General features: G+C 72.2%; 50 protein-coding genes and 1 riboswitch (2 of these 51 running past the window's edge). Of the genes, 26 read left to right on the top strand and 24 right to left on the bottom strand.

The features are described from left to right. A protein-coding gene (locus BLV24_RS16120) for an ABC transporter ATP-binding protein (RefSeq protein WP_092683637.1) crosses the window boundary here: on the top strand, positions 1-457 show its 3' portion. It extends 311 nt beyond the left edge of the window; the window shows 457 of its 768 coding nt (coding positions 312-768); its start codon lies beyond the left edge, outside the window; its stop codon occupies positions 455-457. Positions 458-629: 172 nt separating this feature from the next. On the opposite strand, the gene BLV24_RS16115 is transcribed toward BLV24_RS16120, so the two are convergent. From BLV24_RS16115 to BLV24_RS16090, 6 genes are all read right to left on the bottom strand, one after another. Next, complete coding sequence (locus tag BLV24_RS16115) at positions 630-1,052, bottom strand: EVE domain-containing protein (protein WP_092683635.1); 423 nt, start codon at positions 1,050-1,052, stop codon at positions 630-632. 4 nt (positions 1,053-1,056) lie between these two features. Next, entirely contained in the window at positions 1,057-1,332 is a 276-nt protein-coding gene (locus tag BLV24_RS16110; protein ID WP_092683633.1) for a YciI family protein, read from the bottom strand. A 116-nt stretch (positions 1,333-1,448) separates the two neighbouring features. Then, positions 1,449-2,552 (bottom strand): molybdenum ABC transporter ATP-binding protein, encoded by a 1,104-nt coding sequence (modC, locus tag BLV24_RS16105; RefSeq protein WP_092683631.1) that lies wholly within the window; start codon positions 2,550-2,552, stop codon positions 1,449-1,451. Positions 2,553-2,556: 4 nt separating this feature from the next. Further along, positions 2,557-3,264: a molybdate ABC transporter permease subunit gene (gene modB / locus BLV24_RS16100; RefSeq protein WP_092683629.1), complete on the bottom strand. Its 708-nt coding sequence runs from the start codon at positions 3,262-3,264 to the stop codon at positions 2,557-2,559. A gap of 43 nt (positions 3,265-3,307) precedes the next feature. Then, the gene (modA, locus tag BLV24_RS16095) at positions 3,308-4,210 is read right to left on the bottom strand and encodes a molybdate ABC transporter substrate-binding protein (protein ID WP_092683627.1); all 903 of its coding nucleotides are present in this window, start codon (positions 4,208-4,210) and stop codon (positions 3,308-3,310) included. 138 nt (positions 4,211-4,348) lie between these two features. Next, positions 4,349-4,813, bottom strand: a complete 465-nt coding sequence (locus BLV24_RS16090; RefSeq protein ID WP_342708000.1) for a winged helix-turn-helix domain-containing protein — start codon at positions 4,811-4,813, stop codon at positions 4,349-4,351. Between the two features lie 356 nt (positions 4,814-5,169). Between BLV24_RS16090 and BLV24_RS16085 the strand changes: the two genes are divergently transcribed. The 3 genes from BLV24_RS16085 to BLV24_RS16075 all read left to right on the top strand — a co-directional run bounded on the left by BLV24_RS16085 (position 5,170) and on the right by BLV24_RS16075 (position 8,632). Beyond that, on the top strand, positions 5,170-6,114 hold the full coding sequence (locus BLV24_RS16085) for a 1-phosphofructokinase family hexose kinase (RefSeq protein ID WP_092683625.1): 945 nt from the start codon (positions 5,170-5,172) through the stop codon (positions 6,112-6,114). A gap of 212 nt (positions 6,115-6,326) precedes the next feature. Next, positions 6,327-7,508: an acyl-CoA dehydrogenase family protein gene (locus BLV24_RS16080; protein WP_092683623.1), complete on the top strand. Its 1,182-nt coding sequence runs from the start codon at positions 6,327-6,329 to the stop codon at positions 7,506-7,508. A 5-nt stretch (positions 7,509-7,513) separates the two neighbouring features. Next, positions 7,514-8,632 carry an acyl-CoA dehydrogenase family protein gene (locus BLV24_RS16075; protein ID WP_092683621.1) on the top strand — a complete coding sequence of 373 codons (1,119 nt, stop codon included), beginning with the start codon at positions 7,514-7,516 and terminating at the stop codon, positions 8,630-8,632. 231 nt (positions 8,633-8,863) lie between these two features. Here BLV24_RS16075 and BLV24_RS16070 read toward each other — a convergent pair whose 3' ends face one another. The 11 genes from BLV24_RS16070 to BLV24_RS16020 all read right to left on the bottom strand — a co-directional run bounded on the left by BLV24_RS16070 (position 8,864) and on the right by BLV24_RS16020 (position 21,455). Further along, entirely contained in the window at positions 8,864-9,784 is a 921-nt protein-coding gene (locus BLV24_RS16070; protein WP_092683619.1) for a hypothetical protein, read from the bottom strand. A gap of 500 nt (positions 9,785-10,284) precedes the next feature. Further along, positions 10,285-10,716, bottom strand: a complete 432-nt coding sequence (locus BLV24_RS16065) for a DUF3830 family protein (protein WP_092683617.1) — start codon at positions 10,714-10,716, stop codon at positions 10,285-10,287. A gap of 13 nt (positions 10,717-10,729) precedes the next feature. Further along, a complete protein-coding gene (locus BLV24_RS16060; protein ID WP_092683615.1) occupies positions 10,730-11,731 on the bottom strand; it encodes a cyclodeaminase in 1,002 nt (333 codons plus the stop codon). Then, entirely contained in the window at positions 11,728-12,732 is a 1,005-nt protein-coding gene (locus BLV24_RS16055) for a pyridoxal-phosphate dependent enzyme (RefSeq protein ID WP_092683735.1), read from the bottom strand. The genes BLV24_RS16060 and BLV24_RS16055 overlap by 4 nt, the downstream gene beginning before the upstream one ends. 7 nt (positions 12,733-12,739) lie before the next feature. Continuing rightward, positions 12,740-14,017 (bottom strand): amidohydrolase family protein, encoded by a 1,278-nt coding sequence (locus tag BLV24_RS16050; RefSeq protein ID WP_092683733.1) that lies wholly within the window; start codon positions 14,015-14,017, stop codon positions 12,740-12,742. A gap of 5 nt (positions 14,018-14,022) precedes the next feature. Next, the gene (locus BLV24_RS16045; protein WP_092683613.1) at positions 14,023-15,183 is read right to left on the bottom strand and encodes an iron-containing alcohol dehydrogenase; all 1,161 of its coding nucleotides are present in this window, start codon (positions 15,181-15,183) and stop codon (positions 14,023-14,025) included. Then, positions 15,184-16,566: an aldehyde dehydrogenase family protein gene (locus tag BLV24_RS16040; RefSeq protein ID WP_092683611.1), complete on the bottom strand. Its 1,383-nt coding sequence runs from the start codon at positions 16,564-16,566 to the stop codon at positions 15,184-15,186. 400 nt (positions 16,567-16,966) lie between these two features. Then, positions 16,967-18,334, bottom strand: coding sequence for a glutamine synthetase family protein (locus BLV24_RS16035; protein WP_092683609.1), 1,368 nt, complete (start codon positions 18,332-18,334; stop codon positions 16,967-16,969). 117 nt (positions 18,335-18,451) lie between these two features. Continuing rightward, positions 18,452-19,489, bottom strand: a complete 1,038-nt coding sequence (locus tag BLV24_RS16030; RefSeq protein ID WP_092683730.1) for a TRAP transporter substrate-binding protein — start codon at positions 19,487-19,489, stop codon at positions 18,452-18,454. A gap of 72 nt (positions 19,490-19,561) precedes the next feature. After that, positions 19,562-20,887 (bottom strand): TRAP transporter large permease, encoded by a 1,326-nt coding sequence (locus BLV24_RS16025; protein WP_092683607.1) that lies wholly within the window; start codon positions 20,885-20,887, stop codon positions 19,562-19,564. A 31-nt stretch (positions 20,888-20,918) separates the two neighbouring features. Beyond that, complete coding sequence (locus tag BLV24_RS16020) at positions 20,919-21,455, bottom strand: TRAP transporter small permease subunit (RefSeq protein ID WP_092683606.1); 537 nt, start codon at positions 21,453-21,455, stop codon at positions 20,919-20,921. 333 nt (positions 21,456-21,788) lie between these two features. On the opposite strand from BLV24_RS16020, the gene BLV24_RS16015 reads away from it, so the two are divergent. Continuing rightward, a complete protein-coding gene (locus tag BLV24_RS16015) occupies positions 21,789-22,202 on the top strand; it encodes a nuclear transport factor 2 family protein (RefSeq protein ID WP_245710600.1) in 414 nt (137 codons plus the stop codon). A gap of 10 nt (positions 22,203-22,212) precedes the next feature. On the opposite strand, the gene BLV24_RS16010 is transcribed toward BLV24_RS16015, so the two are convergent. Both BLV24_RS16010 and BLV24_RS16005 read right to left on the bottom strand, forming a co-directional pair. Then, a complete protein-coding gene (locus BLV24_RS16010) occupies positions 22,213-23,028 on the bottom strand; it encodes an ion transporter (RefSeq protein WP_425426104.1) in 816 nt (271 codons plus the stop codon). Between the two features lie 408 nt (positions 23,029-23,436). Then, positions 23,437-27,588: a Calx-beta domain-containing protein gene (locus tag BLV24_RS16005; protein ID WP_092683602.1), complete on the bottom strand. Its 4,152-nt coding sequence runs from the start codon at positions 27,586-27,588 to the stop codon at positions 23,437-23,439. A 243-nt stretch (positions 27,589-27,831) separates the two neighbouring features. Here BLV24_RS16005 and BLV24_RS16000 point away from each other — a divergent pair, with 243 nt between their 5' ends. Together BLV24_RS16000 and BLV24_RS15995 are read left to right on the top strand one after the other, a co-directional pair. Further along, a complete protein-coding gene (locus BLV24_RS16000) occupies positions 27,832-28,887 on the top strand; it encodes a sensor histidine kinase (RefSeq protein WP_092683600.1) in 1,056 nt (351 codons plus the stop codon). Beyond that, positions 28,884-29,618 carry a LytR/AlgR family response regulator transcription factor gene (locus BLV24_RS15995; protein WP_218133447.1) on the top strand — a complete coding sequence of 245 codons (735 nt, stop codon included), beginning with the start codon at positions 28,884-28,886 and terminating at the stop codon, positions 29,616-29,618. Before BLV24_RS16000 ends, BLV24_RS15995 begins: the two co-directional genes overlap by 4 nt. A 139-nt stretch (positions 29,619-29,757) precedes the next feature. Here the strand turns inward: BLV24_RS15995 and BLV24_RS15990 are convergent, their stop codons facing one another. The 3 genes from BLV24_RS15990 to BLV24_RS15980 form a co-directional block, all read right to left on the bottom strand. Continuing rightward, complete coding sequence (locus BLV24_RS15990; RefSeq protein WP_092683598.1) at positions 29,758-31,725, bottom strand: TRAP transporter permease; 1,968 nt, start codon at positions 31,723-31,725, stop codon at positions 29,758-29,760. A gap of 226 nt (positions 31,726-31,951) precedes the next feature. Next, positions 31,952-33,112, bottom strand: coding sequence for a TAXI family TRAP transporter solute-binding subunit (locus tag BLV24_RS15985; RefSeq protein ID WP_092683597.1), 1,161 nt, complete (start codon positions 33,110-33,112; stop codon positions 31,952-31,954). A 168-nt stretch (positions 33,113-33,280) separates the two neighbouring features. Beyond that, positions 33,281-34,432 (bottom strand): TAXI family TRAP transporter solute-binding subunit, encoded by a 1,152-nt coding sequence (locus BLV24_RS15980; RefSeq protein ID WP_092683595.1) that lies wholly within the window; start codon positions 34,430-34,432, stop codon positions 33,281-33,283. Positions 34,433-34,817: 385 nt separating this feature from the next. Between BLV24_RS15980 and BLV24_RS22060 the strand changes: the two genes are divergently transcribed. The 3 genes from BLV24_RS22060 (at position 34,818) to BLV24_RS15970 (ending at position 35,922) form a co-directional block, all read left to right on the top strand. Further along, entirely contained in the window at positions 34,818-34,994 is a 177-nt protein-coding gene (locus tag BLV24_RS22060) for a hypothetical protein (RefSeq protein WP_176954778.1), read from the top strand. Positions 34,995-35,203: 209 nt separating this feature from the next. After that, positions 35,204-35,338: a hemin uptake protein HemP gene (locus tag BLV24_RS22635; protein ID WP_245710609.1), complete on the top strand. Its 135-nt coding sequence runs from the start codon at positions 35,204-35,206 to the stop codon at positions 35,336-35,338. 95 nt (positions 35,339-35,433) lie between these two features. After that, complete coding sequence (locus BLV24_RS15970) at positions 35,434-35,922, top strand: hypothetical protein (RefSeq protein WP_092683591.1); 489 nt, start codon at positions 35,434-35,436, stop codon at positions 35,920-35,922. A gap of 30 nt (positions 35,923-35,952) precedes the next feature. Here the strand turns inward: BLV24_RS15970 and BLV24_RS15965 are convergent, their stop codons facing one another. Next, on the bottom strand, positions 35,953-36,813 hold the full coding sequence (locus BLV24_RS15965) for a GntR family transcriptional regulator (RefSeq protein WP_092683589.1): 861 nt from the start codon (positions 36,811-36,813) through the stop codon (positions 35,953-35,955). Positions 36,814-37,084: 271 nt separating this feature from the next. On the opposite strand from BLV24_RS15965, the gene BLV24_RS15960 reads away from it, so the two are divergent. From BLV24_RS15960 to BLV24_RS15930, 7 genes are all read left to right on the top strand, one after another. Then, the gene (locus BLV24_RS15960; protein ID WP_092683587.1) at positions 37,085-38,065 is read left to right on the top strand and encodes an ABC transporter ATP-binding protein; all 981 of its coding nucleotides are present in this window, start codon (positions 37,085-37,087) and stop codon (positions 38,063-38,065) included. An 86-nt stretch (positions 38,066-38,151) separates the two neighbouring features. Next, complete coding sequence (locus BLV24_RS15955; RefSeq protein ID WP_092683585.1) at positions 38,152-39,438, top strand: ABC transporter substrate-binding protein; 1,287 nt, start codon at positions 38,152-38,154, stop codon at positions 39,436-39,438. Positions 39,439-39,613: 175 nt separating this feature from the next. After that, positions 39,614-40,513 (top strand): ABC transporter permease, encoded by a 900-nt coding sequence (locus BLV24_RS15950; RefSeq protein ID WP_092683724.1) that lies wholly within the window; start codon positions 39,614-39,616, stop codon positions 40,511-40,513. Position 40,514: 1 nt separating this feature from the next. Further along, positions 40,515-41,357 carry an ABC transporter permease gene (locus tag BLV24_RS15945; RefSeq protein ID WP_092683583.1) on the top strand — a complete coding sequence of 281 codons (843 nt, stop codon included), beginning with the start codon at positions 40,515-40,517 and terminating at the stop codon, positions 41,355-41,357. Position 41,358: 1 nt separating this feature from the next. Then, positions 41,359-42,039, top strand: coding sequence for an aspartate/glutamate racemase family protein (locus BLV24_RS15940; protein WP_092683581.1), 681 nt, complete (start codon positions 41,359-41,361; stop codon positions 42,037-42,039). A 501-nt stretch (positions 42,040-42,540) separates the two neighbouring features. Then, entirely contained in the window at positions 42,541-43,404 is an 864-nt protein-coding gene (locus BLV24_RS15935) for a GNAT family N-acetyltransferase (RefSeq protein WP_092683579.1), read from the top strand. 147 nt (positions 43,405-43,551) lie between these two features. Further along, positions 43,552-44,400: an MmyB family transcriptional regulator gene (locus tag BLV24_RS15930; RefSeq protein WP_092683577.1), complete on the top strand. Its 849-nt coding sequence runs from the start codon at positions 43,552-43,554 to the stop codon at positions 44,398-44,400. A gap of 34 nt (positions 44,401-44,434) precedes the next feature. Here BLV24_RS15930 and BLV24_RS15925 read toward each other — a convergent pair whose 3' ends face one another. Then, complete coding sequence (locus BLV24_RS15925; protein ID WP_092683575.1) at positions 44,435-44,821, bottom strand: hypothetical protein; 387 nt, start codon at positions 44,819-44,821, stop codon at positions 44,435-44,437. Positions 44,822-45,365: 544 nt separating this feature from the next. Here BLV24_RS15925 and BLV24_RS15920 point away from each other — a divergent pair. The 9 genes from BLV24_RS15920 to BLV24_RS15880 all read left to right on the top strand — a co-directional run. After that, positions 45,366-46,502 (top strand): cobalt-precorrin-5B (C(1))-methyltransferase, encoded by a 1,137-nt coding sequence (locus BLV24_RS15920; RefSeq protein ID WP_092683573.1) that lies wholly within the window; start codon positions 45,366-45,368, stop codon positions 46,500-46,502. Positions 46,503-46,870: 368 nt separating this feature from the next. Continuing rightward, the gene (locus tag BLV24_RS15915) at positions 46,871-47,695 is read left to right on the top strand and encodes a precorrin-6A/cobalt-precorrin-6A reductase (RefSeq protein WP_092683571.1); all 825 of its coding nucleotides are present in this window, start codon (positions 46,871-46,873) and stop codon (positions 47,693-47,695) included. A 74-nt stretch (positions 47,696-47,769) separates the two neighbouring features. After that, a riboswitch (cobalamin riboswitch) is annotated at positions 47,770-48,006 on the top strand. A gap of 38 nt (positions 48,007-48,044) precedes the next feature. Continuing rightward, positions 48,045-48,722 carry an energy-coupling factor ABC transporter permease gene (locus BLV24_RS15910; RefSeq protein WP_092683569.1) on the top strand — a complete coding sequence of 226 codons (678 nt, stop codon included), beginning with the start codon at positions 48,045-48,047 and terminating at the stop codon, positions 48,720-48,722. Positions 48,723-48,833: 111 nt separating this feature from the next. Beyond that, positions 48,834-49,937, top strand: a complete 1,104-nt coding sequence (gene cobW, locus BLV24_RS15905) for a cobalamin biosynthesis protein CobW (protein ID WP_092683567.1) — start codon at positions 48,834-48,836, stop codon at positions 49,935-49,937. After that, positions 49,937-53,632, top strand: a complete 3,696-nt coding sequence (cobN, locus tag BLV24_RS15900) for a cobaltochelatase subunit CobN (protein WP_092683565.1) — start codon at positions 49,937-49,939, stop codon at positions 53,630-53,632. Before cobW ends, cobN begins: the two co-directional genes overlap by 1 nt. Next, on the top strand, positions 53,629-53,967 hold the full coding sequence (locus BLV24_RS15895) for a hypothetical protein (RefSeq protein ID WP_092683563.1): 339 nt from the start codon (positions 53,629-53,631) through the stop codon (positions 53,965-53,967). Before cobN ends, BLV24_RS15895 begins: the two co-directional genes overlap by 4 nt. Positions 53,968-53,972: 5 nt before the next feature. Next, a complete protein-coding gene (cobO, locus tag BLV24_RS15890) occupies positions 53,973-54,641 on the top strand; it encodes a cob(I)yrinic acid a,c-diamide adenosyltransferase (protein WP_092683561.1) in 669 nt (222 codons plus the stop codon). Between the two features lie 473 nt (positions 54,642-55,114). Beyond that, positions 55,115-55,660 carry a hypothetical protein gene (locus BLV24_RS15885; RefSeq protein ID WP_092683559.1) on the top strand — a complete coding sequence of 182 codons (546 nt, stop codon included), beginning with the start codon at positions 55,115-55,117 and terminating at the stop codon, positions 55,658-55,660. A gap of 24 nt (positions 55,661-55,684) precedes the next feature. Further along, positions 55,685-56,169: the start of a cobyric acid synthase gene (locus BLV24_RS15880; RefSeq protein ID WP_092683722.1), read on the top strand. Its footprint extends 955 nt past the window's final position; the window shows 485 of its 1,440 coding nt (coding positions 1-485); the start codon lies at positions 55,685-55,687; its stop codon lies off the right edge, out of view.

The raw sequence follows: 56,169 nt of genomic DNA, 5'->3' as shown, positions 1-56,169 counted from the left end.
CTACGCGCCGCAGGAGCAGCCGCTCTTCGTCGACCTGTCGATCCGCGACAACCTGCGGCTGGCCCTGCGCTCGGACAGGGAATTGCCGGGGGCGCTGGAGCGGGTGGCGGCGCATTTCCCGTTCTTCCTCGACCGGCTGGGGCAGAAGGCGGGCACGCTGTCGGGGGGCGAGCAGAAAATGCTGATCCTGTCGCGCGCGCTGATGCTGCGCCCGCGGCTGCTGCTGATCGACGAGATCTCGGAGGGGTTGCAGCCCACGGTCGTCGCCCGCATCGCCGCCGCCCTGCGGGCCGAGCGGGATGAGAACGGGACGGCGGTGCTGCTGGTCGAGCAGAACCTGGATTTCGCGCTGTCGGTGGCGGATCGCTGGGCGGTGCTGAAGCTCGGCGCCATCGACGACGAAGGCGACAACGACGCGCAGGCGCGGGACCGGGTGCTCGCCCATCTCAAGATCTGAGAGGGCGGCGGCGGGGCGGGGAAGGCGGGCGCCTCCCCCGCGCGCGCTGCGAAACATCCGTAGGGCGGGTTTCAACCCGCCGCGCCCGCCCAGACACCCGCCCCCGCCCCCGCCTCCGCCCCCGACGCACAGGCGCGACGCGGGTCATGGGGCGCGGGTCATGGGGCGCCCGTCAGGGGGCCTTGTAGCCGCCCATCTCGCAGACCACGGCCCATTCGGCCTCGGTCACCGGCTGCACCGACAGGCGGGTGTTGGCGACCAGCGCCATGCCCTCCAGCCGCGGCTCGGCCTTGCATTCGGCCAGCGTCACCGGCCGCGGAAACGGCGCCACGGCGCGGATGTCCACGCATTCCCAGCGCGGATCGTCGGTCTTCGGGTCGGGATGCGCCTCGGCGATCACCTCGACCACGCCGACCACCTGCTTTTCGTTCACCGAGTGGTAGAAGAAGCCGAGATCGCCCACCTTCATCGCCCGCATGTTGTTGCGGGCCTGGTAGTTGCGCACCCCGTCCCAGGGCTCGCCCGCGTCGCCCCGGGCCACCTGGTCGTCCCAGGACCAGGTGTTGGGCTCGGACTTGAACAGCCACAGCGCCATGCGCTCAGGCCCCGATCACGTGCTTGAAGGCCTTGATCTCGACGCTCTCGAACAGGCCGGCCTTGGCGTAGGGATCGGCGGCGGCCCAGGCCTCGGCCTCGGCCCGGTCGTCGGTGGCGAGCATCAGGATCGAGCCGCACATGGCGCCCGCGTCGTCGATCATCGGGCCGCCGAAAGTGGCGAGCCCGGTCTCCGCCACATAGGCGAGATGGGCGTCGCGATTGGCGAGACGGGTGTCCAGCGCGCCGGCGCGGTCGCGGCAGATCAGGATATGGGGCATGGGGGTTCTCCGCTTGCGGTCGGCCTCCGGCATAGCCGCCGGGGGCGGGACGGGCAAGGCGGGACGGGCGCGGCGGGACGGGCGGGACGGGCGGGGCAGGGGGGCGGGGACGGAGCCTAGCCCGTCGCCCGGCCCACATCGGTCCGGGCGACGGCCACCGATTTCACCACGCACCAGCACGCCGCCCCCGGCGCGATCTCCAGCGCGGCGGCGGAGCGGCGGGTGATCCGGGCCAGCAGCAGATCCTCGCCGACCCGCAGCTGCACCAGCGCGCCGCCGCCCTCGCCGACCCGAAGCCCGACGACCTCTCCGGCCAGGATGTTGAGCGCCGACAGCCCCTCCGGCCGCGTCCGCGACAGGATCACCTCCTGCGCCGCGATGCGGATGCGCAGCCGCGTCCCCGGCGCCGCCCGCATCCGCGGCAGCAGCAGGCGGCCGCCCGAGACCTCAACCTCGGTCAGCCCGTCGGCGTGATGCGCCGCCACCACGCCGGGCAGCAACGCGCCCGCGTCGCGCAGTCCCAGCGCCGGCGCGGCTTCGAGATCCGAGAGCACCTCCGCCGCAGGCCCCGCCCGCGCCACGCGCCCCGCCTCCATCGCCACCACGGTCGTCGCCAGCCGGGCGACCTCGGCCATGGCGTGACTGACATAGAGGATCGGGACCCCGGCCGCGTCGCGCAGGCGCTCCAGATAAGGCAGGATCTCGGCCTTGCGGGCTTCGTCCAGCGCCGCCAGCGGTTCGTCCATCAGCAGCATCCGGGGGCGCGACAGCAGCGCCCGCCCGATCGCCGCCCGCTGTTTCTCTCCGCCCGAAAGCGCGCCGGGGCGCCGATCCAGCAGCGGGCCGATGCCCAGCATCTCCACCACCCGGTCGAATTCCCCCGGCGCCGCGCGGCCGGGCGCGAACCACGCCCCGAAGGCCAGGTTCGCCCGCAGACTCAGATGCGGGAACAGCCGGGCCTCCTGGAACACATAGCCCAGCCGCCGCCGATGCGGGGCCAGCCGGGGTCCGCAGGCCGCGTCGAACAGAACCTCCCCGTCCAGCGCGATCCGCCCTTCCCGCGGGGCCAGCAGCCCGGCCACGGCGTTGACCACCGTGGTCTTGCCCGAGCCCGAGCGCCCGAACAGGGCCGTCACCCCCGGCGGCGCGTCGAACCGCGCGTCCAGGGAGAACCCTCCCGGCCCCCCGAAATCATGGCGAATGTCCACCGACAGCCCCATGCCCTCACCCCGCCCCGATGCGCCGCGCGACCCGGCTCGCCAGCGCCTCGGAAACCAGCAGCGCCGCCATCGACACCGCGACCGAAATCGCCACGAGGACCAGCGCCGCGTCCTCTCCGCCCGGCGATTGCAGCAGGGCGTAGATGGCGGCGGGCAGGGTGCGCGTCTCGCCGGGGATGGAGGACACGAAGGTGATCGTCGCCCCGAACTCCCCCATCGCGCGGGCGAAGCCCAGAACCGCCCCGGCCAGTACGCCGGGCAGGATCAGCGGCAGCGTCACCAGCCCGAACACCGCCCAGCGGGGCGCGCCGAGCGTCGCCGCGGCGGCCTCCAGCTTCGGGTCCACCGCCTCGATCGCCAGCCGGATCGCGCGCACCATCAGCGGAAAGGCCATCACCGCGGCGGCCAGCGCCGCCCCCGTCCAGCGGAAGGCCAGCACCAGGCCGAACGTCTCCTCCAGCCAGCCGCCCACCGGCCCGCGGCGCCCGAACAGCATCAGCAGAAGGTATCCGGTGGCGACAGGCGGCAGCACCAGCGGCAGATGCACGACCCCGTTCAGCAGCGCGCGGCCCGGGAAGCGCACGCGCGCCAGCAGCAGCGCCACCCCCACCGCCGGCGGCAGGGCGCAGAGCGTCGACCAAAGCGCGACCTTGAGCGACAGCGCCAGCGCCTCGCGCGTGGCGGGGTCGAGCCACACCCCTCCATCCTGCATGCCTGCGCGTCCCTCTTCTCGTCCCCCGGTCGGTCCGGCCGCCTCAATCGGGCAGCGCGAAGCCCTGCCGGGTCAGCGCCGCGCGGGCCTCGGGACCGGAGAGAAAGTCGAGGAAGGCGAGCGCGGCGTCCACCGTTTCCGGCGTCGCGGCCGGGTCGGCCACGGCGGCGGCGGGATAGACGATCGGGTCATGCGCGCCGGCGGGGAAGACGCCCGCGATGCGCACCCGCGGCTCGGGCGTCGCGTCGGTGGCGTAGACCACGCCCCGCGGCGCCTCGCCGGTCGCGACCAGCGCCAGCGCCGCGCGCACGTTGTCGGTCTGGGCCACATGGGGGGCCGTCGCCTCCCAGATCCCCAGCGAGGTCAGCGCCTGGCGACCGTAGATCCCCGCCGGAACCGCGTCGACCAGCGCCATGGCCAGCCGCCCGCCATCGAGCCGGGCCACGAGGTCCGCCCCCGGCGCCAGCGTCTCGGGCGCCGGGTCCCCCGCCGAGTCCCCCGCCGGGTCCGCCCCGTCGCGATGCGCGACCAGCACCAGCGCGTTGCCCGCCACGTCGCGGCGGCTGCCCTCGCGCAGCAGGCCCGCGGCGTCGAGCCGGTCCATCCACGCCGCGTTGGCCGACACGAACAGATCCGCCGGCGCCCCCTGCTCGATCTGCCGGGCCAGGGCGGAGGACCCCGCATAGGACAGCGCCAGCGCGCCGCCGGTCCGGTCGCGCCAGGCCTCGGCGATCTCGTCCAGCGCGGTCTTCAGGCTGGCGGCGGCGAAGATGGTGAGTTTCGGCGGCTCGGGATCCGAGGGCGCGGCGTCCGCGGCCCCGCAGGTCAGCGGAACGGCCACCGCCAGGGCTGCGAACAGCGCCCCCCCGCAGCGGCGCAGGGCGCGGCGGAACGCGCTGCGGCGGTTGAGGCGAAGCGGGCTGGTGCAGGCGCTGTGGCACGTCATGGGCGTTCTCCCCCGGGACGGGACGAGGCCTCGGGCGGCGGCGCGGCTCGCTTGCGGGCTGGCGGCGCGTCGGACAGGCGAAGGAAAGCGATAGGTCTCGCCGGAAATATCGCTGCGTCAGGGACGGTTTGGCAAGCGTTATTTCCGCTCGGCCATATCCTTCTCCGCGGAGGCCTCGGCGGGGCCTGCTTCCGCCACCTGCATCTCGTCCCCTGACGGGGCGGGCGAGCCGGGCGGGGCGGACGGGCCGGGAAGCAGGGCGGCGATCGCCTCGATATCCGCGGCGCCGGCCAGCGCGGCCCGCGCCTCCAGCGCCCGGTAATGGGCGAGCGCGGCGGCCCCCGCCTCGGTCAGCGCCGCGCCGCCGCCCCGCGCGCCGCCGCGCACCCGCTCGACCAGCGGCGCGCGGAAGGCGGCGTTCATCTCCTCGACCAGCATCCAGGCGCGCTTGTAGCTCATGCCCATCGCCCGCCCCGCCGCGGCGATGGAGCCGCGGTCGCGGATCCCCTCCAGCAGCGAGGCCTTGCCGGGGCCGATCATCGCGCCGCAGTCGAAGACCAGGCGCAGGGTCATGCGGCAGGGGGGAAGCTCGGGGATGCTCATGCGCGCGAGGCTCCCCTCTGCGGCGGCGAATGGCAAGGGTCTTGCGCCGATGCAGGAGGGCAGGGGCGGGGAGGCTCCCCCCGTCCGAACCCGATCCCGCCCGAACCCGAACCCGCCCGAACCCGATCCCGTCAGGCGAACGGCGCGTTCACGAACACGATGTCGTCGGCGCCGGAATTCCCGCAGGCCCTGATCCGGTCCTCCCCTGCCGGCGGGCGGACATGGCCCCCCCCCGCGACCGCGCGTCCATGGATCGTCCCGCCCCCCTTCGCTAGGCTCGGCCCCGATCCCGGACGCCCCGCCCGCGGCCGGCCTTTCGCCACGCTCCCCCCCGTTCCTCGCCGCCCCGGACCCGCATGCCCCGCATCCTCACCGTCACGCTCAACCCCGCCCTCGACCAGACGACCGAGGTCGCCCGGCTCGTCGAGGGCGCCAAGATGCGCTGCGCCGCCCCCCGGCTCGATCCGGGCGGGGGCGGGGCCAACGTCTCCCGCGCGCTGGCCCGCTTCGGGCGCGAGACCCTCGCCTTCATCGCCATCGGCGGGGCGCTGGGGCGCAGCTATCGCGACCTGGCCGAGGCGCAGGGCCTCGCCGCCCATTGGCACGAGGTCGAGGCCGAGACCCGCCAGTCGCTCGCCGTCCACGACCGCGCCGGCGGCGGCCAGTATCGCTTCGTGCTGCCCGGCGCCCCCTGGGACGAGGCCGCCTGGCAGGGCGCGCTCGAAGCCCTCTCCGCCCTGATGGACCGCGACGACATCGTGATCCTGTCCGGCAGCCAGCCCGAGGGCGCGCCCGCCGACTTCCCCCGCCGCCTCTGCGCCCTCGCCGCCCCGCGGGGCGCGCGCGTGGTGATCGACACCTCGGGCCCGGCGCTGTTCGACGCGGCCCTGCCCAACACCGGCGCCGAGGTCCTGCGCATGGACCGCCATGAGGGCGCCGAGCTGATGGGCCTGCCCGAAATCGACCTCGCCCGGGCCGCCGCCCTCGCCCGCGATCTCGTGGACCGGGGCGCCGCCCGCATCGCCATCGTCACCGTGGGCGGCGACGGCGCCGCGGCGGCGACGCCCGACGGCGCCTGGCAGGTCTCGCCCCCGCGGGTGGAGGTCGTCTCCTCAACCGGCGCCGGGGACAGCTTCGTGGCCGGCCTCTGCGCCCAGCTCGCGCAGGGCCGCCCCTTCGAGGACGCGCTGGCCTTCGCCATGGCCGCCGCCGCCGACGCCGTGACCACCCCGGCGACCGAGCTCTGCACCCTCGAAGGCACGACCGCCATGCTCCCCCGCATCACCCGCCGCCGGCTCTGACCCGGCCCCCGCCGCTCGCCCCCTCTCCACCCGGCGCCCGGCCCCCGCGCGCCGCGGGCGCTCCCGCGCCACCGGCGCCGCCCCCGACGCGGCGCTCCCCAAGCCCGACATTCCTGCGCGTATGTTCCCGCTGGCCCCCCCGCCGACCCGCATGTATCCTCCCCCCCGAAGACGCCGCCCGAGCGGCGCGCCACGTCATAGGGAGGATCGACATGTTCGATCTGGAGGATTTCCGGGCCGACACCCGCGCCTGGCTCGAAGAGAACTGCCCCGCATCCATGCGCGAACCGGCCCGCGAGGACGCCGACCGCTGCTGGGGCGGGCGCAACCCCCAGTTCAAGTCCGAGGACCAGCGCCTGTGGATGGAGCGGATGGCCGAGCGCGGCTGGACCGCCCCCGAATGGCCGACCGAATACGGCGGCGGCGGCCTCTCCAAGGAACAGGCCAAGATCCTGCGCGAGGAGATGGGCCGCATCCACGCCCGCTCCCCGCTCGACAGCTTCGGGATCTGGATGATCGGCCCGGCGCTGCTCAAATACGGCTCCGAGGCGCTCAAGAAGCAGCACCTTCCCCCGATCGTGCGCGGCGAGATCCGCTGGTGCCAGGGCTATTCCGAGCCGGGCGCCGGCTCCGACCTCGCCGGCCTCCAGACCCGCGCCATCGACCATGGCGACCATTACATCGTCAACGGCCAGAAGATCTGGACCAGCTACGCCAACAAGGCCGACTGGTGCTTCTGCCTGGTGCGCACCGACCCCGACGCCAAGAAGCAGCTCGGCATCTCCCTGGTGCTCTTCGACATGGCCACTCCGGGGGTCGAGACCCGGCCGATCAAGCTGATCTCCGGCGCCTCGCCGTTCTGCGAGACCTTCCTCACCGACGTGCGGGTGGAGAAATCCCAGCTCGTGGGCGAGGAGAACAAGGGCTGGACCTACGCCAAGTATCTCCTGACCCATGAGCGCGAGATGATCTCCGGCATGGGCCGCACCGCCTCGGGCGACAAGGCGCTGTGGGAACTGGTGGCCGACGCCGCCGGGATGGATGCGGACGGCAAGCTCGACGACCCGATGCTGCGCACCGACGTCGCCCGCTGGGATCTCGACGCCATGGCCTTCGCCCTGACGTCGGAGCGGATCAACGCCGAGGCCAAGGCCGGGCAGGGCGTGGGCGCCGCCTCCGCCATGCTCAAATACTACGGCACTGAGCTCAACAAGCGCCGCTACGAACTGGCCATCGCCGCCGAGGGCGCCGACGCCATGGTCTGGGAAGGCCAGGCCCACAAGGGCGGCGCGCTTCCCCGCGCCTGGCTGCGCACCAAGGCGAACTCGATCGAGGGCGGCACCACCGAGGTGCAGCTCAACATCATCTCCAAGAACATCCTCGGGCTCGGGTGAAGCACATGGTCAATCTGGTTCTCGACGACGACGCGCGGATGCTGAAGGACAGCGCCGAGCGCTTCATGGCCGACAAGCTCCCCGTGAAGGAACTGCGCCGGGTGCGTGATGCGGAGGACGCCGACGGCTTCTCCCGCGACGCCTGGGCGGAGATGGCCGCGATGGGCTTCGCCGGGGCGCTGATCCCCGAGGAATTCGGCGGCGCCGGCATGGGTCACGTGGCCATGGGGCTGGTGATGGAGGCGGCGGGCCGCAACCTCTCGCCCTCGCCGCTCTTCGCCACCGCGGTGCTCGGCGTCTCCGCCGTGACGCTGGCGGGGTCGGAGGCGCAGAAGGCCGACATCCTGCCCAGGGTGGCCGAGGGCAAGCTGTTGCTGGCGCTGGCCGTGGACGAATTCCGCCGCCACCGTCCCTCCCAGGTCGACACCGAGGCGACGCCTGCGGGCGACGGCTACACCCTGCGCGGCGCCAAGCTGAACGTCGCCGACGGGCATGTGGCCGACAGGATCGTCGTCTCCGCGAAGACGCCTGACGGGGCGGTCGGCCTGTTCCTCGTGGAGTCCGGCGCCGCGGGGCTGGAGGTCGAGCGGACCGTGATGGTCGACAGCCGCAACGCCGCCATCCTGCGCTTCGAGGGGACGCCCGCCGTGGCGCTGGGCGACGTGGGCGCCGGCGCCGGCGCGCTGGCGCAGGTGCTCGACATCGGCGCCGCGCATCTGTCCGCGGAGCTGCTGGGCCTGTCGCTCGAAGCCTTCGAGCGCACGGTCGCCTATATCAACGAGCGCAAGCAGTTCGGCGTCATCATCGGCACGTTCCAGTCGCTCCAGCACCGGGCCGCGCATCTCTTCGCGGAGATCGAGCTGGTGAAGTCGGCGGTCCTCGCCGCCCTCTCGGCGCTGGACGAGGGGTCGGAGCGCACGCCGCTTCTGGTCAGCCTCGCCAAGGCCAAGGCGGCGCAGGTCGCGGACCTCGCCACCAACGAGGGCATCCAGATGCATGGCGGCGTCGGCATGACGGACGAATACGACATCGGCCTCTACATGAAGCGCGCCCGCCCCGCCGCCCAGATGCTCGGCGACGAGCGGTTCCACACCGACCGTTTCGCGACGCTGCGGGGGTATTGAGCGGACCCGTTCCGCAACGGCGGGCTGGCGCCCGCCCTACGGCCGTCCCGACCCCGGGACGGCCGACTGTCGAGCGTCGGGCATTTCCAACCCGAACCCGACACAGGATTTCCGCGGTTGAGGGTCCGGTGAGCGGACGATGTGCCGAACCGCCGACCACCGCTTCGGACCGCGCTCCGGAAACGGTGGATTTCGCCGGTGACAGAAGCGATGGGTTTGGAAGTCTGTATGCTATTCGCCTCGTACAACGGCGATTAGCCTCCGGAACTCAGTGTCCTCGGTGTCTCTCTTCCAAAAATTTATGAAGCGCGCCACGACCTGTAGATTCCCGGCTTCGTAATGACCGTTGCTGTCAATGCGATCTAGAGAAGGTCTCAAATGTTCGTCTGAACCTTCAAACTGCAAGATTAGACTTGTGATTGCGCAACGATTGCTAGTTTCATCCAATAACTCGTTTAAATGCGCGATGAGCGCCTCTTTTGAAAGCCTGAGGTCCTTGTTTTTGACGGTGCGCTGAACGATCTGGCCGTACGATTGCTTCGCGGTTTGCTCGGCTTCGTTCGCCATACTCCAGACTGCCTTGAATCTGGCGTTCTTGATCTCTCCATTGTCCTGGCGCTCTAACTTGCTGGCCCACCAGAGGGCATCCAACGTCCACAGATCAACTCCGAGCTTCTCCGCCAGGTCGATCAGTACCGAATTGATAATCTCATATTTTGTTCCAGCTGATGACCCAATAGGAAAGGTCGGCCAAATACCGCGATCCCGCATTTCCGGCTCACTGGTGCCATTCCAAACGCCATAACGATCAGGATATGCAAGCAGCAACATCGGCGAGAGCGTAGCCGCACCGACACCATGAACCATCGACAGAGCCCTATCGAACCTTTTTGAAAGCGGCGCAGCTTCATCGACAAGGATGGATACAGCGGCACGAAGGTTGTCCATGTCATTTGCTGCGCGGCGGCCAAGGCGTTCCAATCCCGACCAATGATGATTGTGCTTAATACTAAGGAAGTCGTGATAGTCTTGCGCCGTGAGGATCGACGGGTCGCGGAAGCGCGGTCCGAAACGTTTCAATACCTCGTCGCGTCTGCCGACAGAGTGATGAATGTCAGGAAGACTAAGGGCGTTTTTCAGGTCAAAAGTCATGAGCAATCTCTGACATAGATGGATGTTACGCGCCAAGCGGCATCAGTCGCTTCAAGTTCGCCAGAGAACTCCTGTTAGGATCGATAAACCAAAAACGGCCGTTCTCAACCCGCGCCGACGCTTCGCTGGAGTCGCTGAAAAATCCATAGTCAGGACCCTTTGGCGAAATCGCTGCGAGTTCTGATAGGTTTGGGGGCGCCAAAGCGGGTGAGACAACGCAAGCTGACATTCGCGGGAGCGTGCGGAGCGATGGATTGGGCTCGGGCCAGACCTTGGCCGCGCTCGGCGCGAAAGTCCGCCTGTTCCGTCCAACCTGCGATCCGGGTCGGCGCCACGGCACAAGCGTCGGCTTCGCCTGACGCCTCACACCGCCGCGCGTCGTAGGGCGGGCGCCAACCCGCATTCCTCCCTCTCCGAACGCGCGCCCTGCCCCTAATACCCGAGTCATTCCCTTGGCATACGCGCGGCGCACGCCCGGTGCACGCTTGTCACCCCCCGTTTCAGGCGTCCTCGATCAGCTCCATCTTGAGGCTCTGGGCGCCCTTCTGCAGCGTCATCGGTCCCAGCTCCGCCAGCTTGTCGAGCCCCGAGACGATGGACGCGAACGGGTTCCCCGCCAGCTGCCCGGCCTTCGAGGCGAAGCGGCACGGCCCGTAGGCGAGCAGGATCTCCGTCTCCGAAATCCGCCCCTCGCCGCCCGGAAACAGCAGGAACTGCCCCGGCGCGGGATAGGAGGTCGGGTCCTCGTAGGGCACCCCGAAATCCAGGTCGCCCAGAGGCGCCCAGACCGCCTCTCCCGACCAGCGCACATGGATCACGGAGCCGTCGAAGGGCAGCGCCGCGCGCACCGCCGCGCAGGTGCGCGGGCATTGCAGCTCATTGAGAACGCCGAGAAACCGGAACGGGCCGGCGGTGATGGCGAGCGAGGTCATTCGAGAAATCTCCTCAGCGGGGAAGGGCCATGCCGGCGCCGGCGGCGCGGGCGGCGGCGAGCGCATGGGCGGCGATGGCGGTGTCCTGCGCGCCGGTTCCGGTCAGGTCGCAGATCGTCACGGCGGCCTCCGTCAGCCGGCCCGAGCGGAGCCCGGCCACGATCTCCCCCAGTTCCGGCGGCGGTCCGGGCAGGTATCCCGCTTCGCGGGCCGCGCGCAACTCGCCCATCGCCGCGGCCTGCGAGACCCGGTCGCAGACATAGAGATCCGCCGCCGCCAGGGCCTCCGGCGCGATCTCGTTCTTGCCATGCTGGTCCGATCCCATGGCCGTCACATGACGCCCGGGCGCGAGCCACCCGGCCTGCAGGACCGGGGTCGTGGAGGGGGTCGCGGTGATCACGATTTGCGAAGCGGAAACAGCCTCCTGCGGGGTCGCGGCGACCCGGATGTCGGCCCCCGTCGCCGATGCGATCTCGGCCGCCGCCTCCGCCGCCCGCGCCGGATCGCGGGCCCAGACCCACCCGCGCGCGAACGGCCGCACCAGATGCGCCGCGATCATCTGCATCCGCGCCTGCACGCCCGCCCCCAGCACGGCCGCCGTCTCCACCCGCTCCGGCGCCAGCCAGCGCGCGGCCACGGCCCCGGCGGCGGCGGTGCGGATATTGGTCAGGTAGCCGTTGTCGAGCAGCACCGCCTCCACCAGCCCGGTCTTCGCCGAGAAGACGCACATCAACCCGTTGAGGCTCGGCAGGCCCAGCCTGGGATTGTCGAAGAACCCCGGACTGACCTTGATGGCGAAGGCGTCGAAACCGGGCAGGAAGGCGGTTTTCACATCGACCTCGCCATTGGCCTCCGGCAGGTCCATGGACAGCACCGGAGGCATCCGCGCGCCGGGCCGGGCCAGCGCCGCGAAGGCCGCTTCGGTGGCGTCCACGGCGGCGAGGTCGAGCGGGACCGCGGCGCGCAATTCGGCCTCGGTCAGGATCAGGATCGGGGGCGTCGGAGCCTGGGTCATGCGGGAGCCTCCACGGTGATGTCGCCGAGCCGGACGGGCGCCCGGGCGGCGATGGCGGCGATCTGTTTGGGGGCGGCGTTGCGCCCGGTGATCAGCGCGGCGGTCGGGCCGGTCAGCCGTATCTTTCCCGCCAGAACAGCGGCATGGGCGACGGCGGAGGCGCCTTCGGCCACCACCCGCTCGCCCTCCAGCAGGGCCAGCATTCCGGCGTAGATCTCGGCCTCCGTCACCCGCACCACGTCGTCGAGCAGGTCCTGGCACATGGCGAAGGTCAGCCGGTTCTCCAGCCCGATCCCGCCGCCCAGACTGTCGGCGAGCGAGGCGACCTCCGCCACTTCCACCGGGCGCCCCGCGGCGAGGCTCGCGGCCATCGCGGCGCCCCGGTCCATGGAGATGCCCACCACCCGCACGCCCGGCTTCAGCGCCTTGGCCGCGGCCGCGATCCCGGCCGCAAGCCCGCCGCCCGACAGGGGGACGAGGATGGTTTCCAGATCCGGCGCATCCTCGATCAGCTCCAGCCCCAGCGTGCCCTGGCCGGCGATGACATGGGCGTGGTCGAAGGGGGGGACGGGGGTCAGGCCCTCGGCCTCCGCCAGCCGGTCGGCTTCGGCCTGGGCCTCGTCCTGCGAGGTTCCGATGCGGATCACCCTGGCGCCCAGCGCCTCCGCCGCGCGGACCTTGGCCTCGGGCACCAGGGCGGACAGGCAGATGGCGGCGGGGATGCCGGCGCGCCCCGCCGCCCAGGCCAGCGCCCGCCCGTGATTGCCGGTGGAGCAGCACACCACCCCCCGCGCGCCGGGCGCCAGCCGGGCCACGGCGTTGAGCGCGCCGCGGATCTTGAAGGCGCCGGTCGGTTGCAGGCAGTCGAGCTTCAGCCGCAGAGCCTCCATCCCCGGCAGGGCCGAGGCGATGAGCGGCGTGCGGATCGCGGCGCCGGTGATGGAAGCGGCGGCGGCGCGGAACTCGGGCAGGCCGGGGCGGGCGGGATCGGGCGCATCCATCGCCCGATCAGACAGGGCCGGGCGCAGGCCGGTCAACCCCCGGTCCGTGCAGCACCGGCGCCGGCCGGGTGACGGTCCGCCGCCCGTTCTTCACCACGAAAAGCGGCGGGGCGAGGGTCGCCACGGCTTCGGCCTCGGACCGCGCGTCCAGCGCCACGAGGTCGGCCCGCGCCCCCTCGCGCACTCCGTAATCCAGCCCCATCAGCCGCGCCGGCGCCGACGACACCATGTCGAAGCACAGCGCGTGATCCTCCGCCGCGCCCAGCTGGGCGGCGTTGGCGTAGAGATTGGCCATGCGCAGCAGCGAGCCGTCGCCGAAGGGCGTGAACGGGTTCAGCACGTTGTTGGTGGCGAGCGAGCAGGTCACGCCGCAGCGGTGGAAATCATGGGCGGGCGCCACGCCGCGGGGCGTCAGGTGACGCGCCTCCCGCCCCATCAGGAACAGGTCGGTGGCCGGCAGCACGGTCAGGGCCACGCCGGCATCCGCCATGCGGCGCGCCCAGGCGGCGGCTTCGTCGGGGGGCAGGGCGGAGAGCGCCGAGACATGCCCCGCCGCCACGCGCCCGCCCATGCCATGGGCCTCGGTCATCCGGCAGATCTCGCCCAGGTCCATGCGGGCTGGGTCGAGGTGGAAGTCCAGGTGGAAGTCGATATCGAGGTCGTATTCCCGCGCGAGCGAAAAGATCCGGGCGATCTGGGCGGTCGGGTCGGTGTCGGCATAGGGGCAGCCGCCGATCAGGTCCGCCCCCTCCCGCACCGCCTGGTCGAGCAGCGCCTCGGTCCCCGGATCGTTGGTCAGCCCCTCCTGCGGGAACACGCAGATCTGCAGGTCGATGGCCCAGGCGAAGTCTTCCCGCAGCGCCTTGATCGCCTCGAAGCCGCGCAGGCCGATGCGGGGGTCGGCCTCCACATGGGTGCGCATGGCGGTGGCGCCGTGCAGGACGCAGCGGGTCAGGGTCTCGGAGGCGCGGGCGTGGATGTCCTCCACCGTGAAGGCGCGCTTTTCGGCGGCCACCGCGGCGATGGCGGAGGGCAGGTCCGGCGCCCCGGCGCAGCGGTCGGTCAGCGCGGACTTGTCGAGATGGACATGGCTTTCCACGAAGCCGGGGAACAGCAGGCGGCCGTCGAGCGCGATCTCCTCCGCCCCCTCCGCCCCGGGCAGGGCGGGGGCGACGGCGACGATCCGGTCGCCGGCCACCGCCACGTCCACCACTGTCTTGTCCACCGGCGCGGCGCCGCCCGCCAGCCGCGCGCCGCGCAGGATCATGGAGGGACGTTCACCCATCCCCATCACAGCGCCTGCGCGTAGAGGTCGGCCAGCGTCGCGGCGTCCAGCGGCATCGGGTTGCCGCCGCAGGACGGATCCTGCGCCGCCATCTCGGCCAGCGCGGCGAGATCCGGCTCGACCACGCCCAGCGCGGTCAGCGTCGGCGGCACGCCCAGTTCGGCGCAGAGCGCGATCACCGCCTCCATGAACCCGTCGAAGCCGTTGTCGATCCCCAGATAGGCGGCGGCGGCGGCGATCCGCGTCTCCACCGCCGGGCGGTTATAGGCGAGCACGGTCGGCAGGAAGACCGCGTTGGTCATGCCGTGATGGGTGTTGTGCACCGCCCCGACCGGGTGAGACAGCGCATGCACCGCCCCCAGCCCCTTCTGGAAGGCGGTGGCGCCCATGGCCGCCGCGCTCATCAGATGGGCGCGGGCCTCGAGATCGTCGGGGGTTTCGACGGCGCGGGCGAGGTTCTCCATCACCAGCCGCATGCCCTCCAGCGCGATGCCCTGGGACATGGGGTGATAGTGGGGGGAGCAATAGGCCTCCAGGCAATGGGCGAAGGCGTCCATGCCGGTCCCGACCGTGATGGCGCGGGGCATGCCGGTGGTCAGCGCCGGGTCGCAGATGACGACCGAGGGCAGCAGCCCGGGATGGAAGATGATCTTCTTCACATGGGTCTGCGAATTGGTGAGCACGCCGGCCCGCCCGACCTCGGACCCGGTGCCGGCGGTGGTGGGCACGGCGACGATGGGGGCGATGGCCTGGGCGTCGGCGCGGGTCCACCAGTCGCCGATATCCTCGAAGTCCCAGACCGGGCGCGTCTGCCCGGCCATGAAGGCGATCAGCTTGCCCAGATCCAGCCCGGAACCGCCGCCGAAGGCCACCACCCCGTCATGGCGCCCCTCGCGATAGGCGGCGACGCCGGCGGCGAGATTGCCGTCATGCGGGTTGGGATCGACCTCCGAGAACATGGCGCGGCCCAGCCCCGCCCCCTCCAGCAGCGTCAGCGCCGTGGCGGCGATGGGCAGCGCCGCCAGCCCGCGGTCGGTGACCAGCAGCGGCCGGGTGATGCCGGCGGCGGCGCAGGCCGCGGGCAGTTCCTCGATACGCCCGGCGCCGAAGCGGATGGCGGTCGGGTAACTCCAGTTGGCGGTCGGGGAGGGGGGCGAGGCGGTCATTCAGGTCTTCCTGAGATGGTAGGATTTGGGACGGGTCAGCGCGTCGTAGCCCAGCGTCGACAGCGCGGCGCCGCGGCCGGTGTCCTTGCAGCCGGTCCAGACCAGCGCCGGGTCGAGGTAATCGCAGCGGTTCATGAACACGGTGCCGGTCTCCAGCCGGTCGCCGATGGCGGCGGCGGCTTCGGCGTCCCCGGTGAAGATCGCGGCGGTCAGGCCGAAGTCGCTGTCGTTCATCAGGGCCACGGCCTCGTCGTCGTCCCGCACCGGCATGACGCCGATCACCGGGCCGAAGCTCTCCTCGCGCATGATCGTCATGGTGTGATCCACGTCGACATAGACCTGCGGGGCGAGCCAGGCGCCGCCGTCGTCGGCCGGGAACAGCTCGGGGTCGATCAGCGGGCGGGCGCCGCGGGCGATGGCGTCCGCCTGCTGGGCGCGGACCACGGCGGCGAAGCGGGCATGGGCCATGGGGCCATGCGTGGCATCGGGGTCGAGCGGGTCGCCCAGCCGGTAGCCCGAGACGATCTGCACGGCGCGCTCCACGAAGGCGTCGAAGCGGCTTTCATGGACATAGATCCGCTCGATCCCGCAGCAGCACTGGCCGGAGTTGAACATGGCCCCGTCGATCAGCCCGTCGGCGGCCGCGACCGGGTCGGCGTCGGCGCGCACATAGCCCGGATCCTTGCCGCCCAGCTCCAGGCCCACGGGGGTGAAGGTTCCGGCCGCGGCGCGCTCGATGGCGCGGCCGCCGCCGACCGAGCCGGTGAAGTTCACGAAGTCGAAGGCGCGGGCGGCGATCAGCGCCTCGGTGGTCTGGTGGTTGAGGAACAGGTTCTGGAACACGTCCTCGGGGATCCCGGCGGCGGCGAAGGCGCGGACCATGCGCTCGCCCGCCAGCAGGGTCTGGGAGGCGTGCTTGAGGATCACCGCATTGCCGGCGATCAGCGCCGGGGCGACGGTGTTGATGGCGGTCAGGTAGGGGTAGTTCCAGGGCGCGATGACGAAGACGACGCCGTGGGGGCGGCGCGCGATGCGGCGCTCGAAAGCGGGCGAGGACTCGATGATCCGCGGGGCCAGCGCGGTCTCGGCGATGTCGGCCATGTGCAGGGCGCGTTCCTTCACGCCCCCCATTTCGCCGCCATAGCGGATCGGGCGGCCCATCATGCGGGCGAGCTCGGGGACCATCTCGTCCGACATGGCGTCGAGCGCGGCGATGCCGGCGCGGACCAGCGCCACGCGCTCGGCGAGCGGACGGGCGGCCCAGGCGGTCTGCGCGACGCGGGCGCGGGCGACGGCGGCGGAGGCCTGGTCGGGGGAGGCCGCCGGGCGCTCGGCGAAGACGGCGCCGTCGATGGGGGAGATGCACTGGAGAGTGGCGGTCATGGGGTCCGGAGGCTCTGGTGGCTGGGGCCTGGTGCTGGGGTTTGTCGGCGGGGCTCGGGTCTGGGCTCTGGGCTCTGGGCTCTGGAAACGGCTGTCTGGCGGGGCGACGGGTCCGACCCTGACGCGGGCCGGTCCGGGTTGGCAAGAGCGCCGGGGACGCGGAACGGCGGAGCGCGCGCGGGGCGGCGTGGCGAGGAGGCCGCGCGCCGAACGTCGCGCCGGTCGCCGCCCCCGCGCCCGCGCGGCCCTGACAGGGCGGCGCCGGCGGCCCCGTCGCGGGGCGGCGGGGACGGGAGACCGGGCCGAAGGCGCCCCCGGCCGCAGCGCCGCGCGGGCGAGACCGGCGCGGCGGGCGCGCGGGTCGACGCGCGGCCTCCCTCGCGTGCGGCCGGGCCGGCGCTCAGCTTCGCTCGAACCCCCGTTTCAGCTCCCAGTCGGTGACGCGGCGGTCCATCTCCATCTGCTCGATCCGGGCGGCGTGGACGTAGTGGTCCACCACCTTGTCCCCGAAGGCTCCGCGCAGGAAGGTCGAGCCGTCCAGCAGCGCCATCGCCTCGCGCAGCGTCGCGGGCACCTCCCCCGCATCCTCGGAGCCATAGGCGTCCCCGGCGAAGGCGGGCGGCAGGTCGAGCCCCCGCTCCACCCCGTCCAGCCCCGCCGCGATCAGCGCCGCCATGGCGAGATAGGGGTTCAGGTCCGCCCCCCCGATCCGGCATTCCACCCGGACCCCCCTGGTCCCCTCGCCCACCACACGGAAGCCGGCGGTGCGGTTGTCCATCGACCACACGATCCGGGTCGGCGCGAAGGTCCCCGGCACGAAACGCTTGTAGGAGTTGATGTTGGGCGCGAGGAACCAGGTGATCTCGGCCGCATGCTCCAGCAGCCCGGCCATCCAGGCGCGCATGGTCGCCGACATGCCATGCGGGGCGTCGGGGTCGAAGAACAGGTTCCCCCCGTCCTCGCCGGCCAGCGACATGTGGATATGCGAGGAATTCCCCGCCCGGTCGTAATCCCACTTGGCCATGAAGGAGACCGAGCGCCCGGCCTTCCAGGCGATCTCCTTCACCCCGTTCTTGATGATCGCGTGCCGGTCCGCCATCACCAGCGCGGGGGCGTAGCGGACGTTGATCTCCTCCTGCCCCGCATCGGCCTCGCCCTTGGAGTTCTCGACGGGGACGTCGGCGCCGTTCAGCCCGTTGCGCACGGCGCGCATCACGTCCTCCTCCTTGGTGGTCTGGAAGATGTGGTAGTCCGCGTTATAGGCGCTGATCGGGGTCAGGCCGAGATGGCGCTTGGCCTGCGCCTCCTCGTAAGTCTCCTTGAACAGGAAGAATTCCAGCTCGGACGCCATCTGCGCGGTCCAGCCCTTCGCTTCCAGCCGCTCCACCTGCCCGCGCAGGACCGAGCGGCAGGCATGGGGCACAAGGGCATGGCCGTGGTGGTCGAGCACGTCGCACATCACCAGCGCCGTGCCCTCCAGCCAGGGGATCCGGCGCATTGTGTCGAGATCGGGCTTCATCACATAGTCGCCATAGCCCCGCGCCCAGGAGGTGGCGGCGTAGCCCTGCACGGTCTCCATCTCCATGTCCGTGGCGTGGAGGTAGTTGCACGCATGCGTCTCCTCCCACGCGCCGTCGAGGAAGAAGTCGACGTGGAAGCGTTTGCCCATCAGCCGGCCCTGCATGTCGACCTGCACGACGAGAACGGTGTCGATCTCGCCGGCCTTGGCCAGTTCCGAGAGGTCGGTGAGGGTCAGTTTGCCGGGCATGTCGGGGCCTCTTGCTTCGGGCGCCCGCGGGCGCGGGCTGGAATGCGGCGCGCCGCCCCCCGGTCGGCGGGGGGGCGGCGGCTTCGGCGGGACGGGGCGCGCGGCCCCGCGAAGAGATCAGCCCAGGCCGTAGGGCGGGCCGGCTTTCTCCAGGACGGCGTTGTAGTCCTCGAAGATCTTCACCACGCGGGCGGCGCGGTCGGAGGTCTCGGACATCTCCTTCCAGAACACCTTGGCGGCGTCCTCCACCTGCTTCCACTCGGCGGCGGGGATCGAGGTCAGCTCCAGCTTCTCGCCGGAGGCGCGCAGCCGTGCCTCGCCGCCCCAATACCACTGGGTGCGATAGAAGTGCCCGGCCTCGATGCAGCTCATCACCAGCGCCTGCAACTCCGGCGTCAGCGCGCCCCAGGCGTCCGGGTTGACGTAGAAGGACCCGATCCAGGCGCCCGAGATGTTGTTGAGCAGGAAATAGTCGGTCACGTCCGCCCAGCCCACCGTGTAGTCCTCGGTGATGCCGGACCAGGCCATGCCGTCGAGCTCTCCGGTCTGCACGGCGACCTCGGCGTCCTCGTAGGGGATCGACACCGGCACCACGCCGAACTGGCTCAGGAAGCGCCCGGCGGTGGGGAAGGTGTAGAGCCGCAGCCCCGACAGGTCGTCGAGCGAGGTGATCTTCTTCTTCGTGTTGAAATGGCACGGGTCCTGGCCCGCGGCCGACAGCCATTTGACGCCGACCTCGTCATAGGCCTCGGTCCAGATCTCCTTCAGGCCATACTGGTTGAACAGCACCGGCACGTCCATGATCTGCTTGGTGGCCATGGGGAAATAGCCGCCGAAGACGGCGATATCCACGGGCGCGGCCATCGAGTCGTCATCCGAATGCACCGCGTCGATGACGCCGTTCTGCAGGGCGCGGAACAGCTCTCCGGTCGGGACGATCTGGTCGGCGTAATAAAGCTCGATCTCCAGCGCGCCGGCGGCGGCGGTGTTGATCGCGTCGATGATCGGCTTGGTCACGAACTCGCCCAGCGCCGCGCCGGCATAGGTCTGGAAGCGCCATTTGATCGGCGTCTGCGCCTTGACGATGGCGGGCGCTGCCAGCGCGCCGGCGGCGGCGAGGCCCGCGCCCTTGAGGAAACGGCGTCTCGGATTGATCGGGGGTCTCTGGCTCATCGGGGTTCTCCACTGTTGAAGGATGGCCCGTTTCCCGGGCGCTTGTCGCTCGAACTAGAAGCCGTAGACCAGGCCCGGAAGCCAAAGCGCGATCTGCGGAAACGCCATCACCAGCACCAGCGCCAGCAGCATCACCCCCACGAAGGGGATGATCGAGCGGTAGATGTCGGTGATCCCGATCTCCGGCGGCGCCATGGCGCGCATCAGGAACAGGTTGTAGCCGAAAGGCGGGGTCATGTAGGCGATCTGGCAGGTGATCGTGTAGAGCACGCCGTACCACACCAGGTCGAAGCCCAGCGCCTTGACCAGCGGGATATAGAGCGGCGCGACGATCACCAGCATGGCGGTGTCGTCCAGGAACGTCCCCATGACGATGTAGCTGAGCTGCATCAGGATCAGGATCTCCCACGGGCTCAGCCCCAGATCCTCGGTGAAGAAATCCCCCACCGCGCGCACCGCGCCGAGCCCGTCGAAGACCGCGCCGAAGCACAGCGCGGCGAGGATGATCCACATGAACATGCAGGAGATGCCGAGCGTCTTGCGCACCGTCGCCTCCAGCACCGCGTAGCTGAGCCGGCGCTTGGCCAGCGCGGCGAGCGTGGCCGACACCGCGCCGACGGCGGAGGACTCCACCAGGCTGGTGACGCCCATCACGAACAGGCCGGTCATGAAGAAGAAGATCAGCAGCGGCCAGACGCCCGCCCTGAGCGAGGCGATCTTGTCGGCCCGGGTGATGCGCGCCCGTTCCTCGGCCGACAGCGCCGGGCCCAGATGCGGCTGCAAGCGGCAGCGCGCCACGATGTAGAGGATGAACATCCCCGCCATCATCAGCCCCGGGACCGCGCCCGCCAGCCACAGCTGCCCGACCGGCGCGCGGGCGATCATGCCGTAGAGCACCAGCACCACCGAGGGCGGCACCAGGATGCCGAGGCTCGACCCCGCCTGGATCACCCCGGTCACCATGACCTTGTCGTATCCGCGTCGGAGCAGTTCGGGCAGGGCGATGGTCGCGCCGATGGCCATGCCGGCCACGCTCAGCCCGTTCATGGCCGAGATCGCCACCATCAGCCCGATGGTGCCCACCGCCAGCCCGCCGCGCAGGCCGCCCGACCAAACATGGAACATCTCGTAGAGATCGTCGGCGATGCCGCTCTCCGACATCATGTAGCCCATGTAGATGAACAGCGGCAGCGTCAGCAGCGGATACCACTTCATCAGCTTCATGGCCGAGGAGAACGCCAGCTCGAACCCCCCGCCCCCCCACAGCGCGATGGCGGAGGCCACCGCCACCACGCCGATCGCCGCGAAGACCCGCTGCCCGGTCAGCAGCATCACCATCATCGAGGCGAACATCAGGAGGGCGATGGCCTCGTAGCTCATGCCACGGACCCCGCGCGCGTGGGGATGCGGGTCATGCGGGCCCTTCGGTCGGGGTGAAGGGGGGCAGGGGCTCGCCCCGCGCGGCGGCGATGTCGCGGATCAGCTGGGCGATGGCCTGGAGCAGCATCAGCAGGATCGCCACGCACATCACGGTCTTGATCGGCCACATATAGGGCCGCCAGGCGGAGTAGGAGCGCTCGCCGAAGGCGATGGCGTATTGTGTGGAGCTGAGGCCCCCCAGCAGCAGGAAGGTCAGGTAGAAGATCAGCGCCAGGCAGGTGACGCTGTCGACGATCGCGCGGGTGCGCGGCGACCAGCGGGAATAGAGCAGGTCCATGCGCACATGGTCCCCGGTCTGCATGGAATAGGGGCCGCCCAGCAGGAAATAGGCGACCATCAGGAACTGCGCCGCCTCCAGCGTCCACAGCGAGGGCAGGAACACGGTCTTGGACACGGCCGACCAGAACAGGACCGCGATCATCGCCACGATGCCCCACATCGCGACCCGCCCCACGGCGCGGTTGATCCTGTCGATCCGGCGCACATAGGCGCGGGCGATTGGCGGCATGGGGTTCCCCCGGGCGGCGTCGTTGATGCGGCGCAACACGACTATGACCAACGCGTAAGGCGCCGTGAAGCGAAAATTTCAACCGTTTGGGAAAGGGCCGGGACGAGGCGCGCGCCGCGCCGACCTATGCGGAGCGGAGAGCGGGGAGAGGAACGGCCCGCCGCCCCCCGCATCGCCCCCGCGGCGGGACAGGACGTCCCCGGTCTCATGGCGTTCCGGAAGGTCCGCCCTTCGCCCGACCCCCGCTTGACGCAATGGCCGTCGGGCCGTCCGTGCCAGGCTGGCGCCTCGACCCCCGCCCGCCGCCATCCGCCCGCGACCAGGAGAGAACCGATGACCGATCCAGCCGCCGCCCCCATCGCCGGCCCCATTTCCGGCCCCGTCATGGCGTTCTTCGACGCGCTCGAAACCGGGAAAGGCTGGGAGGTCTGCCGCCAGTGGTGCGCGCCGGACGCGACCTTCTCCTGCCAGGCGAAATCGCTGGACGAGGTGAAGACGCTGGAAGGCTACGCCGAGTGGATGAAGGCGCTTTGCATCTCCATCCCCGATGCGCATTACGACCTGAAGCATCACGCGGTGACGGAGGACGGCGCGACCGTGCTGGCCTTCGCCGTGTTCCTCGGGACCGCCAGGGGCAAGGACGGCGCCCCCGCGCCCATCGCCGCCGATTACGTCTACGCGATGGAGACCGAGGCCGGGCGCATCCGCCACGTCACCAAGATCTGGAACGACCGCCGGGGGAGCTGAGGCCCTCCCCTCAGGCGCCCTCGTTCCGCTCCGCGCGCAGGGCGGCGACCTCGGCCCGCAGGGCGCGCAGTTCGGCCAGGATCTCGGCGCGCTCGTCGGTGGCGGCGGCCTTGGAGGCGGCCGCGGCGACGTCGGCCTCCTCCCCCGCCTCATGGTGGCTCTGCATCGCATCGACCATGATGCCGACGAACAGGTTGAGCACGGCGAAGGTGGTGATCAGGATGAAGGGCACGAAGAACAGCCAGGCCTGCGGATAGGCCTCCATCACCGGGCGCACGATGCCCATGGACCAGCTTTCCAGCGTCATCACCTGGAAGAGGGTGTAGGCGCTTTCGCCCAGGTCGCCGAACCATTCGGGATGGGCCGCGCCGAACAGCTTCGTCGCCATCACCGAGAACACGTAGAAGATCAGCGACATCAACAGCACGACCGAGCCCATGCCCGGAATCGCGCGCAACAGCCCCGTCACCACCCGGCGCATCGACGGCACCACGGAGACCATGCGCAGCACCCGCAGGATGCGGAAGGCGCGCAGGATCGACAGCGGGCCGGAGGCGGGGACCAGCGCCACGCCGACCACCACAAGGTCGAAGATCCGCCAGGGATCGTTGAAGAAGGCCAGCCGCCGGACATAGAGCCGGAGCGCCAGCTCCACCACGAACACCGCGAGAATGGCGCGATCCAGCGCGAAGAGCATCGGGCCGATGGCGGCGTTGACCGAGGCCGAGGTCTCCAGCCCCAGGGTCAGGGCGTTGAGCAGGATCAGCCCGACGATCGCCCGCTCGAAGGCCGGCGCGTCGAGAACATTGCGGAGTCGGTCGCGCAGCATGCGGGGTCCCTGTGGCAAGCGGTCCCTGGGGGGCGGGCGGAAGCGTGAGACTTAGGGGCTCGCGAAGGCGAGTGCCAGAAGGCGGGGCAGGGTTCACGGTCGCAGGGCGCGCGTGCCCCTGCGTGCCCCGTGCGTGGGTGGCGTGCGTGGGGGGCGTGCGTGGGGGGGCGTGCGGGGGCGCGGCGCCGGGCCGCCCGGACCTGCGGCGGCGTCCCGAAAGCCGGGACCCGAACGCCAGCCCCCGAAAGCCAGACCCGGAAACCGGGGCCCTGAATAGCATCGCCCCGGCGCGCGGGGACCACGGCCGGGGCGAGTTCCGGGGTTGAGTGAGCGGAAGCGTTGGTTTCCTCCCCGGAAGTCTCCGGCGCCGCGTCCCCTGCGGGGCGGCGCCGGTCGGGCGGCGCGTCAGAAGATCAGCGCGTCCGCCTCCGAAATCCATGCCGCCTCGGCCGGCGCGGCGTCGGTGATGACCCCGCGCCCGGCGGCGTCGATCAGGTCGGCCCCGTCCGGATCGACCAGCATCACCAGGAAATCCTCGGCCCCTTCCTCGATCCCGTCGGCGAGGACCTCGATGGACACGGTCTTGCGCGTCTCCCCCGGCGCGAAGGTCAGGAGCCCGGCCGCGCCCTCGTAGTCGCTTTCGTCGGCCGAACCCTGAAGGGTCCGCCAGCCCACCGTGACCTCGGCGTCGGAGGCGGCGGAGAGCGTCACGTCGAACACCGCGCGCGCGTTCCCCCCGCCCGCGGGCAGGTCGAATTGCAGGGGCTCCAGATAGGCCAGCTTGTCGTCGTGAACGGTGCGCCAGTCGTCGGCGAGGATGCCGCCGGTGTCCCCGGAATTCGGGTTCCACGACCAGTAGGTCCAGCTCATCCCCTCCTCGCCCGGGCGCAGGTCGAGATCGCCGTCATGGTCGTAATCGCCGGCGATATAGGCGGTCAGCGCCTCGAACCAGGGCGTGTCCTTGGGGTCCTCCAGCTTGGTGCCGAACTCGCCGAGCAGCACCGGGGCGATGCCCTCCTCCTGGATGAAGCCCCAGGCCTCGCGGAAGATGTCGGGCAGGTCGTCCTCGAAGCCGTCCTGCTGGAACCAGGGCTGGGCGTGGACCGAATTGCCGTAGTCGTGGGGCGAGTAGACCAGCTTGTCCGAGATTTCGAGCTCGATCGGCCGGTCGCGCACGCCCTGAAGCGCGCCGCCCCACCAGTAGCTGTCGCCCTGATAGGCGCCGACGCCCTCCACCAGGATCAGCCAGTTGGGGTTGACCGCGCCGATGGCGTCGCCCGCCGCCTCCGCCGCCCGCGCCCAGTCGGTCGGCCCGCCGCCGCCCCAGGTCCCGGCATGGGGCTCGTTATGCAGGTCGGCGCCGATCACGGTCGGGTCGTCGGCATAGCGCGCGGCCAGCATCTCCCAGTCCGCGATCCAGCTTTCCTCGGTATGCCCGCCCTCGCCATACCAGAGCCCGTTGCCCGACGTCCCGGCGCCCGAGGTCGAACGGTGGTGGTCCAGGATCACCCGCAGCCCGATCTCGCCCGCATAGTCCACGATGCGGTCCATGATCTCGATGGCCGACAGCCCCGCGAGGTCCGGGTTCTGCGAAAAGTCGATGCCGTTGGGCGCGGCGGAGGTCCGCAGCATTTCCGAAGAGAACGGCAGCCGGATGGTGTTGAAGCCGAGCGAGACCATCTGGTCCATCATCTCGGCATAGCCCCGCGTCCACAGTCCGTGGGGCGCGAGGGTGTCGCTTTCGAAGCCGAACCAGTTGACGCCGGCCAGCCGCACGGTGTTCCCCGCCGCGTCCACGATCCGCGCGCCGTCGGTGGAGAACCAGCCGGGCGCCGTCCCGCCCTCCGTCGCCGCGGCGTCGGAGATGCTCAGGCCGGGGCGCGGGGCCGGGTCGTCGTCGAGGATGGTCCCCGTCGCCTCGTTCTCCGCCAGCGTGGCGCCGGAGGGGGCGGACAGCGCGAGAGTCAGCGTCTCGTCGCCCTCATGGGCCGCGTCGTCGCGCAGGGAGACGCGGAGGGATTTGGCGGTCTCGCCCGCCGCGAAGGTCAGCGTGCCGGAAGCCGCGTCGTAATCCGCGCCGGCCGCGGCGGTCCCGTCGCCGGTCGCGTAGGCGACGCTCACGGGGGCGTCGGAGGCTTCGGAGAGCGTCACCGCGAAGACGAGCGCGTCGTCGCCCTCCGCCGCCTGCGCCCCGGCGATGGACAGTTCGGGGAGCGTGGGCTCGCCGCCGCCGCCGCCGCCCCCGCCGCCCCCGCCGGCATCCTCGCCGTTCAGGGTCAGCCCGGTCAGCGAATCCGCCGCCCCGCCGCCGGCCTGGAAGCCGAACCCGGTCTCTCCCCCCGCCGAGACGCGGGCGTTGTAGCCCATGTTCTCCAGCACATAGAGATCCCCGACATGGGAGACGATGCGGGCGTTCCAGATGTTGGTGATCTCGAAATCCGCGCGGAACGCGACCTGCCAGCCGTCCAGCCCCTCGGGGCCGCCGGCGACCGTCATGTCGGCCACGAAGCCCGCGCCCCAGTCGCTGCGCACCGCGTAATCCACCGCGCCGTCGCCCTCGGGGGCCGCTTCGTCATCGTCCAGAATGAGGATCGAGGCCTCCGCCCGGCCCAGCGTCGCCCCCACAGCGTCGCTCAGCCGCAAGGCGAAGGCCTCGTCCCCTTCGACGGCCGCATCGCCCCGCACCTGGATCGAGACGGACCCCTCCGTCTCGCCCGGTGCGAAGTCGATGCGCCCCGACGCCGCCGAATAGTCCGCCCCTGCGCGCGCCGAGCCGTCGGCCGAGGCCCACTGCACCGAAACCGGCTGCGTCGCGGGGGCGGATAGCGTGACCTGCGCGGTCACGGTCCGGGTCCCGTCATCCCCTTCCGTCACCTGCGCGTCGGCGATGGAGATTTCGGGGAGGACCGGGGATGTTTCGTCGTCGCCGGTCAGCGTGACCGTCGCCTCGCCATCGGCGATGACGGCGTTGACCGGGGCGGAGAGCACGACGCGGAAGCGCTCGTCGCCCTCGACGAGCAGATCGCCGAGCCCGTTGGCGTGGATCGCGGCCGAGGTCTCGCCCGGCGCGAAAGTGACCGTGCCGGACTGCGCCTCGTAGTCCTCTCCGGCCCGCGCGGTCCCGTCGACCAGCGCGAAATCCACCGTCACCGCCTGCGCGGAAGCCTTCGACAGGCGCAGCATCACATGCAGATGCGTCCGCCCCGCGTCGCCCTCCGCAAGGGTGAGGTCGAGCACGGAGACGGCGGGAAGCTCGCCGGGATCCGTCTCCGGATCGTCGTCGCGGATGGTCCCGAGCGCCTCGGCGTCGCCCAGCCGCGCGCCCCGGGCGGCGGCGAGGCGCAGGCCGAAGGTCTCGTCCAGTTCGTGCAGGGCGTCCCCGGTCACGTCGACGGTGACGGTCTTGCGCGTCTCCCCGGCCTCGAAAACCAGCGTGCCGAGCGCGGGGGCGTAATCCTCGCCGGCCCGCGCGGTTCCGGCGAAGGTGGACCAGTCCACCTCCACCGTCCCGTCGGAGGGGGCGGAGAGCGTGACGACGAAACTCAGCGCGGCGGTCCCGGCGTCGCCTTCCGTCACAGAGGCGTCGGCCACCGAGACGGTGGGCGCGGGTTCCGCCGCATCCAGCAAGGCGCGCCATTCGGCCCGGGCGCCTTCGTTGCGCGCCTCGATATTGGTCATGGAGAGCTGGCCGAGCGTGACGCCGTCGAGCCGGTAGGTCTGCTGGTTGCCGTCGATGGCGATGACCACCGCGCCCCCGGCCTCGGTCACGGTGAACTGGTCGGCGCGGAACCAGCCGAAATCCAGCCGGTCGGCGGCGGGATCGAATTGCAGCGGAATATCCTCGCCCCAGCGCCAGTCGATCTCGAACACCCGGCCCTCGGCGCCCGAGGGGGGCGTGCCCGGCCCGGCCTCGGTCGGCCAGTCGTGCGTGCCGGCGACGGGCATGTCCTGGTCGAGGATCTGCGCGTCGGGAACCGGGCCGATGCCCAGTTGCAGATGCAGCCGATCCTCGCGCACCTGGGCGGAATAGAAGCGGAAGTTCTCCACCCCCAGCTCCGCCACGCTCACCCCCAGCAGGATCAGCGCCTGCCCGGTCCCGGCGTTGGAGATCACCACCCCCTCGGCCCCGTCGACCATGGAGAGCTGTTCGCGCGTGCCGTAATGGCGGAAGTCCACCACGTCGGTGGCCGGGTCGAAGGCCACCCGGTCGATGCGCCCCGGCTGGTGGGAGCGGGCGAAGACCACGCCGGGCTCGGCGGTCTCGCCCATCGCCTCGGCATGCGCCCAGGCGAGCGCGCCGGCCAGGCACTGGCGCAGGTGGTCGTTCTCCACCGGCAGGAAGCTGTCGACGGTGAGCTGGCCCAGCGAGACGCCGACGATCACCACCACCTCACCCGACCAAGGGTTCATGAAGCCGGCGCCGGAGGCCGTGTCGACCGGGATGAAATTGTGGACCGAGACGCCGCCGAGATCGAGCTTGTCGCGGGTGGGGTCAAAGCCCTCGATGTCGCCCGCGCCGATCTCGACGCTGAAGATCCGACCTTCGCCATCGCTCATGTCCCGGCCCTCCCATTACCTTGCCACGCCCTCCGTGCGGAGCGGCTCGGGGCGTTTCCCGCATGTCACGTCGCGGAAGGCCAGAAGCCGGGGCGGGGTGATCGATGAAACCGGCGCCTTCGTCGGTGAACCGGCCCGGGCCGAGGGCGGGGAGGGGGCGCGGCTTGCCCGGCCGCGGGGCGGCGGCTATCCCGGAGGGGCGACTCGCGGCGGCTCCGGGGCGTCGCCGCGCAGGGGGGCGCCATGCATCGGCTGGAACACAGTTATCCCGCGTCCCGCGGCCTGCGGCTGGCCGGCTGGGCGGCGTTCTTCGTCGCCGATCTCGTGGTCCGGATCTTCATCTATCACGACCCCCTCGACGCGCTGGCGCTGACCGTCGCGCTGGCGCCGCTGATCGCGGGGCAGGCGGTGGGCATCGCCGCGATCTACCGGCGGCTGGGTTTCGTCGGCGGGCTCGACGCGCCCGCGCTGGGCTGGCTGCTGGTCCTGTCGGGGGCGGCCGGCGGCGTGGTCGCGCTGGTCGCGGACGTGGCGCGGCCGGCGATGGGCATCGCCATGCCCGAGGGGCTGCTGCTGAGCCCCATGCTCTCGGTCGGCTTCTACTATTGCCTGGTCTACGCCTGCTGGAGCCTCGCCTGTTTCTGGGCCGCCGCCGAGCGCGCCCGCCGCGCCGAGGAACGCCGCGCCGCCCAGGCCGAGGCCGACGCCCTGCGCGCCGAGCTGCAACGCCTGCGCCTTCAGCTGGACCCGCATTTCCTGCTCAACGCGCTCAACGGCATCGCCGAGGAATTCCGCGGCGACCCCGCCGCCGCCGCCGACACGCTGGGCGAGCTGACCCTGTTCCTGCGCCATTCGCTGACCGCGATGGACCGGCTGGTGATGTCGGTGGACGAGGAGGTGGAGGCGGTCTCGGCCTATCTCGAAGTCCAGCGCGCCCGCTTCGGCGACGGGCTGAGCGCCACCGTGGACGTGGAGACCGCGGCGCTGGGCCGGGGCATCGCGGGGTTCCTGCTGCAGCCGCTGGTGGAGAACGCGGTGGAGCATGGCCGCCGCAACGCGCCCCGGCGGGTGGAGCTGGCGATCCGCGTCGAGGGCCCCGCCCTGCGCGTGGCGATCCGCAACACCGGCCGCCTGTCGGAGGCGGCGCCGGCAGGGTCGCGCACCGGGATCGGGTTGGCCAACGTGCGCGCCCGGCTTGCCCTGCACTATCCGGGCCGGCATCACTTGACGCTGGAGCAGGAGGGCGACGACGTGGCGGCGACGCTGGTGCTGGAAGGAGAACCGATATCCGGGTCGTGATCGTGGATGACGAGCCGCTGGCGATCCGGGCGCTGACCCGGCTGCTGGCCGCGCATCCGGAGGTCGAGCTGGTCGGCGCCGCGGGCTCGCTGACCGAAGGGCGCGCGGCGATCGAGGCGGCGCGCCCGGACGCGGTGTTCCTGGACGTGGACCTGGGCGAAGGCGACGGCTTCGAGCTGATGAAGACGCTGGGAGCCCCGTCCCGCCCCGCCCCCTGCGTCGTGTTCGTCACCGCCCATTCCCGCCACGCCGTCGACGCCTTCGCCATCGAGGCCGCGGACTACCTGCTCAAGCCCGTGACGCCGGAGCGGCTGGCCGACGCCCTGCGCCGGCTGCGGCGCCGGCTGGCCGACGCCGCGAAAGGGGGCGCGGGCGATGCGCCGCCCCCCGAGATGCTGGAGCTGCGGATGCCCAGCCGCACCCTGCTGGTCGAGCCCGCGCGGCTGGCGGCGCTGACCGCGGAGGGGGATTTCACCCGCGTCCACCTGGCCGACGAGCCCAGCCTGCTGATCCTGCGCACGCTCAGCCAGTTCGAGGCGCAGCTGCCCGATCCGCCCTTTCACCGGCTGGGCCGCTCGGTGATGGTCAATCTCGACCGGGTCCGGCGGATCGTGGCGCGGGACCGCAACCTCGCGCATGTGACGCTGGAAGGGGGGGAGGCGCCGCTGGCGCTGGGCCGCACCGCCTCGGCCCGGCTGCGCGCGGCGCTGGCGGCGCGGCGGGCGGAGTAGGGCGGGCCCCGCCCCACTCCGACCCGTCCCACTCCGGCCCACGTCGCCCCGGCCCGCGGGGCCGCGACGCGAAAGGGGCGGCCCGATGCGGACCGCCCCCTGGTTTTCATCCCGCATGCGGCGGGGCCGGCGCTCCCGGTCAGAGCTGGGGCGCGGTGGTCGCGGCTCGCGACCCCCTCGCCCGCGCCGACAGCACCGGCAGCGCCGCCAGCGCGATCCCGATGCCGTTCAGCGCCCAGCGGTCGAGCCCCAGCAGGCCCTCCCCCGGCAGCGCCATGCAGATCCCGCCGGCGAACAGCATCACCCGCAGCGCATAACCCTTGGCGTCGTCGCTCAGGTCGCCGACCAGGCTGACATGCCCCTGCAGCGAGCCCGAGATGAAGAACACCCCGATCAGCGCCGTGGTCATGGTCACCGCGACCTCCATCGCCGGAGCCTCGCCCACCAGCGCCGGGTTCAGCACGAAGAAGAACGGCGCGAGATAGATCACGCCCCCCAGCTTCATCGCCTCGAACCCGGTCCGCATCGGGCTCGCGCCCGACATGGTGGCGGCGGCGAAGGCCCCCAGCGCCACCGGCGGCGTGATGTAGGAGACCATGCCCCAGTAGAGGATGAACATGTGGACCGCGAGCACGTTCAGCCCCGCCTGCTCCAGCGCCGGGGCCAGAACCACCGCGAGGAAGATGTAGCAGGCCGTCACCGTCATCCCCATGCCGAAGATGAAGGCGGTGATCGCCCCCATCACCAGCAGCGCGAAGACGCTGTCGCCGGCCATGAACACCAGCTCGTTGACCAGCGTGCCGGCGAGCCCGGTGGCCGAGAACGCGCCCACGATCAGGCCGACGCCCAGCAGCACCGCCACCAGCTCGGCCAGCGCGCGGCCGATGCCCACGATCAGGTCGCCCATGCTTTTCAGCGTGAAGCGCTGCTTCTTCATGACCTGGTTGATCACCAGCAGCAGGGCGGTGGCGTAGAACGGCGCCAGCGTGTCCTGGCGCAGCGCCACCATGAAGAAGATCAGCAGCGCGAACACCGCCACATAGGGCCAGCCGTCGGCGAAGGTCTTGCGCAGGGTCGGGGCCTCGCCCGGGGCCAGGCCCTTCAGCCCGCGCTTGGCGGCGTAGGCGTCGATCTGCGCGAACAGCCCGAAATAGTAGAGGATCGACGGGATCGCCGCGGCCAGCGCGATCTCCACATAGGGGCGCGACAGGAAGGAGGCCATGACGAAGGCCGTGGCCCCCATCACCGGGGGCATCAGCACGCCGCCGGTGGACGCGCAGGCCTCGGTCGCCGCGGCGTAGCGGGCCGAGAAGCCGGTGCGCTTCATCGCCGGGATCGACACCGCGCCGGTGGTCAGCACGTTGGAGATGACCGAGCCCGACATCGACCCCATGAAGCCCGAGGCGAAGATCGCGACCTTGGCCGCGCCGCCGCGGAACGAGCCGACCAGCGCCAGCGCCAGGTCGTTGAAGAACTTGCCCCCCCCGGTGTGCTGGAGCACGGCGCCGAACACGATGAAGCCGATCACGAGGTTGCCGAAGGCGTTCATCGGGATGCCGAACGAGCTTTCGTTCGAGATCATGTGATAGGGCGCGAGATCGAGGAACGGCGAGGCGAAGCCGGTCAGCGGGTCGGGCATCACGTCGGCGAAGGTCGGGTAGAGCGAGAACGCCGCCACGATCAGGAACAGGACCAGCCCGCCGGCCCGGCGCGTCGCCTCCAGGATCAGCAGGTAGTAAAGCACCGAGGCCCAGACCGCGGTGTCCGGCGCGGCGTATTCCCAGCCTTCCTCAAGGCTGGTGTCCGCCGACCAGGCGAAATAGACGCCCACCGCCGCGGACAGCGCCGCGGGGATCCAGTCCAGCAGGCCGGGCCCGCGTATGCGCGAGGCGGGGAAGACCAGGAAGGTCAGCGCCAGGAACACGCCGCCGAGCAGATACAGGTATCGCCCCTCGATCAGCACGATCCCGAAAAGCTGCCAGTTGAAAAGCTGGTGCGCCGCCAGCCCGACGGCCGCGATCGTGCCGGCGATGATCGCGATGCGCGCAGCCATGGGCAGGGGGGCGGGGGCGGCTCCTTCGAGCTCGCGGCGTTCGGCCTCGTCCATGTCGTGTCAGCCTGTGCTTGCCGGGGCCGCCGCGCGCGCAGCGGGGCGTCGGTCCCGGACGAGGGAAGGGAAGGGCGAGGGGCGCGGCCGGCCCGTCGGGGCCGGCCGCGGGATCGCGATCACGATGGCGGCGGCCGGAGCCCGGCGGGACGCCCCGGCGCGGCCGCAGCCGCGCCGGTCCTCGGCTCCGGGCCCGTCACGGGGCCCGGATCTGGAGCGTCCGGCCTCAGAACACCACCTTCAGGCCGGCGGCCTCGAGCGCGGCGCGCCGGGCCTCGGGCCAGGCGGCGTCCCAGTCGGCGGGACCCTCGGCCTTCAGCGCGGCCCAGGCGTCCTGCAACACCTTCTGCCGGGCGATCAGCGCGTCGTTATGGGCCTGGTGCTCGTCGTTCCAGACGCCGACCTCCTGGTAATACCGGATCGCGCCGTCATGGTAGGGGACCACCCAGGACAGGGACTGCTGCTCCAGCGCCCAGCCGTCGATGCCCGGCGCCGTGCCCTTGTAGTCGGGGAAGGTCTCGTACATCGCCTTGGTGAAGTTGTAGACCAGATCCTCGTCCTGATCGGCCAGCGAGATCATCGCCGGGTAGGGATAGCCCGCGGTGGGAATCCCGCCCTCGGTGGTCCCGGCCACGGCGCCCTCGGTGGCGACCATGGTGCGGAAATAGGGGGCGATCGCGTGCATCCGGGCCAGGGCCTCGGTGTCGTCGGGGTCGATGCGCGGCCAGTGCAGCCCGCGGGGCGAGGCCTCGGCCTGGAACATGCCGCTGGCGGTCATCGAGGCGAAGGCCGCATCGATCTGCCCGTTGGCGAGCCCCTTGAGACTGTCGCCATAGCCGCCGAACTCCACGACCTCGACGTCGTCCCAGGTCAGGCCGGCATAGGCGAGATAGGCCTCGGCGTTGACGTTCAGCGCGGGCGCGCCCTTGATCCACGACACCCGCTTGCCCTTGAGGTCGGCATAGGTCTCGATCCCCGCATCCGCGGCGACGCCGATCGCCTGGCCGAGCTTGCCGGCGAAATTGGTCATCAGCACCCGGACCGGCTGCGGCCCCCAGGAGTCGTCGGCGAAGTCGAACGCGCCTTCCTGCATCATGTAGGCGCCGACCCCGAAGGCCGAGAACGGCACCTTGCCCTGACGCAGGGGCGCGGCGCGGGCGATGTCGTTCTTGCCGGGCAGCACGCGCAGCGCGACGCCGGCGTTCTTGAAGGCCGCGCCGACCGCGACCATCTGGTTGAATCCGGTCGAGCCGGTGCCGTAGGCGGTGATCGCGACGGTGTCGGGCAGGGTGAATTCGGCCGAGGCCGGGGCCGCGACGCTGGTCGCCAGCCCCAGGGCGAGCGCGCTGACAAGGCCGGCCGCGCGGGCCGGGCTCTGATAGGTCATCTGGGATCTCCTCCGGTGGCGCCGTTTCGGTCTGTTGTGCGAAACGGTCATTCTATCCGGGCATTGTCGGACAGTGCTTGCCATCGGTCAAGCGGTGACGCCGTGGTCCGTGGTCCGTGGTCCGTGGTCCGGGGTCCGGGGGACGTCGCCGCCCCCCGGAACGGGATCTCAGAACACAGCGGGCAGACCGGCGGCGGCGAGCGCCTCGCGGCGCGCGGCCACCCAGGCGCTGTCCCAGTCCTCGGGGGCCTCGGCCTCCAGCGCGGCCCAGGCGTCCTGCAGCACCTTCTGGCGCGCGATCAGCCCGTCATTGTGGGCCTGGGCGCTGTCGGTCCACTTGCCGGCCTCCTTGTAGTAGCGGATCGCGCCGTCATGGTAGGGGACCACCCATTCGAGGTTCTGGAACTTCATCGCCCAGCCGTCGATGCCCGGGGCCTTGCCCTTGTAGGTGTCGTAAAGCTCGAACATCGCCTTGGTGAAGTTGTAGACCAGATCCTCGTCCTGGTCGGCGTAGGCGATCATCACCGGGTAGGGGTAGGTGGCGGTGGGGATGCCGCCCTCGGTGGTCGCGGCGACCGCGCCCTTGGTGGCGATGGCCGGGGCGAAATAGGGCGCGATGGCCTGCATCCGGTCCAGCCCGGCCTTGTTCTCCGGGTCGATCGTCGGCCAGTGCAGACCGCGGGGCGAGGCCTCCATCTGGAAGGCGGAGCCGGAGGTCATGATCGCGTAGGCCGCGTCGACCGAGCCGTTGACCATGCCCTTCCAGCTGTCGCCGTAGCCGCCGAACTCGACCTTCTCCACGTCGTCCCAGGTCAGGCCGGCATAGGCCAGATAGGCCTCCATGTTGGTGTTGAGCGCCGGCGCGCCCTTCACCCAGGCGACGCGCTTGCCCTTGAGATCCGCGTAGGTCTCGATGCCGGCGTCCTTGGCCACGCCGACCGCCAGCCCGGTGTCGCCGGCGTTGTTGATCGAGAGCAGCCGGACCGATTGCGGGCCCCAGCGCTCGGAGCCGAACTCGAACACCCCTTCCTGGACCATGTAGACGCCCACGCCCATGGCCGAGATCGGGACCTTGCCCTGGCGCACCGGCTCCATGCGGGCGATGTCGTTCTTGCCGGGCAGGATGCGCAGGTTGACGCCCGCGGCCTCCTGCAGGGCGGCGCCGACGGCGACCATCTGGCCGTAGCCGGACGAGGTCGTGCCATAGGCGGTGACCGCCATGGTGGACGGCAGCTTGATGTCGGCGGCGACAGCCTGGCCGACGACCATCTGTCCGGTCAGTGCGACCGCGATCGCGGCCGCGCTCAGCGTGCGGATCATGGTATTCCTCCCCTGGATTTCTTGTTCGGTCTCTTCTTGCTTTTCCCGCAGCGTCAGGGATCGGCGGCGCCGCGTCAAGCGCGACGGTGCGACGAGCGGGCGCAGGGGGCGAATGACGCCCTGCGCGGCGTCGGGGAGGGGCGCGCGAGGGCGCGCGCGCGGCGATCGCGGGGAGGCCGGGGCGGAAAAAGCGGGCCGGATATACCTGATTGAAAAAGTCGGGATTGACCGGGGGCGGAGATTCGGCTCATAAAGTCCTCAGGAAACAGCCACCCCGTCGCGCTCGCCGCGCCGGTTCGGGGAAGCCAGGACCGACCGCCAAACCGACCGCCGCGCCCCCGGACATGCCGGCTCCGCGCGTCGATCGACAGTCCGGAGACCCCAGATGCGCGACCTGTTCCAGGACCGTCCGCTTGCGCCTCGCGCCGGCGCCCTGACCGCCCCCTCGCCCCTGCGCCGCGCCGCCGAGCGTGACGAAGCCCTCGCCCTTTTCGCCGGCGCCGCCGGCGGGCTGGAGATGTCGCTGGAGCGTTGGCTGGACCGGATGGAGGGCGTGCGATGAGCCGGCCCGAACTGCGCTCCCGCCCCGTGCTGGGTCTCGCCTGCGCCGACGCGTCCGGTCATCGCGCCGGCCCCGCGCTTTCGGCCCGGCCCGCCCTGTCGCTCGCCGGCCGTCCGGTGGCCGACCGCGCCCGGCTCGACCAGGCGGAGGCGACGCCGGTTTCCGCGCCCGCGCCCGTCTCCCCCGCCCCCGTCTCCACCGCCGCGCGTCTGCCGGCCGACACCGCGCCGGTGCATGACGCCCGGGCGCTGACCGGCGGCGGGCAGGAGGCGCGGATCGTGCTGGACGGCGCCGTCTACACCCTGCGGGTCACCCGTCAGCGCAAGCTGATCCTGACCAAGTGAACCGACGCGGCCGCCCGGCGCGGCCGCGACCGAGACCGCGGTTTCCGGCGCCCGCGCGCCGGGCCGCCTGATCCGGGTCCGGGAGGGCCGCGCGCATGACCTTTCCGGCCCGACCCCACGGTCCTGACAAGGCCGGTCCCGGCCCGGCCCGGCGTTTCGCCGGGTTGCCGCCGGTGGAGCGGCGGGCGGCGCTGGCGTTGCGGCTGATGCGGGTCGGCCCCGACGGGCGCTGGGCCCTGCGGCGCGAACTGGCCGAGGCGCTGGACGCCAGGGCCGCCGAGCGCGCGGTGCAGGCGATGGACCTGCTGGTGACGCTGATGGCCGGCGCCGCGCGGCGCAGGCTGCGTCCGGGGCCGCTGACCAGCCTGTCCGCCTCGGTCGACGAAGCCGCGTTCGGGCGCATGGTGGCCGCCGCCGCCGCGGGCGACCACGCGGAAGCGGCGCGGGAGCTGTCCCGTCTGCTCGACGCGGCCCCGCCCGCCGGCGCGGTGGAGGCGGCCGAGACGCTCGGCCTGATCGCCGCCGCCGCCCAGGGCCTGCGCCCCGAGGGCCTGCCGGCCCCCGGCGCCGATATCGTCGACTGACCTGACGCCGAGGACGAGGCGCCGCCCGCCTCAGCGGCCGAGAGCCTCGGCGAGGGTCGCCGTGGGCGCGCCGCGATCGCCCAGGTCGAGACCCGAGCGCAGGTCGACGATATGCCCGCGCATGATCTCCTCGGCCGCGTCGCCGTCGCCGGCCTCCAGCGCGTCGAGCAGGGCGTGGTGGGCGTGGCTTTCGCAGGTGGTGTCGACCCGACGCCAGTAGAGCGCGATGATCAGCGACGACCGCGCCACCAGCCCCCGCACCATGCCCGCCAGCACATGCTGGTCGGCGATGTCCGCAAGGCGGATATGGAATTCCCCCGACAGCGACAGCGCCCGGCCCTTGTCGTCGGCGGCGACCGCCGCGTGCTCGGCGTCCAGATGGGCGCGCAGGGCGGCCATCTCTCCGGTTCCGGCCGCGTCGGTCCCGGCGCCGACATGGGCCGCGGCCATGCGCGCCACCCGCGGCTCGATCAGGGCGCGGGCCTCGAAGACCTCGTTGGCCTCGCGCTTGTCGGGGCGGGCGACGAAGGCGCCTCGGTTGCGCTCCATCGTCACCAGGCCGGAATGGGCGAGCGCGTGCAGGGCGGCGCGGGCGACGGTGCGCGAGGCGCCGAACAGCTCGCCGACCTCGTCCTCCGACAGCTTGGCGCCCGGCGCGATGCGATGTTCGAGAATGGCGCGGTGCAGGCTGCCGCAGATCTCCAGCGCGCGGCCCGGGGGCAGGGAGAACAGGCGCCCGGCCTCCGGCGTCGCGCCCCCACCCCCCGTCGCCCCGCCCCCCGTCGCACCCCCGCCCGTCGCGCCCCCGCCCGTCACGAACCGGTCGGCCGGAGCGAAGGCGGGGCGGGCTGTGCGGAGGGGGCGCGGGGCGTCTCGCGACCACTGCGGCATGGGAAGCTCCCGATGGAATCCGGGCGATGGCTGTCGCGCACCGCGCCCGCGGAAAATGCGACGCCGCGCGCCGGCGCGCAAGCGCGGCAAGCGCGATCGTATACGATTGCGACCATAACAGGCGGCCTCTGCTCATTGCTGCGGCGCCCGGGGCGCCTGCGCAAGCGGCGGCGCCCCGCCCGCGCGTCCGTGGCGGGCTTGGCATGGCGCTTGCTGAGCTTGACCCGCACGACAGGCGCCGAGCCCCGGCGACAGCGAGAGGACCGCAGGCATGAGCCAGGACGCCACTCTGGAACTGGTCGCGCTGACCAAGCGCTACGGCGACGCGCTCGCGGTCGACCGCATCGACCTCAAGGTCGCGTCGGGCGCCTATTGCTGCCTGCTCGGCCCCTCGGGCTGCGGCAAGTCCACAACGCTCCGCATGATCGCGGGGCATGAGAGCGCCTCGGACGGGGACGTGATGCTGGGCGGCAAGCGGGTGACGGGGCTGCCCCCCGCCAGGCGCGGCACGTCGATGATGTTCCAGTCCTACGCCCTGTTCCCGCATCTGAGCATCGCCGACAACGTCGCCTTCAGCCTCAAGATGAAGGGCGTCGCCAGGGCCGAGCGCCTGGCCAGGGCCGCCGAGATGCTGGCGCTGGTCGACATGACCGCCTTCGCCGACCGCCTGCCGGCCCAGCTTTCGGGCGGCCAGCAGCAGCGCGTGGCGCTGGCGCGCAGCCTGATCACCCGCCCGCAGGCGCTGCTGCTGGACGAGCCGCTTTCGGCGCTCGACCCGTTCCTGCGCGTCCGGATGCGGGGGGAGCTGAAGAAGATCCAGCGCGAGCTGGGCCTGACCTTCGTGCATGTCACCCATTCCCAGGACGAGGCGCTGGCGCTGGCCGATCTGGTGGTGGTGATGAACGCCGGCCGGATCGAGCAGGCCGCCCCCGCGCGCGAGGTCTTCGGCGCGCCGCGCACCGAGTTCGTCGCCCGCTTCATCGGCGGTCACAACGTGGTCGACGACGGCTCGGGCCCGGTGGCGGTGCGCGCCGACCGGATCGCGGTGATGAAGGGCGGCATGGGGCTGCCCGCCACGGTGCGCGACATCGAATATCTCGGGGCCACGGTGTCGGTGGCGCTGCAGGCGGACCAGCTGGGCGAACTGACCGCCGTGCTGCCCGACGGCCGGTTCTTCGCCGATCCGGTCGCGCCGGGCGAGCAGGTGATGCTGGCCTGGAAACCCGAGGACGCCCACCGGCTGGCCGCCTGAGCGCGGCCCGCCTTCCGATCCGACCGAAGCAGACCCGGCCGGGCCCGCAGACCCGGCCGCCGACAGGGAACCAAGGAGAGGACATCATGGACAGGACCGAGACCAAGGGCGTCAGCCGCCGCGCGCTGCTGAAGGGAACCGCCGCCGTGGGCGCCGCCGCCGTCGGCTCCGGCGTCATCGGCGCGCCGATGATCTGGGCGCAGAACATCAAGGACGTCACCCTGCGCCAGTTCGGCACCGGCGTGTCGAACCTCAACGAAGTGGCGGAGAAGGTGAAGGAAGACCTCGGCTTCACGCTGCAAATGACGGCGCTGGACAGCGACAGCGTCACCCAGCGCGCCGCCACCCAGCCCAAGTCCTTCGACATCGCCGATATCGAATACTGGATCTGCAAGAAGGTCTGGGGCGCCGGCAACCTGCAGGCGATGGACGTCTCCCGGATCGAGAACTACGACAAGATCGTCGGCATCTTCAAATCCGGCAAGCTGACGCCCGAAAGCACCATCGCCCAGGGCACCGCCCCCCACAGCGTCGGCTTCGTGCCGGAGCCGGGCGCGCGCGCCTTCGCGGATGAGCAGACCAACTGGATGACGCTTATCCCCACGATCTACAACGCCGACACGCTGGGCATCCGCCCCGACCTGATCGGCCGCCCGATCAACAACTGGTCCGAGCTGCTGAACCCCGAGTTCAAGGGCAAGGCCTCGATCCTCGACATCTCCGCCATCGGGATCATGGACATGGCCATGGTCTGCGAGTCGATGGGCGAGATCCAGTATGGCGACAAGGGCAACATGACCCAGGAGGAGATCGACAAGACCATCGCGATCTTCATCGAGGCCAAGCGCGCCGGCCAGTTCCGCGCCTTCTGGAAGAGCTTCGACGAGTCGGTGAACCTGATGGCCTCGGGCGAGGTGGTGATCCAGTCGATGTGGTCGCCGGCGATCACCGCGGTGAAGTCGAAGGGCATCCCCTGCGTCTACCAGCCGCTGGAAGAGGGCTACCGGTCCTGGGGCGGCGGGCTGGGCCTGTCGGCGAACCTGTCGGGGCTCGAACTGGACGCGGCCTACGAATACATCAACTGGTATCTCTCGGGCTGGGTCGGCGGCTTCCTGATGCGCCAGGGCTACTATTCGGCGGTGCCCGAGACCTCGAAGCTGTTCATGTCCGAGAACGAGTGGGGCTACTGGTTCGAGGGCAAGGAGGCCACCGAGGTCATCACCAACCCGCAGGGCTCGCCCATGGCGCAGGTCGGCGAGGTCCGCGACGGCGGCTCGTTCGAGGAGCGCATGGGCCGCGTCGCCTGCTGGAACGCGGTGATGGACGAGAACAAGTACATGGTCCGCAAGTGGAACGAGTTCATCGCGGCCTGATCGCCGCGTGACGCGAGCCGTGGCCTGATCGCCGCGTAACGCGAGCCGCGGCCCGAGGGCTGCGTGACTTGAGCCGCGGCCCCACGGCCGCGCATAGGCCGGCCGCGTCCCCTGTCCGGGGGGCGCGGCCCCTCCGACCCCAGCGCCCCTGCGAGGCCCGATGTCCGACACCCCCATGGAAGCCGCCCCCTTCGCCGAAAAGGCGCCTGACGCGCCGGTGCGCGTCCTGTCCGAGGGGCTGGCCTCCTGGCTGCTGGTCAGCCCGCTCGCGATCCTGCTGGCGATCTTCCTGGTGATCCCGATCTCGGTGATCGTCACGGTGTCGTTCTGGGGCTATAACGAGTGGGATTTCTATCCCGACTTCACCTTCGAGAATTACGAATACCTGCTGACCTCCGCGGTCACTTTCGACACCTACGTCAAGACATTCTCCTACGTGCTGATGGCCTGGGCGTTCACCGCCGCCATCGGCTTCGCGGTCGCCTATTTCCTGGCCTTCCACGTCCGCTCGACGGTCTGGCAGGTGGCGCTGTTCCTGGTCTGCACGGTGCCGTTCTGGACCTCGAACATCATCCGCATGATCTCCTGGATCCCGTTTCTCGGGCGCAACGGGCTGGCCAACGAGGTGCTGCTCCAGGCCGGGCTGATCGAGACGCCGCTGGAGTTCCTGCTGTTCTCCGATTTCGCGGTCGTGCTGGCCTTCGTGCATCTCTACACGCTGTTCATGGTGGTCCCGATCTTCAACTCGATGATGCGCATCGACCGCAGCCTGATCGAGGCCGCGCGGGACAACGGCGCCTCGCCCTTCCAGATCCTCACCAACGTGATCCTGCCGTTGTCGAAGCCGGGGCTGATGATCGGCTCGATCTTCGTGGTGACGCTGGTGATGGGGGATTTCATCACCGTGCGCTTCATGTCGGGAAGCCAGTCGGCCTCGGTCGGGCGCATCATCCAGAACGAGATCGCGCTGCTGCAATACCCGGCGGCCGCGGCGTCGGCCGTGGTGCTGCTGATCACCGTGCTCATCATGATCGCCGTCATGCTGCGGCTGGTCGATATCCGGAAGGAGCTCTGAGATGGAGGGCAAGCGGGGCTGGGGCTTCTACGTTCTGGGCGCGGTCTTCGCGCTGTTCGTGCTGTTTCTCTACGGGCCGATCGTGACCATCGGCATCCTGTCCTTCCAGGGGCCGGAGGGGGGGCTGACCTTCCCCATGCGGGGCTGGTCGACGCACTGGTTCTTCGACCTGTTCGAACAGCAGGCGGTGGGGGATTTCTGGGGGGCCTTCTACCGCTCGGTCACGCTGGGGCTGATGGTGATGGTGACCACGGTCGTGGTCTCGGTGATGGCGGGGCTGGCCTTCCGGCGGCGGTTCTTCGGGGCGTCCTGGCTGTTCTACCTGACGGTGGCGAGCCTGATCATCCCGTCGATCCTGGTCTCGCTGGGCGTGGGGCTGATGTTCAACATCGCGGGGATCGACGTGCACTGGTCGACCTCGGGCTTCGGCTCCCAGCTCACCTGGACGCTGCCCTTCGGGCTGCTGATCATGTTCGCGGTGTTCAACCGCTTCGACAAATCCTACGAGGAGGCGGCGCGGGACCTCGGCGCCTCCCCCTGGCAGACGGTGCGCCATGTCGTGCTGCCGATCATCGGGCCGAGCCTGATCGGGGTGGCGCTGTTCGGCTTCACGCTGAGCTATGACGAATTCGCCCGCACCCTGCTGACCGCGGGGAGCTACAACACCCTGCCGCTGGAGATCTTCGGGATGACCACCAATGTGACGACGCCGGTGCTCTATGCGCTGGGGACCATGACCACGGTGTTCTCCTTCCTCATCATCGGCGGGGCGCTGGGGGGGGTGGCGCTGATGCGCCGGCGCCGGTCCAGGGCGCCCTCGGATGCCGGGCGGGGCATGGTCTGAGATGCGGCTGAGCGTCATCAACCCCAACTCGACCGAGGCCATGACCCGCGCCATCGGCGAGGCCGCGTCCGCCGCCTCCGGGCCGGGCACGCGGGTGCGCGCGGTGAACCCGTGGGAGAGCCCGCCGGCGATCCAGGGGGCGGAGGACGGCGAGGCGGCCTTGCCGGGCCTGTTCCGGGTGTTCGACGAGGAGGTCGCCGCGGGGGCCGAGGCCGCGGTGATCGCCTGTTTCGACGACACCGGCCTGTGGGAGCTTCGGGCGAAGGCCCGGATCCCGGTCATCGGCATCGGCGAGGCCGCCTATACCGCGGCGATGCTGGCGGGGACGCGGTTCTCGGTGGTGACGACGCTGGCGGTCTCGATCCCGGTGCTGGAGGAGAACATCGCCCGCTACGGATTCGCCGGGCGCTGCGCGCGGGTGCGGGCCTCCGGCGTGCCGGTGCTGGAGCTTGAGGCGGACCCCGAGGGCTCGGCCGAGCGGGTGGCCGCGGAGATCGGCCGCGCCGCGGCGGAGGACGGGATCGACGCGGTGGTGCTGGGCTGCGCCGGGATGGCGGATCTGGCGACGCGGATGGCGGCGCGGTTCGGGCTGCCGGTGATCGAGGGCGTGTCGGCCGCGGTGCGCCTGGCCGAGACGCTGCACGACCTGCCCGGCATGAGGCTGGGCGCCCGCGCCGGCTGAGGCGCGGGCGTGATCCGGGCCGCTGCGCCGGGCGCCGCGTCGAGGCCCCGCCCGCGTCCCGGTTCCGCCCGCGGCGCGTGGAAGGCCGGGCGCCAGGCGGCGCGGGCCGCGGGCTGCGCGGGGCGGCGAATGCGGCGGCGCGATCACGGGGCCCCGGCGGGCGCGGCCGGATCGGCCCGCCGCATGACCGGGCGAGAGGCGGGACGGCGCGCGCCTCGGCGAAAGGCGGCGCGCAGGCGCCCCCATCGTCCCCCGCCCGTGGTCCCCCGCCTGTCGTCTCCCGCCCGTCGTCTCCCGCCCGGTGTTGCGCGGCGGGAACGCGGGCCGGGGCTGCGTCGCCCGGCGCCCACGCGGGACGCGCGCGACCGGGCCCGGCGGGGCAGACTGCCCCGCAGCCCCGGCGCGATTCCCCCGCCGCCCTGCGCCCTGCGCCCCGCCTCCCCGACGCGTCCCGACCGGACGCGCCACGCCGCTCCGCTCCTCCGCAAGGACTTGCCGCCAATGTCCGACACCGCCCCGCTCCTGATCCGCTCCGCCAGCCAGGCCGAGTTCGCCGAGGCGGTGGAATGGGCGGCGGCCGAGGGCTGGAACCCGGGGCTGGACGACCTCACGGCCTTTTTCGCGGCCGACCCGGAGGGGTTCCTGATGGGCTTCCGGGACGGGCGGGCGGTGTCCTCGATCTCGGTGGTGCGCTACGGGCCGGATTACGGGTTTCTCGGCTTCTACATCGTGCGCCCGGACCGGCGCGGCACGGGCGACGGCATCGCCACATGGCGCGCCGGCATGGCGCGGCTGGAGGGGCGGGTGATCGGGCTCGACGGCGTGCCGGCCCAGCAGGACAACTACCGCAAGGAGGGCTTCCGGCTCGCGGGCCGCAACATCCGCTTCACCGGCGCCCCTGCCCGGACCCCCGCGCCACGGGGGGTGGAGCTGCGCCCGATCGGCGCCGCGGAGATCGCGGCGGTGGCGGTCTGGGACCGGCCGTTCTTCCCCGCCTGGCGGCATGAATTCACCACGCTCTGGGCCGGTCCCGGCCCGGCCCGGCGACGCGGCCTGGTGGCGCTGCGCGACGGCGACGTGGCGGGTTACGGCGTGATCCGCAGCTGCCGGCAGGGCTTCAAGATCGGGCCGCTCTTCGCCGATGACCGGGAGGCGGCGGAGGCGCTGTTCTCCGGTCTCTGCGCCGACATCCCGGCCGGGGCGACCGTGGCGCTGGACGTGCCCGAGCCCCATGGGGCCGCGATGGCGCTGGCCCGCTCCGCCGGTCTGGCGCCGGCCTTCGAGACGGCGCGCATGTATCGCGGCCGGGCGCCGAAGCTGCCGATCGAGCGGACCTTCGGCGTAACCACGTTCGAGCTTGGCTGAGGGCCGGGGGCGAGGGGAGGGGAGGGACGGCGGGAGGAACGGCTGGAGGAACGGCGGAAGACGGGGCGATTACCCGCGAGGTCATCGACCGGCGGCGCGGGCGGGGCTAGCCTCGGCCCCTCCTCATCCGTCCAAGCGCGAGGCCCCATGACCCCCTTCGCCTCTTCCCGCGCCCGCCCGGCGCCCAGCCTGGGCGACCATCTGCGCGCCCTGCGCGCGCGTCGCCGGCTCAGCCAGCTCGCCTGCGCGCTGGAGGCCGGGATCTCCCAGCGCCATCTGAGCTTTGTGGAATCGGGCCGCGCCCAGCCCAGCCGCGAGGTGCTGCTGCGCATCGCCGAGCGGATGGAGGCCCCCCTGCGGGAGCGCAACGCCCTGCTGCTCGCCGCCGGCTACGCGCCGGTCTACCCCGAGCGCGGGCTGGACGCGCCGGAGATGGCGGCGGCGAAGGCGGCGGTGGAGCGGATCCTGAAGGGGCATGAGCCGTTCCCGGCGCTCGCCGTGGATCGCGAATGGACGCTGGTGGCGGCGAATGCGGCGGTGGGGTGGCTGCTGGAGGGGGTCGCCGACCCCGCGCTGCTGGCGCCTCCGGTCAACGTGCTGCGCCTGAGCCTGCATCCGGGTGGACTGGCGCCGCGCATCCTCAACCTCGCGGAGTGGCGGGGGCATGTGCTGGAACGGCTGCGGGTCCAGGCGGCGCTGACCGGGGAGGCGGGGCTGGGGGAGCTCGCCGACGAGCTGGCGGGCTATCCCGCCCCCGACGCGCCGCGCCGGCCGCCGGGGCCGGATCCGCTGGCCGGGGTGGCGATCCCACTGACGATCAAGATGGGGGGCGAGATGGGGGGCGAGCCGGGGGGCGAGACGCTGCGCTTTCTGTCCACCACCACCGTGTTCGGGACGCCGACCGAGGTGACGTTGTCGGAACTGGCGCTGGAGTGCTTCTTCCCCGCCGATGACGCGACCGGCGAGGCGTTGCGCCGGCGCGCCGCCGCGGGATAGGCGGCGCGTCGGCGGGGCCGGTCGCGGGCGCGGGTCAGGCCCGCGCGTCCGCGCGGCGCGCGGCCAGCGCCCGGGCCTCGGCCCAGGCCAGCGCCGCCACGACGGCCGCCTGCGCGAGCACGAGGGCGACGCCCGCCCCGTTGGCGGGAACCAGGGCGAGGACCGCGAGGCTCGCGATCGCCCACGCCGCGTTTCCGGCGACGACGAGCCCGGCGAGCCGGGGCAGGGGGCCGGCGGCCAGCAGCATCAGCGCCGCGCAGGGCGGGAGCGCGGCCCCGGCCCAGGTCAGCAGCGCCGAGGGCACGCCGGTGAGGCGGGCGAGGGGCTCGGCGGCGATCAGCAGGGCGAGGCTCATGACGAGGCAGGCGGCGGCGTCGAGGCGCAGAAGCGGGCGCAGCCGGGCGGCGAGGGGCGGGGTCATGTCGATCTCCTTCGGCTTGGGCGCCCCGGGGATCGGGGGCTTGCGGCGGAGGATGGGCGCCCGGCGGGGCTGGGTCGATTACGCGGCGGGTCATCGGATTGCGGCGGGGGAGGTCGGCGGCGCCCGTTCCGGGCATTCGGATGTCTGCGGCCGCAGGCGGCCTTCGGGCGCCCCCTCTTCCTGTCCCTCTCCCCGTGGGGAGAGGGGAGCGGGAGGGGCGCCGACCCAGGGATCGGCGGGGGCATCGCGGGTGGCGGGCAAGAGCGCGGTTCCGCCGAGACGGCCCGGAGGCGGGCCTTGTTCAAGCGTGATGCGGGTCCTCAGCCGCCTCAAGGCCGGGCCGGTTGCGCCGGTCGTTTCGCGAGCCTTGACCCGGCTGACGACTCGCGGCCGGATTTCCGCGAGAGGCGAGAGGCGAGAGGCGAGAGGCGAGAGGCGAGAGGCGAGAGGCGAGAGGCGAGAGGCGAGAGGCGGCGCGGGAAGGCCGCCGGGGTCGATGGCCGCGCTGGCGCGGGGAGGCGGGCGGAGATAGGCTCGTGCAGTCATGACCCCCGAGATCTCGCCCGCCCCTGACGCCTCCGACGAGGACGCCGCCCCCGGCGCCCGCCCCCTGCGCACCGGCTTCACCACCGGCGCCTGCGCGGCGGCGGCGGCCAGGGCGGCCTGGGGCGCGTTGCTGGGGGGCGGATGGCTCGATCCCTCGCCGCTGGTCCTGCCGCGGGGCCAGGCCGTGGCCTTCCCGCTGGCGCTGCGCGAGATCGGCCGGGGGGGCGGCCGGGACTTCGCCCGCGCCGGCATCGTGAAGGACGCCGGCGACGACCCCGACGTCACTCATGGCGCCCTGATCGTCGCCACCGTCCGCCGCGCCCCCGCGGGCGCCGGCGTGCTGTTCCGCGCCGGCGAGGGCGTGGGGACCGTCACCCGCCCCGGCCTGCCCATCCCGCCTGGCGAGCCGGCCATCAACCCCGTCCCCCGCGCCATGATCCGGGCCGCGATCGAGGAGGTCTCGGCCGAACATGACCTGCCCGCGGATGCGGAGGTCGAGATCTCGATCCCCGGCGGCGCGGCGCTGGCGGAGAAGACCTGGAACGGGCGGCTGGGGATCGTCGGGGGGCTGTCGATCCTCGGGACCACGGGGATCGTGCGGCCGTTCTCCTGCGCGGCCTGGATCGCCTCGATCCACCGGGGCATCGACGTGGCGCGGGCCACGGGGCTGACCCATGCGGCCGCGGCGACGGGGGCGATGTCGGAGGCGGCGGTGCGGGCGCGGCACGGGCTGCCGGAGCACGCCTGCCTGGACATGGGGGATTTCGCGGGCGGGGTGCTGAAATACCTGGCGCGGCGTCCGCTGCCGCGGCTGACGCTGGCGGGCGGGGCGGCGAAGCTCGCCAAGCTGGGGCAGGGGGCGCTGGACCTGCATTCGGGGCGCAGCCAGGTGGATTTCGCGCGGCTGGCGGCGACGGCGGCCCGGGCGGGGGTGGCGGATCCGGGGCGGATCGCAGGCGCGCTCACGGTGCTGGAGGCGCTGGAGATGGCGGGGGAGGACGCCCCGCGCCTCGCCGCCGCCATCGCCGGAGAGGCGCGCGCCACCGCCCTGCGCACCCTGGCCGGGGCGCCGGTGGCGGTGGCGGTGCTGGTCGCGGACCGCAAGGGCGCGGTGCTGGCCGAGGTCGGCCCCTGATCGGCGTTCCCCCCCGAACCTGGCCTCCCGAACCTGGCCTCCCGAACCCGGCCCCTTCAATCCGGCTCCGTCAACCCGGCGGCGCCCGTGCCGGGCAAGACCATATCTCCGGCCGCTGGCGCGGCCTCCGGCGCCGCCTGGCGGCCGGGTGACACGCGCCGCGGGCGCCGGCGCGACGCTCTCGGGCCGGTGGAGGCGGAGCTCCCGTCGGCGGGCCGGTGTGTTTCGGCCTGGCGCAGGCGCCGCTGCGTGGGGCTTGCGCCGCTCCCGCCCGATGCGTTTTATCGCCTCGCGCGCGACCCCGATCCCCGCCCGCGACCCCCGCCGCCGCCCCCCCCCGATCGACCCCGCCGCAGGAGCGTCGCGCCATGCCCTTCTTCCGTTCCGCCCCTGCCGAGCCCCCCGGACCCGACGCCGACCCCGACCGCCCGTCCGTCCTCGTGCTCGCCGGCACGGCGCAGGCCCGGGCGGCGCTGGACTTGCTGGCACCGGAGCATGAGGCCGGGCGGCTGCGCGTGGTGGCCTCGCTCGCCGGCGCCACCGAGCGGCCCCGGCCCCTTCCGGTCGAGACCCGCTCCGGCGGCTTCGGGGGCGCCGAGGGCCTCGCCGCCTGGCTGGAGGCCGAGCGGATCGGCGCGGTGATCGACGCCACCCACCCTTTCGCCGCCCGCATCTCCGCCAACGCGGCCGGGGCCTGCGACCGGCTGGGCCTGCCGCGCGCGGTGCTGAGCCGGCCGCCCTGGCGCGGGGGCGCGCCGCGCTTCCCCGACCTGGCCGCCGCGCTCGCCGCCCTGCCGCGGGGCGCGCGGGCGCTGGCGGCGACGGGGCGCGGCTCCGCCCCCGCGCTCGCCCGCGCCCTGGGCGGAGACGGCGGGGCCGCCCCCGGCCTGCGCCTGTGGCTGCGGGTCGCCGAGCCCGGCCCGGTCGCGGGCCTGCCCGAGGACATCCGCGTCATCGTCGCCCGCCCGCCGCATGCCGAGGCGGACGAGCGCGACCTGCTCGCCCGCCATGCCATCACCCACCTGGTGGCGCGCGACTCGGGCGGGCCGGACGGCGCCAAGTTCGACGTCGCCGCGGCGATGGGCGTGCAGGTGCTGCTGATCGCCCGCCCCCCCGCGCCGGAAGGCGAGACCTTCGAGGACCCGGCCGAGGCCGTCGCCTGGGCGCGCGCCCGTCTGTCCCCCGGGGGCTGAGGCGGCCCCGCCGGGGGCGGGTCTCGCCCCGCGCCTGCCCTTCGCGTCGCTTGACAGGGCGTTCCGCGTCGCGGAAACCTGACCGCACGCACGGTTCCTACGGGCAGGCTTCAGCCTGCCCCGGATCAAAACGGGAATGCGGACAGGGTCGACCCAAGCAGGGGGCCCGAAGCCGCAGCCGCCCCCGCGACTGTATGCGGCGAGCGCGCCCCTCAGGCCACCGGAAACGGGAAGGCGGGGCGCACGTGGAGGGGACCGAGACCCCCTCCGGAGCCGCGAGCCAGGAGACCTGCCGCGCGTCGATGAAACCCCAGGCCCGTCGGGTGTGACGTGGCGAGGAGACAGAGACATGCATATCGAACCGGGCGTCGTCGACGGCGCCAAGATCGCGCTCAGCTACGTGACCGCCGCCGGCGCGGGGGCCTACGCGCTCAAGCTCGCCGGCGATGCGCTGCGCGACTCCGGCGCCGTTTCGCTGGCCGCGCGCATCGTGGCGGCGACCGTCGCCGCCTTCTGCTTCTTCGAGGTGCTCCCGCATTGGCCGGTGGGCGTGTCCGAGGTTCACCTGATCCTCGGCTCGACCCTGTTCCTGATCTTCGGCGCGGCGCCCGCGGCCATCGGCCTGGCGCTGGGCCTCGCGGCGCAGGGGCTCATCTTCGCGCCCTTCGACCTGCCCCAGTACGGCATGAACGTGACCACGCTGCTGGTTCCGCTCTTCGCCCTGCAGGCGCTGGCCCGCAGGCTGATCGCGCCGAACACCGCCTATGTGGACCTGAGCTACCGCCAGGCGCTGGCGCTCTCCACCGCCTATCAGGGCGGCGTGGTCGGCTGGGTGGCGTTCTGGGCGCTCTACGGTCAGGGCTTCGCGGTGTCGAACCTGACCGAGATCGCGGCCTTCGGCGGCGCCTACATGCTGGTCGTGGCGATCGAGCCGCTGGTGGACCTCGCCGTGCTCGGCGCCGCCAAGGGCGCCCGCGGGCTGTCGCGCGCCGGCCTGGTGACGCCGCGCCTGCACGCCCCCGCCTGATCGGGCGCCTGATCCCTCCGACCCTTCGGCGTTCCGCTTCGGGCGCCGGGCTTGAGAATTGACGCGCGGCGGGGTCTCCCCGCCGCGCCTGTCCATTCCGGGAGACCCCCCATGGCCAAGATCCCCGCCACCGTCGTCACCGGCTTTCTCGGCGCCGGCAAGACCACGCTGGTCCGCCACCTGCTGACCCACGCCCATGGCCGGCGCATCGCCCTGATCGTCAACGAGTTCGGAGAGCTCGGCGTCGACGGCGAGATCCTGCGCGGCTGCGGCGTCGAGAATTGTTCCGACGATGACGTGGTCGAGCTCGCCAACGGCTGCATCTGCTGCACCGTGGCCGACGACTTCCTGCCCGCGATGACCGCGCTGCTGGACCGTCCGAACCCGCCCGAGCATATCGTGATCGAGACCTCGGGCCTCGCCCTCCCCCAACCCCTGGTCCGCGCCTTCAACTGGCCCGAAGTGCGCAGCCGGCTGACCGTGGACGGCGTGGTGACGGTGGTGGACGGCCCGGCCGTGGCCGCGGGCCGCTTCGCCGCGGATGAGGCCAGGGTGGACGCCCAGCGGGCCGCCGACGAGTCCATCGACCATGAGACGCCGCTGTCGGAGCTGTTCGAGGATCAGCTCGCCTGCGCCGACATGATCGTGGTCAACAAGGCCGACCTGATGGAGGGCGGCGCCCCGGCGCTGGCGGCCCGGCTGCGCGGGCGCGCCCGCCGCGGCGTGCAGGTGATCGAGGCCGCCATGGGCGCGGTGGACCCGGCCGTGCTGCTCGGCCTCGGCATCGGGGCCGAGGACGACATGGAGGCGCGCCACGAGCTGCACCACCACCACCATCACCACGACGATGACGCCGATCATCACGGCGATCACCATGACGACGACCATGAGCATGAGCACGAGCATGGCCATGACGAATTCGAGTCCTTCTCCGTCGACCTGCCCGAGCTTCCCGACCCCGCCGCCTTCCAGCGCGCGGTGTCCGAGACCATCGCCGCCCATGACCTGCTGCGCGTGAAGGGCTTCTGCGCCGTCGCCGGCAAGCCCATGCGCCTGCTGATCCAGGCCGTCGGCCCGCGGGTGGACGCCCATTACGACCGGCCCTTCGGCGCCGATCCCCGGGCGACGCGGCTGGTGGTCATCGGCCTCGCCGGGATCGACCGGGCCGCGGTGGCGGCGGCGCTGGAAGCGGCGGCGCGGGCGCAGGCCGCCTGATGCACCTGCTCGCGGCCCAGCCGGGCGAGATCTCCGACGGGACCGAGCCGGTCGACCCGGCCCAGGATCCCGCCGACGTGGTGTTCGTCTCGGCCGCGGATGCGGAGCTGGCGGCGCTGTCCGCCGCCCGCGCCCGGCTGGAGGAGGCGGGCGAGGCGCCGTCCCTGCGCCTCGCCTCGCTGGGCTGGCTGGCGCATCCCTATTCGGTGGACCTCTATCTCGACCGCACGGCGACGCGATCCCGGCTGGTGATCGCGCGGGTGCTGGGCGGGGCGGCCTACTGGCGCTACGGGCTGGAGCAGTTCGCCGCCCGCCTGCACGAAGCCGGCATCCCCTTCGCGGCGCTGCCCGGCGACGACAAGCCGGACGAGACGTTGCAACGCCTCTCCACCGTCTCGGCCGGGGACTGGTCCGCGCTCTGGGCCTATGCGGTGGAGGGCGGGCCCGACAACGCCGGCAACCTGCTGCGCCACGCGCGCTTCATGCTGGGCGAGGGTCCGGCCCCGGAGCCCGCCCGCCCCCTGCTGCGCGCCGGCCATCTGGGCGACCCGGAGGCGGGGTGGATCGAGGGCGCGCCGGTGGTCGCGGTCGTCGTCTACCGGGCGCTGGTGCAGGGCGCCGGCCTCGCCCCGGTGGAGGCGCTGTGCGAGGCGCTGCGCGCGCGGGGGGCGAACCCGCTGCCGCTGTTCGTGGCGTCGTTGAAGGATCCGGTCTCCGCCGCGACGCTGGAGGCGATCTTCGCCCGCACGCCCCCCGACGCGGTGGTCAACCTGACCAGTTTCGCCGTCGGCTCGCCCGATGGCGGCGGGGCGGGCACGGTGCTGGACCGGACCGGCGCGCCGGTGCTGCAGGCCGTGCTCGCCAGCGGGACCGAGTCGGGCTGGGCCGATGGCCTGCGCGGGTTGTCGGCCCGCGACATCGCCATGAACGTGGCGCTGCCGGAGGTCGACGGGCGCATCCTGTCCCGCGCCATCGGCTTCAAGGACGCGGCCTTTCGCGACGAAGCCGCGCAATGCCCCATCGCCACCTGGCGGGCGCGCCCCGACCGGGTGGATTTCGTGGCCGAGCTCGCCGCCAACTGGGCGCGGCTGGCCCGGACGCCCGCGACGGCGCGGCGCGTGGGGATCGTGCTGGCGAACTATCCCAACAAGGACGGGCGGCTGGCCAACGGGGTCGGCCTCGACACCCCCGCCGCCACCGTGGGGACGCTGCGCGCGCTGGCCGGCGCCGGCTACCGCGTGACCGGCGCCCCCGATACGGGCGAGGCGCTGATGGACGCGGTGCTCGCCGGCCCGACCAACTGGCTGACCGACCGCGCCGCGCGCCAGGGCGGGGCGCGCCTGAGCCTCGCCGCCTACCGCGCCGCCTACGCCCGCCTGCCCGAAGCCGCCCGCGCCGCGGTCGAAGCCCGCTGGGGGCCGCCCGAGGCCGACCCGTTCCTCGGCCCCGACGGCTTCGCGCTGTCGATCCTCGACTACGGCCACGTCGTCGTCGGCATCCAGCCGGCGCGGGGCTACAACATCGACCCCGAGGACACTTACCACGCCCCCGACCTCGCCCCTCCGCACAACTACCTGGCCTTCTATCTCTGGCTGCGGGACGAATTCGGGGCCCATGCGCTGATCCACATGGGCAAGCACGGCAATCTCGAATGGCTGCCCGGCAAGGCGCTGGCCCTGTCGGAGGCCTGCTTCCCCGAGGTCGCGCTCGGCCCGCTCCCCCATCTCTACCCGTTCATCGTCAACGACCCCGGCGAGGGCACGCAGGCCAAGCGGCGGGCGCAGGCGGTGATCGTCGACCACCTGACCCCGCCCCTGACCCGGGCCGAGACCTATGGCGACCTGCGCGCGCTGGAGGCGCTGGTCGACGAGTATTACGAGGCCGCCGGCGTCGACCCCCGCCGCATCGGCCATCTGCGCGGCGAGATCCTGTCGCTGATGTCCGCGACCGGGCTGGACGTGGATGCGGGGGTCGCGACGGGCGAGGACGACGACGCCCGCCTGCAGAAGCTCGACGCCTATCTGTGCGAGCTGAAGGAGAGCCAGATCCGCGACGGCCTCCACATCTTCGGACTGTCGCCCGAGGGACGCCTCGCCCGCGACCTCGCCGTCGCGCTGGCCCGCGTGCCGCGCGGGCAGGGGGCGGGGGGCGACGCCTCGCTGATCCGGGCGCTGGCCGCGGATTTTTCGCTCGATTTCGACCCGCTCGATTGCCCGATGGCCGCGGCCTGGGCCGGCCCTCGTCCCGACGCGCTGGCCGGGCTGACCGGGGACGCCTGGCGGACCATGGGCGACGCGGTGGAGCGGCTGGAGCTGTTCGCCTGCGCGTTGGTGGACGGAGAGGCGGAGGCGCCCGGCCCCGCCACGGCGGCGGTGATGGCGGAGATCAACGCCCGCATCCGCCCGGCCTTGCGAAATTCCGGACCGGCGGAGATGGCGGGGCTGCTGCGCGGGCTCGATGGGAAATTCGTCGCCCCCGGCCCCTCCGGCGCCCCCACCCGCGGGCGGCTCGACGTGCTGCCGACGGGCCGGAACTTCTTCTCGGTGGACAGCCGCGCCGTGCCGACCCGCACCGCCTGGGCGCTGGGCTGGCGTTCGGCCGAGGCGCTGATCGAGCGGCACGCGCAGGAGGAAGGCGACTGGCCCCGCGCCATGGCGCTGACCGCCTGGGGCACCGCCAACATGCGGACGGGGGGCGACGACATCGCCCAGGCGCTGGCGCTGATGGGGGCGCGGCCGGTCTGGGACGACGCCTCGCGCCGGGTGACGGGGTTCGAGATCATCCCGATCACCGCGCTGGGGCGGCCGCGGGTGGACGTCACCCTGCGGGTCTCCGGCTTTTTCCGCGACGCGTTTCCGGCGCAGATGGACCTCGTCGCCTCCGCCGCCGCTGCGATCATGCGGCTGGAGGAGGACGCGGCCGACAACCCCGCCGCCGCCCGTTTCCGCACGGACTCCGCGACGCTGGGCGAGACGCGCGCCGCGCGGCGGGTCTTCGGCGCCAAACCCGGCGCCTACGGGGCCGGGTTGCAGGCGATGATCGACGAACGGTTGTGGGAACGGCGCGGCGATCTCGCCGCCGCCTTCCTCGACTGGGGCGGCTACGCCTACGGGGCGGGGGAGGAAGGCGAGGCCGCCCGCGACGACTTCGCCGCCCGCCTGAGCCAGGCTGACGCGGTGGTGCAGAACCAGGACAACCGGGAGCACGACATTCTCGACTCCGACGACTACTACCAGTTCGAGGGCGGCATGGCGGCCACCGTCGAGACCCTGCGCGGCGCCGCCCCGCGCATCTGGCACAACGACCATTCCCGCCCCGAACGCCCGGTGATCCGCACCCTGGACGAGGAGATCGGCCGCGTGGTCCGCGCCCGCGCCGTCAACCCGAAATGGATCGACGGGGTCAAGCGCCACGGCTACAAGGGCGCCTTCGAAATCGCGGCGACGGTCGATTACCTCTTCGCCTTCGCCGCCACGACCCATGCCGTGCGCGACCACCATTTCGATCTGGTCCACGCCGCCTATCTTGAAGACGAGGACACCCGCGCCTTCATCGAGGACGCCAACCCCGCCGCCCTGCGCGAGATCGCGCAAAGGCTGGAGGAAGCGATCGAGCGCGGCCTCTGGCGCCCCCGCTCCAACTCTGCCCGCGCGCTGCTGGAGCGGCTGGCCGCAACCGAAGGCTCCCCGTCATGATCCGCGCGCTCTTCGTCTCGGGCCTCGCCCGCAACCGCGCCCCCACGGCGGCCCAGACCTTCGAGGGCTGGACCGGCGTGCGCACCGATTTCGCCGGGCTGACCGCGGGCACGGACAGCCCGCTCGCCCCCGACCAGATCGACTGGGCGCACCGCATCTACGTGTTCGAGAAACGCCAGAAGGCGGCGCTGAGCGCCCGTTTCGGGGCGCGGATGCGGGGGCGGACGATCATCGACCTCGATATCCCCGATCTCTACACCTTCATGCAGCCGGAGCTGATGGACCTCCTCCGGGACCGCCTCGGCGCCGAGCTTCGCGCCGCCGCGAAAGGATGACCCCGATGACCGACGAAACGCCCGCGAACCCCGCCCCCGACGCCCCTTCCGCGTCGACCGGGAAGCCCGCCCCCGACGATGCCCGCCACGCCATGAAAATGGCCAAGAAGAAAGCCGCCCGCGACAAGATCATGGCCACCAAGACCGATGAGAAAGGCCTGGTCATCGTCCATACCGGCAAGGGCAAGGGCAAGAGCTCGGCCGCCTTCGGCATGATCTTCCGCTGCATCGCCCACGGCTTCCCCACCGCCGTCGTGCAGTTCATCAAGGGCGGCATGGCGACCGGCGAACGGGCGCTGATCCAGGAGCGGTTCTCGGACCTGTGCGAGTTCCACGCCATGGGCGAGGGCTTCACCTGGGAGACCCAGGACCGGTCCCGCGACATCGAGATGGCCCAGGCCGCCTGGGCCAAGGCCAAGGAGCTGATCCGCGACCCCAGGCATCGCATGGTGCTGCTGGACGAGATCAACATCGCCATCCGCTACGACTATGTGGATGCGGCGGAGGTGGCCGCCTTCCTCGCGGCCGAGAAGCCGCCGATGACCCATGTGGTGCTGACCGGCCGCAACGCCGCCGAGGCGTTGATCGAGGCCGCGGATCTCGTCACCGAGATGGAGCTGGTCAAGCACCCGTTCCGCTCCGGCGTGAAGGCGCAGGCGGGGGTGGAGTTCTGAGCGGCCCGCCGGCGCGGCGCTAGATCAGGACCCCCGCGGCCAGCCAGAAACAGCCGCAAAACAGGACGGCGATCGACAGGCCGAGCAGGCGGTCGATGTTGCGGAGATTGGTCGACGGCGCTTTTCTCAACGGTCTTCCCCGGGGCTGGTTGCGCGCGCGCTCGCTTATGCTGCGGTGCAGAAGTCCGGACCTATTCCGACTTTACCTTCGGGGCAAGCGCGGCGATGCCTAAAATCCGAAACGCAGCTTCGGGAGGATCGGCGCGGGGCCGCAAGCGCCATGGCGACGTTGCGTCATGGCGCGGCGAGTGCGGATAAACCGTTGGATCGCAGACTGTTGCGCCCCGCTCGCCAGCGTTCCGCGCGCCGCCGCCTCCCTGCGGATTCGCGCTCGGATGCCGAACCGGGGTGGTCTTCGGCGCGCCGTGGCGCGATGAAGGGGATCCCGTCCCTTTCTTCAGGAGCTTACCGCCATGTCCGCCTATTCCAAGGAGAAGGTGGCCAAGGCCATCGACGCCGTGCCCGAGACCTCGGGCAAGATCCTGAAGCTGTGGGCCGAGCGCGGCCGCGCCCAGGGGCTCGACGCGCTGGTCGCCGCCTGCGAGCAGGAGCTTCTGCGCCGCGGCGAGGCCGAGCCGGGCCCCGAGCTCGACGCCATCCATGACGGCTGGGCCGCGAAGGCCGAGGGGCTGGGGCTGGAGGAGACCATCTTCACCGCCTTCGGCGACATCCCCCCCAACCAGTATGACGAGGCCGAGGCCATCGCGCTGCTGCACGCCAATCCCGGCATCTCGGTGAAGGAGGCCGAGGCCGCCTTCAGCATGGACCGTTTCACCCATGTCGCCGCGCGCCTCGTGGAGAACCGAAAGGGCTTCTTCCGCGCCCATCTGCCCACCAAGTCGCAGACCAAGGACCGGATGATCGACCTGCTGATCGCTCGCGACAAGCGCCCCGAGGGCATTCACCTGACCCTGCGCCCGGAGACCCTCGCCGCCTGGACGCGGCTCGGCGTGATCTGAGCCGCGCCCTTGTCCGCGGCGATCATGATCCAGGGCGCCGGCTCCAATGTCGGCAAGTCGGCGCTGGTCGCGGGCCTGTGCCGGGCCGCGCGCAACCGCGGGCTGGCGGTGCGGCCGTTCAAGCCGCAGAACATGTCCAACAACGCCGCCGTCACCGCCGATGGCGGCGAGATCGGGCGCGCCCAGGCCCTGCAGGCGATGGCCTGCGGGGTGGCGCCGCATACCGACATGAACCCGGTGCTGCTGAAGCCGGAGACCGATATCGGCGCCCAGGTCGTGGTCCACGGCAAGCGCGTCGCCACGGCCCGCGCCCGCGACTACGGCGCCATGAAGCCGGCCCTGCTGGGCGCGGTGCTGGAAAGCTACGCCCGCCTGCGCGCCGGGGCCGACCTGGTGATCGTGGAGGGCGCGGGCTCTCCGGCCGAGATCAACCTGCGCCCGCGCGACATCGCCAACATGGGCTTCGCCGAGGCCGCGGGCCTGCCGGTGGTGCTGGTCGGCGACATCGA

The organism is Albimonas donghaensis, from assembly GCF_900106695.1.
Taxonomy (GTDB): domain Bacteria; phylum Pseudomonadota; class Alphaproteobacteria; order Rhodobacterales; family Rhodobacteraceae; genus Albimonas; species Albimonas donghaensis.
This window is presented reverse-complemented; position numbering and strand designations above follow the sequence as displayed.

Excerpts from the sequence above, each read along its gene's own strand:
- BLV24_RS16115 (WP_092683635.1), bottom strand. The coding sequence starts at position 1,052 with ATGGCGCTGTGGCTGTTCAAGTCCGAGCCCAACACCTGGTCCTGGGAC.
- BLV24_RS16110 (WP_092683633.1), bottom strand. The coding sequence starts at position 1,332 with ATGCCCCATATCCTGATCTGCCGCGACCGCGCCGGCGCGCTGGACACC.
- modC (WP_092683631.1), bottom strand. The coding sequence starts at position 2,552 with ATGGGGCTGTCGGTGGACATTCGCCATGATTTCGGGGGGCCGGGAGGG.
- modB (WP_092683629.1), bottom strand. The coding sequence starts at position 3,264 with ATGCAGGATGGAGGGGTGTGGCTCGACCCCGCCACGCGCGAGGCGCTG.
- modA (WP_092683627.1), bottom strand. The coding sequence starts at position 4,210 with ATGACGTGCCACAGCGCCTGCACCAGCCCGCTTCGCCTCAACCGCCGC.
- BLV24_RS16090 (WP_342708000.1), bottom strand. The coding sequence starts at position 4,813 with ATGAGCATCCCCGAGCTTCCCCCCTGCCGCATGACCCTGCGCCTGGTC.
- BLV24_RS16085 (WP_092683625.1), top strand. The coding sequence starts at position 5,170 with ATGCCCCGCATCCTCACCGTCACGCTCAACCCCGCCCTCGACCAGACG.
- BLV24_RS16080 (WP_092683623.1), top strand. The coding sequence starts at position 6,327 with ATGTTCGATCTGGAGGATTTCCGGGCCGACACCCGCGCCTGGCTCGAA.
- BLV24_RS16075 (WP_092683621.1), top strand. The coding sequence starts at position 7,514 with ATGGTCAATCTGGTTCTCGACGACGACGCGCGGATGCTGAAGGACAGC.
- BLV24_RS16070 (WP_092683619.1), bottom strand. The coding sequence starts at position 9,784 with ATGACTTTTGACCTGAAAAACGCCCTTAGTCTTCCTGACATTCATCAC.
- BLV24_RS16065 (WP_092683617.1), bottom strand. The coding sequence starts at position 10,716 with ATGACCTCGCTCGCCATCACCGCCGGCCCGTTCCGGTTTCTCGGCGTT.
- BLV24_RS16060 (WP_092683615.1), bottom strand. The coding sequence starts at position 11,731 with ATGACCCAGGCTCCGACGCCCCCGATCCTGATCCTGACCGAGGCCGAA.
- BLV24_RS16055 (WP_092683735.1), bottom strand. The coding sequence starts at position 12,732 with ATGGATGCGCCCGATCCCGCCCGCCCCGGCCTGCCCGAGTTCCGCGCC.
- BLV24_RS16050 (WP_092683733.1), bottom strand. The coding sequence starts at position 14,017 with ATGGGTGAACGTCCCTCCATGATCCTGCGCGGCGCGCGGCTGGCGGGC.
- BLV24_RS16045 (WP_092683613.1), bottom strand. The coding sequence starts at position 15,183 with ATGACCGCCTCGCCCCCCTCCCCGACCGCCAACTGGAGTTACCCGACC.
- BLV24_RS16040 (WP_092683611.1), bottom strand. The coding sequence starts at position 16,566 with ATGACCGCCACTCTCCAGTGCATCTCCCCCATCGACGGCGCCGTCTTC.
- BLV24_RS16035 (WP_092683609.1), bottom strand. The coding sequence starts at position 18,334 with ATGCCCGGCAAACTGACCCTCACCGACCTCTCGGAACTGGCCAAGGCC.
- BLV24_RS16025 (WP_092683607.1), bottom strand. The coding sequence starts at position 20,887 with ATGAGCTACGAGGCCATCGCCCTCCTGATGTTCGCCTCGATGATGGTG.
- BLV24_RS16020 (WP_092683606.1), bottom strand. The coding sequence starts at position 21,455 with ATGCCGCCAATCGCCCGCGCCTATGTGCGCCGGATCGACAGGATCAAC.
- BLV24_RS16015 (WP_245710600.1), top strand. The coding sequence starts at position 21,789 with ATGACCGATCCAGCCGCCGCCCCCATCGCCGGCCCCATTTCCGGCCCC.
- BLV24_RS16005 (WP_092683602.1), bottom strand. The coding sequence starts at position 27,588 with ATGAGCGATGGCGAAGGTCGGATCTTCAGCGTCGAGATCGGCGCGGGC.
- BLV24_RS16000 (WP_092683600.1), top strand. The coding sequence starts at position 27,832 with ATGCATCGGCTGGAACACAGTTATCCCGCGTCCCGCGGCCTGCGGCTG.
- BLV24_RS15990 (WP_092683598.1), bottom strand. The coding sequence starts at position 31,725 with ATGGACGAGGCCGAACGCCGCGAGCTCGAAGGAGCCGCCCCCGCCCCC.
- BLV24_RS15985 (WP_092683597.1), bottom strand. The coding sequence starts at position 33,112 with ATGACCTATCAGAGCCCGGCCCGCGCGGCCGGCCTTGTCAGCGCGCTC.
- BLV24_RS15980 (WP_092683595.1), bottom strand. The coding sequence starts at position 34,432 with ATGATCCGCACGCTGAGCGCGGCCGCGATCGCGGTCGCACTGACCGGA.
- BLV24_RS22060 (WP_176954778.1), top strand. The coding sequence starts at position 34,818 with ATGCGCGACCTGTTCCAGGACCGTCCGCTTGCGCCTCGCGCCGGCGCC.
- BLV24_RS15970 (WP_092683591.1), top strand. The coding sequence starts at position 35,434 with ATGACCTTTCCGGCCCGACCCCACGGTCCTGACAAGGCCGGTCCCGGC.
- BLV24_RS15965 (WP_092683589.1), bottom strand. The coding sequence starts at position 36,813 with ATGCCGCAGTGGTCGCGAGACGCCCCGCGCCCCCTCCGCACAGCCCGC.
- BLV24_RS15960 (WP_092683587.1), top strand. The coding sequence starts at position 37,085 with ATGAGCCAGGACGCCACTCTGGAACTGGTCGCGCTGACCAAGCGCTAC.
- BLV24_RS15955 (WP_092683585.1), top strand. The coding sequence starts at position 38,152 with ATGGACAGGACCGAGACCAAGGGCGTCAGCCGCCGCGCGCTGCTGAAG.
- BLV24_RS15950 (WP_092683724.1), top strand. The coding sequence starts at position 39,614 with ATGGAAGCCGCCCCCTTCGCCGAAAAGGCGCCTGACGCGCCGGTGCGC.
- BLV24_RS15945 (WP_092683583.1), top strand. The coding sequence starts at position 40,515 with ATGGAGGGCAAGCGGGGCTGGGGCTTCTACGTTCTGGGCGCGGTCTTC.
- BLV24_RS15940 (WP_092683581.1), top strand. The coding sequence starts at position 41,359 with ATGCGGCTGAGCGTCATCAACCCCAACTCGACCGAGGCCATGACCCGC.
- BLV24_RS15935 (WP_092683579.1), top strand. The coding sequence starts at position 42,541 with ATGTCCGACACCGCCCCGCTCCTGATCCGCTCCGCCAGCCAGGCCGAG.
- BLV24_RS15930 (WP_092683577.1), top strand. The coding sequence starts at position 43,552 with ATGACCCCCTTCGCCTCTTCCCGCGCCCGCCCGGCGCCCAGCCTGGGC.
- BLV24_RS15925 (WP_092683575.1), bottom strand. The coding sequence starts at position 44,821 with ATGACCCCGCCCCTCGCCGCCCGGCTGCGCCCGCTTCTGCGCCTCGAC.
- BLV24_RS15920 (WP_092683573.1), top strand. The coding sequence starts at position 45,366 with ATGACCCCCGAGATCTCGCCCGCCCCTGACGCCTCCGACGAGGACGCC.
- BLV24_RS15915 (WP_092683571.1), top strand. The coding sequence starts at position 46,871 with ATGCCCTTCTTCCGTTCCGCCCCTGCCGAGCCCCCCGGACCCGACGCC.
- BLV24_RS15910 (WP_092683569.1), top strand. The coding sequence starts at position 48,045 with ATGCATATCGAACCGGGCGTCGTCGACGGCGCCAAGATCGCGCTCAGC.
- cobW (WP_092683567.1), top strand. The coding sequence starts at position 48,834 with ATGGCCAAGATCCCCGCCACCGTCGTCACCGGCTTTCTCGGCGCCGGC.
- cobN (WP_092683565.1), top strand. The coding sequence starts at position 49,937 with ATGCACCTGCTCGCGGCCCAGCCGGGCGAGATCTCCGACGGGACCGAG.
- BLV24_RS15895 (WP_092683563.1), top strand. The coding sequence starts at position 53,629 with ATGATCCGCGCGCTCTTCGTCTCGGGCCTCGCCCGCAACCGCGCCCCC.
- cobO (WP_092683561.1), top strand. The coding sequence starts at position 53,973 with ATGACCGACGAAACGCCCGCGAACCCCGCCCCCGACGCCCCTTCCGCG.
- BLV24_RS15885 (WP_092683559.1), top strand. The coding sequence starts at position 55,115 with ATGTCCGCCTATTCCAAGGAGAAGGTGGCCAAGGCCATCGACGCCGTG.